Genomic DNA, 56030 nt, shown 5'->3' on the forward strand with positions numbered 1-56030 from the left:
TGATATGGTGTCCGAAGTACCGCAAACGGATACTTAAAGGTGAAATAGCCGAGGCTTTGCGTCTTGCCATCACCGCGATCTGCATTGAGCGCGAGTGGCCGATTCTGACCTAGGAAATCCAACCTGACCATATCCATTTGTTCGTAACCATCCCTCCGTCACAGGCTGTAGCCGATGCCGTAAAGATTTTGAAGGGTTCGACGGCCCGGAAGCTGTTTGTGGCTTTCCCGGCGTTGAAGGATCAGCTTTACGGCGGGCATTTGTGGTCTCCGTCCTATTACGTAGGTACGGCTGGCAATGTCAGTGCGGAAACCATCAGGCATTACATTGAAAGGACTGAACATATCAAAGGGCGCAGGTAAGCTCGTTCGACGCAAAGTCGACGTGCGTACCGTCTGCATTGCCTTGGAGGTCGATGCCGATGCTTCCGAAAAGATGCATCAGACCCGTCGTCTCTACGGGCAGGCCTGCAATTTGCTCGTCCCAATCGTCGTGTCCGATACAGATAGGAAAAAACGGCTCTGGCAACGGTACAACCTGCACAAGGCCGCTTATCCGATGGTTCGAACCAAAATGTCCGTTCTTGGTGCACAGCTCGCCTGCAACGTCATGCGTTCGGTGTCGAGCATGTACCAGTCGTGGATCAGCAACCATCCGAACTTCTCGAAGGATAAGAAGATGGTGCTCCCGAGCATCAGCTTCAGGAATCCTGTTGTTCACCTGGACAAGAACACCATTCGCTTCTTCAACAACTACACCGAGGCGTCGGTCTATACGGTGAATGGGCGTGTCGGCGTTCGTCTTCGTCCGGGAAAGTTTCAGCTGAGCCAATTGGCCGGTTTTCTGGCTGAAGAGCTTGCCGGAACGTCGAAGGAGAATCGGATTTACAGGCTTGGCGAATGCAACCTCGTTTGGAAGTGCGGCATCAAAGGCACGCCTTCCAGATGGGAGCTGCACATTGCCATAGAGAAGAAACTCAAGGAAGTATCTCTCGACAACTTGTCTTTGAATCAAGTCATGGGCGTTGATGTTGGCGAAAACAACGCCGCCGCACTGTCTACCGGCCGAATCTTCAAAGCCGGGAAGATGAAGGACGACCGTGACAAATACCTGAGCAGTCGGGCTCGTTTCCAGCGCAATGGCTCCAGAAGCGCCAGACAGGCACTTCGAAAGGCTTCCGGCCGAGAGAAACGACATGTGGAACAAATCAACGACGAAATCAGCAAGTCCATTATTGAAGATGCGGCAGAACGCAATATTCGCCTGATCGTTCTTGAAGATCTTACGAACATCCGCGAGCGAATCAAGGCCGGGCTGAAGGTTCGCGCACGCCTGCACCGCTGGCCCTTCAGGGAGCTTCAGCAGAAGATAGTGGACAAAGCTTGTAGAGCGGGTATCGAAGTGATCTTCGCTGACCCTCGCTATACGTCGCAAACCTGTCCGCATTGCAATGCCATCGGACGCTCGGCCTAGAACCAAATGACTATGCCGCAGAGGCCGGGCGGCGCTACCATTGAAGGATCCCGCAAGTCTTCACCCGCCGGCCGCGTCTCATGATTCTCGAAGCCTTTCTTCTGTCCCTCAACTGCGTCGTCATCCTGCTGATTCTCGGCGGCGCAGGCTACGTGACGGCCGCACGGGGCTGGTACGACAAGAGCTCCCGCGTCCTGCTTGCGCGCCTCGTGACCTTTCTCTCCCTGCCCGCCTACCTCTTCTCGAGCGTCATGCAGACGCTTGACCACGACGGACTCCTGACGCTTGTGGGTTCGATGGCGACGCCCTTCATCTCGATCTGGACCTGCTTCCTGCTGAGCCGCATCATCGCGCGCGTCTGCCATGTCGAGGGGGTGCATTCGGGCGTCTTTTCGAGCGCCTTCACGGCAACGAACAACATGTTCATCGGCCTGCCCGTCTCGCTCGCGCTCTTCGGCACCGAGGCGATGGTGCCCACGCTCCTCTACTTCTTTGCGAACACCACGTTCTTCTGGACGGTCGGCAACTACATGGAGGCGGCCGACGGGAGGCTTGCCACGATGCAGAAGCCCCAGAAGGTGTTCTCGGCGCAGACCTTCAAACGTATCTTCACGCCGCCGCTCCTCGGCTTCCTCACGGCCATCGTGTTCATCCTGCTCGACTTCACGCCTCCGAAGGCGATCATGGACGCCGCGCACTACATGGGCGGCATCACGACTCCGCTCGCGCTCGTCTTCGTGGGCTGCATGCTCTACAACATCGGCATCCGCAACATCCGCGTCACGAAGGACATGCTCTGGGTCTACATCGGGCGCTTCGTGATCTGCCCGCTCGTGTGCCTTGTGCTCACGTACGTCATTCCCATTCCGCCGCTCTTTGCGAAGGTCTACGTCATTCAGGCGGCGCTGCCCTGCATCACGCAGATCGCCGTGCTCGCCGAATTCCACCACGCCGATGTCAAGTTCGCGACGACGGCCGTCGCCTCGACGACGCTCTTCTCGCTCGCCGTGATCCCTGCGTGGATGATCCTCGTGACGATGCTCATCCCGAGCTGATCACGGCGGACCTTCCGACCTATTCCGCGGCCTGCTTCTTCGAAAGCGCGTCGAACTCTTCCTTCCTCGCGACCACGTCGGCAAGGTCACGGTCGAGCTGCTCGATGTCACGCTCGAGATCGCGGATGTCCTCTTCGTCCGCCTCGATCTCCTCCATGAACTCGATTTCGCCCTCGATGTTGTTGCGCCTGAGCGCCATCGCGTCAAGAATCTGCTCGAAGTCCGAGGCCGTCAGCGCCTCGAGCGGCGCGTCGAGCACGCGGATGCCGCGAAGAACGGGGGCCGTGCCGGGCGCCCAGTCCTCCTCGGGCGACATGAAGGGCTCGCCCGTGTTGGGACCGAATCCCGGCGGCAGGCTCCTCAAGGCCTTCTTTCCGAGCGCCTCATAGGGATTGATGAGATTCACGCCCTCGGTCCCCGGAATCGGGTGCGGAAGCGGCGCGGTGCCAGGCGTCTCGGGTCTGGGCACGAAGGCCTCGTCGGGCAGGTCCGCCAGGGGATCGGCGGGCCGGGCGGGGAGTTCACAGGCGGGGGCCTGCGCTGCAGCAACGGCGGGAGCGTGCGCCGCACCCGCAACCTCGAGGGGCCTAGGCCCGAGCGTCATCGACATCTCGATTTCGCCGAGCACGAGCGGACCCGACTCGGCGGAAAGCCTCAGAATCTGCCCCGTCTCCTCGTTCTTGAGAATGACGGTGCCTTCGGGAAGAATGACAGTAAAGCGGGACATTCGGATCGGACCTCGTGACGGGAAAGAACGCTGTAATCTAATATTAAGCGCAAAGACCTACCATTATCGGGCAACAGAGTCATTCCAACCCGTGCCTGCCGCACGATGACCAACAAAGGATTTTTTCGATGTACACCTTCTTCTCCATCGTTTTCGGCCTCATCTGGGCTGTCGCCTCGTTCCTCCTTCTCTTCAAGGTCTGGGATGTTCTCGGCCCGATCGTGCTCGGCATCTCGAAGAACCACATCGTGCAGGCCGCCGCGCTCGTCATCACCTACATCGTGATCTTCGGCGTCCCCGCCTGGTGCTGGGTGAAGCTCTTCGGCTGACCCGCAGCCCGTACATGACGCCCTCGCCATGAATCCGCGCCCGCCCATCCTCGACCGATGCGGCGGGCGCCGTCGTCATGGGCCATGCGTCGAGCAGGCCGAACCCGTTTTTCAGCATTTGAGAAAAGCGACTTGTCAAATTCTGAAAGTTCCCGTGGGAAGTCAACAATTTTCAAAATTTCCGTCGACGCCTAAACTTCCTCACACAGTTGAGGCGGGCCCGTATCCTGCGGCCGCCGACCATGCTTGACATTCCGACCGAGGAGAACACCATGACCTTCACGAAATTCGCCGTCGCCGCCGCAGCCGCCCTGCTCTGCGCAGGCTCCGTCATCGCCGCCCCCGTCGAGGGCACCGACTACGTCGTCCTTGAAAAGCCGATCCCGAACGCCTCGGGCACCTTCATCAAGGTCTACTCCTACGACTGCCCGTTCTGCTACAAATACGACAAGTCCGTCGTTCCGGCCGTCAAGGCCAAGCTCGACAAGGAAATGAAGTTCCTCGACTACCATCTCCATACCAAGGGCAAGTACGGCAAGGAAGGCTCCGAGGTCCTCGCCGTGATGTGGGTCGCCGACGAAGCCGCCGGCCGCGATCCGTATGCTGCCGACGCCATGCACAAGAAGGCGAAGTTCGCCCTCTACAAGGCCTACCACGACAAGAAGCAGCGCTGGGATGACGGCGCCGACGCCTTCCGCGCAACCGCCCTCGAGGCCGTCGGCATGTCCAAGGCCGATTTCGACGCCAAAAAGAATGATCCGAAGGTTCAGGCGCTCGTGAAGGCCTGGGCCGACAGCACCTACGACGTCGCCAAGATCCAGGGCGTGCCGGCCTTCGTGGTCAACGGCAAGTACCTCCTGAAGACAGCCTCCATCCGCTCCATCGACGGTCTCGTGGAAAACATCCGCGAACTCTCCAAGAAGTAAGAGGTCCTGACAAATGAAGGGATTCTGCGAAAGCTTCCGAAAGAGTCCGATGACGGCCTTCGCCGACTGGCAGGAGACGCGCGAGCCGTGGATCCTCTTCGGCGTGACCTCGATCATCCTGGTGCTTCTGGCCCACTACCTCTTCCAGGGCTGGCTCTACATGCTGCCCTGCGAGCAGTGCGTCTACATCCGCTACGGCAACATCGTCATGGCGATCGGCGCCTTCCTCATCACGATCAATCCGAAGCAGGCTCTGCTGAAGATCGCCGGCATCGGCGTCTTCCTCTACGGCCTCATCTACACGATGATCTGCTCCTGGAAGCTCATGGGCATCCATGACGCCGTCCACTCCGACGACCCGATGGCCATGTTCGGCATGCAGGGCTGCTCGACGGAGCCGACTTATCACTTCGGCCTTCCGCTCGACAAGTGGGCTCCCGACTGGTTCAAGCAGACGGGCGACTGCGGCTACGACGCCCCCGTCGTGCCCGACGGCACCCAGCTCGGCGACTTCCAGCGCTGGCTCATCGAGGTCTATCAGGCGAGCGACGGCTGGTACCTCTTCCCGCAGTGGAAGTTCATGGACATGGCTGAATGCTGCATGCTCGCCTGCGTCTGCTACGCGGCGCTTCTCCTGGTTCTTCTCGCCGCCTGGGGCATGCGCGCCATGAAGAAGGCCTGATCCTCCACAGTGTCTTCACCCGGCCGCTCCGAGCAAAGCCGGCGGCGGTTCCAGTTCAACCGCCAACCGGCTGACGCAGCGTCTCTGGTCCGACGCCACGCCGGCCATCCTCCCAAGCAATGGGCGCCCGACGGCATCAACCGTCAGACGCCCATTGTCCATTTGGCGTCAGGTCACCCCTTCACGCAGAGGAACTGCTTGAAGACGGTCACGGGTCTCACGAGGTCGGCCTGCTGCGCCATCACCTCGTCGATGGACTTGTAGGCCGACGGAATCTCGTCGAGCACGCCGGGATCGTGCCTGCAGACGACGCCCGCCGTCTCGCGCTTCAGGTCGGCAACCGTGAAGACCTTTTTGGCCTGCGTGCGGCTCATCGTGCGGCCCGCGCCGTGCGCGGACGACATGAAGGACTCCTCGGAGCCGAGTCCCTCGACCAGATACGAGGCGGCGCCCATGCTCCCCGGGATGATGCCGAGCTCGCCCCTGCCCGCATGAACGGCGCCCTTGCGCGTCACCCATACGTCGCGCCCGTAATGCGTCTCGCGAGCCACGTAGTTGTGATGGCAGTCGACGACGGGCTCGTCGGAGGAGATCTCCGCCCCCGGCATCACCTCTCGCACCGCGGCCATGACGTCCTCCATCATGATCTCGCGGTTGATCTTCGCATAGGCCTGCGCCCAGTTGACCGCATCCATGTAGTCGTTGAAGTCATCGGTGCCCTCATCGAACCAAGCGAGCGCGGGATCGGGCAGCCGGACCTTCCCTCCAAGTGCCTTCTCGCGGGCGATGCCGATGAAGCGCGAGGCCATGACGTTGCCCACGCCGCGCGAACCCGAATGGAGCATCACGCGCACGACGCCGTCTGCATCAGAGGTGAGTTCGATGAAGTGGTTGCCCGCTCCCAAGCTTCCGAGCTGGCTCTGCCAGGTCATGGACACCATGCGCTCGAGGAGTTCGGGATGACGGTCGAGAAGGCTCTTCATGCCTTCCTCGAAGGGCTCCGTGCGGTCGTGACGCACGGCGTCGGGCCTCCTCTCGGTCATGCCGACGGGCACGTGCCGCAGAATCGCCTCGTAGACAGCGCGGACCGCGCGGTCGTCAAGGTCGCCGCGCCTGAAGTTGAGTCGTGCAAGGCGCATGCCGCAGCCGATGTCGACGCCGACGGCGCTCGGGATGACGGCGCCTTCGGTCGCGATCACGCTGCCTATGGTGGCGCCCAGACCTGCATGAACGTCGGGCATCGCCGCGACGTGATGAAAGACGAACGGCAACGAGGCCGTGTTGAGAAGCTGCTCACGCGACTTGTCGTCGAGCGTCTTCGCCCAGACGTGAACAGGGACGCTTCCTTCGCGTCCGATGATGGAAAAGGCCGCCATGGCGGTACCTCCACATTAGTTCTTTTTAGTTTCAGTTGATATATTTCACCTTTTTCGCAACAAGGGTTCAATTATATGAAGAAGTGCTCGCCCGCACACGCGGGAAAACACCTGAAACGCAAAGGCCGCCGTCGTTCAGTCGAACGCGGCGGCCTTTTCTGAGGCTGTCGAATGTCAGCGGACGGTGCCGATGACGAGGTCGATGCCTTCGGTGCCCGTCTGGACGGGAGCGGAAGTCTCGCCCTCGAGGTCGCCCGCCTGCGGCATGAAGTTGCCGGTGCGGGAGATTCGGGCTCCGACGATCACGTCCTTGACGTCGGCGAGCGTCGTGGCGCCCATGGCCATCGTCATGTCGCTCGTGAGCTTGAACTCAAAGGGGAGCTCCTTGGCGGTGATGCGCATGAAGGCGACCGGCATTTTCGAGCCCGTGGTCGGGCGTGCGTAGATGAAGACAGTGTCCTCGGGCTTGACCTTGTCGGCGTGGGCCTTGTCGAGCGTCACGCGGCCGGAGACAAACGAGGGCTCGGCGGCCTGGACGGTCGGGACGCTCTCGCCCTTGAAGGCTTCGGCCTCAGCCTGACGGGCTGCGGGATCCATGCCGGCGAGGCGGCGGGCCTCGTCGATGTTGTTGCGGATCTGCTGGGCGTCGCCGAAGTCCTCGGGAAGCACGACGAGGAGCTTTTCCCAGTAGGCGGCGGCTTCGGCGTACTTCTCATGATCCCAGGCGTCGATGGCAAGGAGCGCGAGCGCCTTCCACTGGCCCGGATCGATCTTGAGGGCGCGTTGCAGAAGCGCACGGGCCTCGTCCGTGATCACCTTGTTGTTCGCGGCGGCCGTCATGTCGGCCATGTCGGCGATGATGTCGGCGTTGTTCGGCACCAGACGGTCGACCTCGCGGAAGGCGTCAAGCGCCTCGGCGAAGCGACCCACGTTGGAGAGCGTGCGCGCGAGCATGTACCAGGTCTGGGCGTCGTCGGGCGTCTCCTTCAGGCGGTTCTGAAGGCGCTCGATGGCGGCCATCATGTCGGACTGGCTGTGGCCCTGCGTCTGGCGCTGCTGGTTCTGGACGGCCTCGAGGAAGGCGGGGTCCATGGCGTTGTAGCGGCCTAGCGCAAGATAACCGAAGACGGCGGAGGCGGGAATCACGACGGCGAGCACGACGGCGATGATTCGGGCGACCTTGGACTGGTCCTTGACTTCGGCGTCGGTGTCGCGGGCGGTTTCCTCAAGCACGCGGCGCTCGAGTTCGAGGCGGGACTCCTCGTACTCGTCGAGGTCGATGCGGCCGGCCTCACGCTCCTTTTCAAGGTCCGCGGCCTGCTGACGCAGGATGCCGAGAATCGTTTCGTGGCGGTCTTCGGCGTCAGCGGCCTTGCGGCCGCCGAACCAGAGCGGCAGCGCCACGGCGGCCATCGCGATCAGGCAGAAGACGACGCAGATGATGATGAAGGTTGTCAGCATCGGTTACTCCTTGTCGCCCGAGAGCAGCTTGTCCGCGCGGGCCTTTTCCTCGGCGGTGAGCGGACGGACGGTCTTGGCGACGGCCGACTTGCGGCGGCGGAGGTTGAGGTAGAACGCGGCGAGGCCCACGAGGAAGAGTGCGACGGGGCCGAGCCAGAGGATGACCGTGTTGGCCTTGAAGGGCGGCTTGTAGAGCACGAAGTCGCCGTAGCGTTCGACCATGTAGTCCACGATCTCCTTGTTGGTCTTGCCGGCCTTGACCTGCTCGATCACCTGGTTGCGCAGGTCGACGGCGAGCTCGGCGTTGGAGTCGGCGATGGACTGGTTCTGGCAGACGAGGCAGCGGAGCTGCTCGGAAACCTCGACGACGCGCTGGTGGGCGATCGGGTCAAAGGCGGTCGGAGCGGCTTCGCGCGGAGCTGCGAAGGCCGTGCCGGCCATCAGTGCGCAGGCCGCGAGGGCGGCGCCCATAAGCTTGACGGACTTCATGTTATTCGGCCTCCAGCTGCTTGATGAGGGGCTTGAGCTGCTCGTTCCAGATCTGCGGATCGAGCGGGTAGCTCACCTTGGCCCGGATCACGCCCTTCTTGTCGATGACGAAGGTCTCGGGAACGCCCGTGACGCCGAGGTCAAGACCGACCCGGTTCTTCACCTCGAAGACGACCATGTCGTAAGGATTGCCCTGCTGGCGCAGCATGTTGAGGGCGGCGCCAGGATTGTCCTTGTAGACGAAGCCAACGATCGGGGTCTTGAGGCCGTCCTTCTTGAGCTTGACCATGTAGGGGTGCTCCTGCTTGCAGGGAATGCACCACGTGGCCCAGACGTTGAGCATCCAGACCTTGCCCTTCATCTCCTCGGTGGAGAGCGTCTTCGTGGTGTCGAAGAGCGTCGGGAGCGACCACTGCGGCATCGGCTTGTTGATGAGCACGCTGGGCAACTGTCGCGGATCCATGTAGAGCCCCTTGAAGAGGAAGCCCGCGAGGACAATGAAGATTCCGAAAGGAATCAGATACTTGAGAGACTTGCTCATGACTTATTCTCCGTCAGCTTCGTTCTTCTGCTTGCGGCGGCGGTAGCGTCGGTCGGACGCGGCCCAAAGGCCAGCGGCGGCCATGATGATGCAGCCCCACCAGATCCAGGTGACGTAAGGCTTGTAGTAGGCGCGCACGACCCAGCCGCCGTCATTGGTCGGCGTGCCGAGGCTCACGTACACGTCGCCCGTGATCGAGTGGCGGATGGCGGACTCGGTCATCGGCATCGAGTTTGAGCTGTAGTACTTGCGCTTTTCAGGATAGAGGTGCTGGAGCTCCCTGCCGTTCACGGAGAGCGTGAAATCGCCGCGGTCGGCCGTGTAGTTCGGGCCGCGGACGGTTTCGACGCCGTTGAACGTGAAGGTGTAGCCGGCGACCGTCACGGTCTCGCCTTCGTACATGCGCACGTCGCGTTCGGACTGGTAGCCCTTGACGAGCGCCACACCGATGATGAAGACGGCCACGCCGATGTGGGCGAGCTGCATGCCCCAGAAGGCGCGCGGCTGGCGCATCAGGCGGGCGAAGACATTGCCCGGCTGGTTGCGGATCTGATGACGGAACGTCTGGATCACGGCAAAGAAGACGAACATCGCGGACGTGCAGCCGAGGAAGACCCAGTGGCCGAACTCGCCCATGAGGAGCGGGATGGCGGCGCCGGCCACGATGGCGGCGACGAGGCACCAGGCGAGCTCGCGGGCGAGCGCCTTCGGATCGGCGTCCTTCCAGCGGGCGAGCGGACCCACGCCCATCAGGAACACGCACGGCAGCATGAGCGGACCGAAGACGGCGTCAAAGTACGGGGGGCCGACCGAGATCTTGCCTGCGTTGAGCGCGTCGAGGAAGAGCGGATAGAGCGTGCCGAGAAGCACGGCACCCATGGCCACGACGAGCAGCACGTTGTTGACGAGGAGCATCGACTCGCGGGAGATGAGCGAGAAGTTGCCGCCCAGACCCACCGTCGGGGCGCGCCATGCAAAGAGCAGGAACGAGAGGCCGATGACGATGATGAGGAAGGCCAGAATGAAGAGACCGCGCTCGGGGTCGGTCGCGAAGGCGTGCACCGAGGTGAGCACGCCGGAGCGCACGAGGAAGGTGCCGAGGAGCGAGAGCGAGAACGTCAGGATCGCGAGGAGCACCGTCCAGATGCGGAAGCAACCGCGCTTTTCGGTGACGGCGAGCGAGTGGATGAGCGCGGTGCCCGTGAGCCACGGCATGAACGAGGAGTTCTCGACCGGGTCCCAGAACCACCAGCCGCCCCAGCCGAGCTCGTAGTAGGCCCAGTAGGAGCCGAGCGCGATGCCGAGCGTGAGGAGCACCCAGGCGGCCGTCGTCCACGGACGCATCCAGCGGGCCCAGGCGGCGTCAAGACGACCGGAGATGAGCGCGGCGATCGCGAAGGCGAACGGCACGGCGAAGCCCACGTAGCCCAGATAGAGGAGCGGCGGATGGAAAACCATGCCCGGGTCCTGCAGCAGCGGATTGAGGTCCGCGCCCTCGGCGGGCGCAGGGAAGAGGCGCAGGAACGGATTGGAGGTGAGCAGCATGAAGAGGAGGAAGCCCATGCCGACGAGGCCGAGCACGCCCGTCACGCGGGCGACCATCTCGGCGGGCAGGCGGCGGGCGCAGAAGGCGACCGCGGCGCCCCACCATCCGAGCGTCACCGTCCAGAAGAGGATCGAGCCTTCGTGGGAGCCCCAGGTCGCGGCCACCTTGTAGTACCAGGGCAGAAGCGAGTTGGAGTTGTTCGCCACGTTGAGGACGGTGAAGTCCGACAGGTAGAACGAGTAGGCAAGGCAGCCAATGGCCACCGTGCCGAAGAACGCGTTGGCGGCAGCGGCGGGACGGGCGACCGCCATCAGCGCGCGGTTGCCCTTGGCAGCGCCGACAAGCGGGAGCACGCCCTGGACGATGCTCAACGCAAGGCACAGGATCAGTGCGAAGTGACCGATTTCAGGAATCACTTGTTTTCTCCGGTTTGTGTATGGGGACGGATGCTTCCGTCTTCTCTCTTTATGCAAGCAAGGGCATGGCCGCTTTGCCTGGCCCTCGGGTCAGGCGGGCGGTCACACCCGGCTCAATAAAAACTCAATTGACTGGAAGGGCAGGCATCAGGACTTCGCGGCCTGGGCCTGCTCGGCCTGCTTCTTGGCTACGCCCGCCTTGTGGGCGTCTTCGAGAGCCTTGGCAGCCTCGGGCGGCATGTAGTTCTCGTCGTGCTTGGCGAGCACTTCGGAGGCGCAGAAGACGCCCTGCTCGTCGAGCTTGCCCTGGGCCACGACGCCCTGGCCTTCGGCGAAGAGGTCGGGGAGGATGCCCTTGTACTGGACGGGAACGATCTTGGCGGTGTCGGTGATACCGAAGGTGACGGTCACGCCGTCGGCCTGGCGCTTGACGCTGCCGGGCTCGACCACGCCGCCGAGCCTGAACGTGCGGCCCGTCGGGGCTTCCTTCGCGGCCACCTGCGTGGGCGAGAAGAAGAAGACGAGGTTTTCATTGAATGCCTGCAGGGCGAGCGTCACGCCGGCGCCGACGGCCACGACGGCCGCGCCGATGAGGGCGAGTTTCTTGGTCTTCGAGTCCATGGTTTACATCTCCAGCGTCGATTTGGCTGCACGGGCCTCGCGGGCGAGGCGAGCGCAGATCTTGGCGCGGCGGGCGCGCAGGGAAAAGATTTCGTAGATCACGGCGACGAGCAGCGCGCCGTAGGCGCACCAAACGAAGTAGCCGTGGCCGTTCATGTAGATGAAGTCGGAAAGACTGTTCCAGTTGTTCACAGCTTGCCCTCCAAGGCCGCTTCCTTGGTCCAGTTCTCGCGGCGTTCGCGTTCGAGGATGATGGAGCGGGTGCGGGCGAGGACCATGCCGGCACCGTAGCACATGCCCGCCACGACCATGATGAGGAGCGTGTAGAGCATGATGGGCGCAATGGAGGAGCCCCTCGACGTGATCGAGGCGCCCTGATGGAGCGTGTTCCACCACTGCACGGAGAAGTAGATGATCGGCACGTTGATCACGCCCACGATGCTGATGACGCTCGCGGCGCGGTCGGCGCGGCGCTTGTCGTCAATGGCGGAGTGCAGCGCGATGAAGCCGAGATAGAGGAAGAAGAGGATGAGCTCCGACGTCAGGCGAGCGTCCCACACCCAGTACGTGCCCCAGGTCGGACGGCCCCAGAAGGCGCCAGAGAAGAGCGCGATGAAGGCCATCAGCGCGCCCGTGGGGGCCATCGCCTGGGCAAGCATGAAGCAGATGCGGTTGTTGCGCCACAGACCGATGGCGCTGAAGACAGCCATCAGCACGTAGAGCAGCATCGAGAGCCAGGCGGCCGAGACGTGGATGAAGATGATGCGGTAGGAGTTGCCCTGGCGCGCATCGACCGGGCACACGAAGAAGCCCAGGTAGAAGCCCACGACGAAGAGCACGAGTGCCAGCCCGAGAATCCACGGGATGACCTTGCCTGCGAGGCGGTAGAAGTTCTGAGGGTCGGATAAGCTCATCTTGATCAGGTCTCCGAATATATTTTCAAAAGTCTTTCCAGCGTTCGCTTCGCCCGCATCAACTTTCGGCGATGCGAAGGGCCGCGGACACGGCCATCGGGGCGAGCGCGAGACTCAGCAGCGTCAGGCCGCCCACGATCATGAAGTGCGCGGCGGGGCTCATCGAGACGGCGACCGCCTGGCTGGCGCCCGCGCCGAAGATGAGGACGGGAATGTAGAGCGGAAGCACGAGCAGGCTCGTGAGCACGCCGCCTCCGCGAAGGCCGAGCGTGAGTGCGGCGCCCACGGCTCCCACGAGGGAGAGGACCGGCGTGCCGAGGAAGAGGCTCGCGACCATCACAAGGGTCACGTCGAGCGGCAGGTCGAAGAGGATGCCGAAAACCGCGGCGAAGATCGTCATCGGAACGCCCGTGACGAGCCAGTGCGCGAAGACCTTGGCTACGACCACCACGGGAAGCGGCTCGGCGGTGACGAGCATCTGCTCGAGCGTGCCGTCGGCATGATCGGCCTCGAACATGCGCGGCAGCGAGAGAAGCGCGGCGAGAAGCGCGGCGACCCACACGACGCCGGGGGCGATCGAGCGGAGGATGTTGGTTTCGGCGCCCACGCCGAGCGGCACGAGCGTCACGACGACCGCAAAGAAGAAGATCACCTGCGCAAGGTCGGACTTGCGGCGGAAGGCGAGCATCAGGTCGCGGCGGAGGATGATTCGGAAAAGCTTGAACATGACTGCGGCGCTCCTTACCTTGCGTTGTCCGCTTCAAGAGCGCTTTCGTTGTCGAGCGCAGCCTCGACCGCCGTGCGGCGGCGCGGGGACCAGCGTTCGGGCTCGATGACGAGGTATTCGACGCCGTCGACGGACACTTCCTGATGGGTGACGAGCATCACGATGCCGCCCGACCTGACATGCTCGCCCACGAGGTCCGCAAGGCGGGCGACGCCGCGCACGTCGAGCGCGGTGAAGGGCTCGTCGAGAACCCAGAGCGTCACGGAGCGGGAAAGCCAGAGGCGGGCGAGCGCGACGCGGCGGCGCTGGCCCTGAGAGAGCTGGCCCGCGGGCACGTCGACGAAGTCGGCCAGGCCCACGGCGTCAAGTGCGTCAAGCGCGGCGTTCTCCGTGACGGGCACGGCCGCCACGTTGGCATTGATCATCACGTTCTCGAGCACCGACAGGTCGTCCTTGACGCCGTTGCGGTGTCCGATGTAGCAGAGCTCGCGCCAGAAGTCCTGGGCGGCCTTCTCGACGGGAACACCCCTCCAGCGCACCTCACCCTCGACGGGACGCATGAGGCCCGTCATCAGTCGCAGAAGCGTCGTCTTGCCCGCACCGTTGCTGCCGGCGATGCGCACGAGCGTGCCGGGCTTCACGGCGAACGAGAGATTCCTAAAAAGCGTCCTCTCCCCGCGCTCGCAGGTAAGGCCGCAGACTTCAAGAATGGCTTCTGACATGTGTGAAACGGAGGGTCCTGTTGACGTTGTTGACGGGCACGGTTCGGGCCCGGATGGTCTTGTGTCAGGAAGTGTAGGGAGGCCGTATTAAGCATTGCTTACAAAATGTCTCTTCTTCCAACCGTGCCAACCCTAGTGGCACAGGGCCCGAGAACCCGAAAAACTCACAGAGCAGCAGGCATTTTCAGCAAATCACCGCCCCTTCGGCCCGTCTTTCCTCATCTCCCCGAACCTTATGAAACGAGGACGCGGGCGCCCGCATGCGGCCGCGGCCTTCTCAGAGGCCCCGACGCCTATCGGCGAGATTGAGAAAGCCTTCCCTTTTCGTCCATTTTTCTGTTTCTTGCTCCATGCACCGCGCCTCGCGACGCCCGGGCGGAATCCCGCTAAAATGTCGGAACCATCGCCCGCCCGTATGCGGCGCGGCCTCCGACCATTCGACAGACTTTCTACCCATGCATATGAAGCGCACTCTGATCATCGGCACCGCCCTCGCCGCCCTTCTTCTCTCCGGTTGCGAAGCCCTTCAGGAGGAACGCCAGAACTTCCTCGACCGCGAGGAGAAGATCACGAACGTGGTCGGCAACGTCTGGCGCATCGAGGCCGTCTGGCCCGGACACGTCGAGGGCAACCGCCTCGCCGACCACCTCCATGAACGCGCCCGCATGCACTGCGACCGCCAGCACATGGCCATGCTGCCCGTCAACGGTTCCTCGACCAACGGCAAGAAGGACGGCAGCCGTCCCGCCTCCGCATGGCTCGAATTCCGCTGCCAGCCGGGTCTGGACTACCGCCCCGAATACAAGGGCCTCACCGGCACCTTCGAGATTGACGACCTGACGACGCTCGAAAACACGCAGGGCAAGTGAGCCCGAGTGCCCCTTCCGGCTCCCGCACCGCCCGCACGCCTTCGTGCGGGCTTTTTTGCACCTCCCCGCCAACGCCCGCCGCTCAGGCGTTTTCGTACGGAAGGGAGTTTCCCTCAGTGTTTTCCCCGCCCGCAAGGGGGTTGGGACTGCTTAAATAACGGACATACAATAAGAGAATGTCCGTCTCGCCAAGCTCATCCGCCCGACTCGCAGGGGCGGCCGCCGCCATCCTTCTTGCGTCCGCACCGGTCTTCGTCCATGCGGCCCCGGGAGCCGTGCCGCCCGTCGTGGTCGCCGTGCAGGCCTCGGGCTCGGGTGCGATCGAGCGAAGCTTCATCAGTGCGAGCGTGGACCATCTCACCTATGCGCTTCCGGACACGCCGCTCGTATTCCGCTACCTGCCGCTCGGCGAGATCCAGAAGCTCGCCGAGTCGAGAAGAGTCGACTTCGTGCTCGCGCCGCCCGACGGCTACGTCGTTCTCGAACGCTTCTTCGGCGCCCGCTCGCTCGTGAGCCAGACGATCCGCGAATCCTCCTCGGCCGACTCGGTCCTGGGCATCGTCGTCGCCGTGAACGCCGCGAAGGCTCCCGACGCCTCCGCCTCCGTCCTCAACGGCGCCTCCATTCTCGTGCCTGAACTTGACGGCATGCCCGCCCGCATGCTCAGGCGAGAGCTCATGCACGCAGGCGTCGAGCGCGCCGTGCCCGAAGCCCTGCGCACGAAGACGGACGATCCCGAAGGCGCCATTCTTGAAGCCGTCGCCTCGGGACGCGCCGACGCGGGCATCCTGCCCGCCTGCTACGTCGAGCGGCTCTCCGCGACCGATCCCAAAAGACTTTCGGGCATCAGGCTCGTCACGACCGACCGTGCCTCGCAGACGAGGTGCAGGTCCTTCTCCGTCTTCTATCCCGGCTGGACGCTCGCCTCCTTTCCGCACACGCCGCCCGAACTCAACGCGCTCGTCTCGGGCACGCTGCTGGGCATGCCCACGGACGCCGACGGCTGCGACTGGCGGCCGGGCGCACGATACGACGCCGTGCACGAGCTTCTTGAGGCGCTCGGCGACGCGGCCTACCTGCGCCAGTCCCAGTTCAGCTGGGAGGCCTTCGTCAGAAACTACGGCGTCTGGCTCGCATTTCTCGCCGCCGTGCTGCTCGGCATCGTCGTGCACAGCGTGCGCGCCGAATACCTGATCCGCCGCCGCACCACGGAGCTGATGCGGGCCGTGGAGGAGAAGCGGCGCGTCGAGGAGGAAGCCAAACGCTACAACGAAAGGCTCGTCGCGATGGAGCGTGCGGGCCTCGTGGGCGAGCTCTCCTCGATGATCGCGCACGAGCTCAAGCAGCCGCTCGCCGTCATCCGCAACTACGCCCGCGGCCTCTCCCGCACCATGGCCCACGGCGGCTCCACCGACCCCGAGGTCTTCAGGACCGTACTCGCCAAGATCGACTCCCAGAGCACGAAGGCCTCGGACATCATCGACCACGTCAGAAGCTTCGCAAGACAGCCCGCCCAACCCGTGCCGACGTCTCTCTCGGACCTTGCCGAAAAGGCGATCGCACAGTTCTGCGCCACGCGCGGACTCGAGGTCTCCAGGCGCATCGAGCCCGGCGTCACGATCCTCGCCGACGCGCTCGAGATGGAGCTTCTCATCAGCAATCTTCTCAAGAACGCCGCAGACGCCACGGCAGGCACTGATGACGCCGTCATCCGCGCGAGCCTCTCCGCAGAGGACGGCACGGCCATGCTCACGATCTCGGACAACGGCCCGAGGCTCACCGACGAGCAGTTCGCCCGCCTCACCATCCCGCTCAACACCTCGAAGCCCCAGGGCCTCGGCCTCGGACTCGTGATCGTGCGCCGCATCGCCGAATCCGCACGCGGCCGCGTACTCTTCGAGCGGCTTCCCGAACGAGGTCTCGCCATCACCGTCAGCCTGCCCGTCTGCGAACAAAACAACAGGACTTGAAATGCCGGCAAACTCGCTTTCCCTCATCCGCATCGTCGACGACGACGCAGAAATGCGCGAATCGCTCGAATTCCTGCTCTCCACCGAAGGGTGGAAGTCCCGCAGCTACGCATCGGCCGAGGCCTTCCTCGAGACCGACGACGTCATGGTGCCGGGATGCCTCATCCTCGACATCCGCATGCCCGGCCTGAGCGGCCTGCAGCTTCAGGAGCTTCTGAAGAAGAAGGACTATTCGCTTCCCATCCTCTTCATCACCGCGCACGGCGACATCACGATGGCCGTCGAGGCGGTCAAGAACGGCGCCTTCGACTTCCTGCCCAAGCCGCTCGATGATGAAAAGCTGCTCGCGAGCGTCGAGAAGGCCATCGCGCTCGATTGGGAGCGGCGCTCGCACCACACGAGTCACACCGCCGCCATGAAGGACCTCGCCACGCTCACGCCGCGCGAGCGCGAAGTTGCGGGCCTTGTCGCCGAAGGCCTCCTCAACAAGGTGATCGCCGAACGCCTCGGCATTGCGGAAAAGACCGTCCAGATCCACCGCGGGCAGGTCTGCCGCAAGCTCAAGGTCCGCTCCGCAGTCGAGATCTCCCGCATTCTGGATCAGGCCGAAGGCCGCTGAGGCCGGCCCGCATTCTTCCTGCCGTCAGGCGCTGCGGCCCGCCGCAGCAAAGCCCGCCTCGCGGCCGAAGACGACCGACTCGAGCGAAAGGTTTCCGGGCACGCAGCGCATGCCGTGCACGCCGCCCGTGATCTCGCCTGCCGCGAAGAGCCCCTCGACGTGCTCGCCCGAGGCGGTCAGCACGCGCCCGCCCCCGTCGATCCTCACGCCTCCGAGCGTCGCCGATCGACCGAGCATGACGGGCATCACCAGCATGTCGTTGTCATCGATGCGCACACGCCAGCTCTTACCCAGACGGTCTCCGGGCCCTTCGCCGTACGTTCTCACGGCATCGACGATCGAGGCTCGCGACGGGGCGCCCTCCATGCCCGCCATGTCTTCCGAGCCCGTCACGCGCCTTGCCGTTCCTTCGGCAAGCAGCGCCTCGATCCGGCCGCGGCGAACCTCGGGCAGCCGTGCGACGTCCGAGAAGGAGGCCGCAAGCCACAGCACGTTGCCCGGCGCATCGAGGAGCGCCTCGACGACGGCCTCCCTGTCCTGCTCGTTGACCACGCGTCCGCCCGAGGCGTCGACGAGGATGAAGCGCAGCGGATGGAAGGGACACACCGCAAAACCCGCGCGGCCGGCCGTGCCCATGGTGAGCGAAAAGTAGTCCGTGCCAACGAGGTAGGCGCCCGCCTTCACCGCTGCCCTGAGGCCGAGCCCCGAGGCGCGTCCCCCGCGCATGTCGAAAAGCGCGCCAAGGCGCCTGTCGTGCCTTGCGCAGAGCGCCGCATCGGACGCAAAGCCGCCCGTGGCGAGCACCGTTGCGGGCGCCCTGAGGATGCGGCGCCGTCCGTCCGCATCCTCGGCCGCAACGCCCGTGACGCGTCCCTGCGCATCAAGCACGAGTTCCCTGAAGGTGAGTCCCTGCAGGACCGTCACGCCCGCATCCAGAGCAGCGTTCATCATCGCGAGACGTCCCGCCCTGTAGTCGGAGGCGACGCAAGTTCTCGGATAGACGCCGCCCGGAATCTGGCGGACCTTGTTCTCGAATCCGACGCCGAAGCCCTCGAGCCACTTGAGTGCAATATAGGCCTGATAGCAGAGGATCTTGACGAGCGCGGGATCGGCGCGCCCGCCGCCCGCAGCCAGCGTCTGGCGGTAGAAGAGTTCCGGACTGTCCGTGATGCCCAGGTCGCCCTGACGCTCCGGGTCGACGGCGTTGAAGTAGAGCCTGTCGGCCACGTCGTTCGTGGCGAACAGATCGCTCGAGCTGTCGAAGAGCACGACCCGGGCACGCCTCTGGGCTGCGGCCAGAGCGGCTGAGAGGCCCGCAAGGCCGCAGCCTACGACGATGACGTCCGCGTCCGCCGCAGCGGACGAAAACCCCTGTTGTGCGTCCGTTCTTCTCATGCCGGCACCTCCGAGGCGGCCTCCCGGCCTGCAATGCGTCCGAAGACGTGAACGTCGGCGATCGCGTTGCCGCCGAGACGGCTTGCGCCGTGCACGCCACCCGCGACCTCGCCTGCGGCATAGAGCCGGCCGACGGGCTTCGAATCCCAGTCGAGCACCCGCGCCCTTGCATCGATCGAAACGCCGCCCATGGTGTGATGGCGGCTCATACTGGCCCTGCAGGCCCAGAACGGCGGTTTGCGGATTTCATGGATCATGCTCTCGACGCCTCGACCGAAGTCCTCGTCCCTGCCCGACCTCACGAATCCGTTATAGCGGTTCACGGTCTCGACGAAGTTGTTGACCGGAAGCCTCAGCAGCTGCGCCATCTCCTCGAGCGTCTGGGCCCTGTAGACCTCCTGTCGCTCGAGTCCCTCGTGGAGCTCGCGCCTGAAGGACGGCGGATTGCTCTCGAATCCGTCGTGGTCGACGATCACGAAGCCGACGCGCGAGGGCAACGAAAGGATCGTGTCGCGCAGGATGTCGCGCCTGTCGTCCTCACGCACGAAGCGGCGTCCCTGCTGGTCGACGAAGATGCAGCGCTCGACGAGAATTGCAAAGCGCGCGTAATGAACGTGAAGCGGAATGCACTCGATCCAGTCGCAGCCCGTCAGATAGGCGCCCGCCTCGCGGGCGGCGAGCATCACCTCGCCGGTCGAGCCCGCGGGATTGGTCGTATCAAGGTCTCCGAGCCTCGGATCATGCAGGCGGCAGAGCTCGGCGTTGGCCGAAAACCCGCCCGAAGCCAGCACGACGGCCCGCGAGGCCCTGAGCGTACACCTCGTGCCCGAAGCGTCGCGCCATACGACTCCTGCGGCCGAACCGTCCTCGTTGAGCACGAGGGAGAGGACGGGGCTTGAAGTCAGGATCTCGATGCCGCGGCTTCTGCAGGCGTCGAGCAGCACGTCGATGTAGCTCGCCTGCGGGTCGGAGAGCTTCGGCAGGTGGCTTCTCGGAAAGAGGCCGCCGTAGATCTGCGAGCAGAAGGGCTCGTACTTGACGCCGTAGCCCTCGACCCAGTGGAGCGCGTCGAGCGCCTCCGAGCAGAGGATCCTGACGAGTTCGGGGTCGCCGCGCCCGCGGCCTGAGGCGTTCGTGTCGGCGATGTGCCGCTCGAGCGAATCCTCGATGCCCTGGGCCCGCTGTCTTTCGGGGTCGACCGCATTGAAATAGCCGCATGAAAAGCGCGTGCTTCCGCCCGTGACGCCGAGCTTCTCGAGAATGACGATGCGTCCCTTCGTGCGCTCCCTTGCGGCGAGCGCTGCGGAAACGCCCGCGCCGCCGCTTCCCACGATCACGATCTCCGCTTCGCCGTCCCAGCGAAGCCCTGCGGCCCGCACGGGCGGCATGCCCGCCGTGAGGCCTGCGGCCGCCGCGCCCGCAAGAAGCGTGCGGCGGGATAGTGTCGGAAGCCGGGAGAGAGGTTCGGTCATGGGTGTCTGCCTCGAAAAAGGTGCTGCACTCTAGTCTATAAGAACATGCCGTGCCTGCAGTCTCGGGAAAATGCCTACGTGCGGGGCGCGGAGCCCGAAACGAAGACGGGCGGCCCGAAGGCCGCCCGCCGTCTCACGCCGAGACTTCAGGAGGAGAGGTTACTTGGCGACTTCCTGACCGCAGATGCGGCCGTTGACAAGGCAGTCGAGGATGGCGCAGGAGCCCAGACGCACGGCGCCGTGGATGCCGCCCGTGGCTTCGCCGGCGGCATAGAGACCCGGAATCGGTTCCTGATCCATGATGTCGAGGACCTGGCCCTTCATGTTGGTGAGCAGACCGCCCATGCAGTGATGGACCTTCGGGCTCGTGATGGCTGCGTACCACGGACCTTCGGTGAGCGGCTTGAACTCGTTGTTGATGTAGCGGCCGAACGGCTTGTCGTTCTTGGTCTTCGCGGATTCGTTCACCTGGGCGAGCGTCTTCTTGAGTTCGTCGAGCGGGATATTGAAGTCCTTGGCGAGGGCTTCGAGCGTGTCGTACTTGCTGACGATGTTCGGTTCGACGAGCTTCTTCATGATGCCCGGACGTGCGGCTTCGAGCTTGTCGGCGCCGTACTGGTTGGCGATGGCGACGGCCTTGAGGCCCTTGGCTTCTTCAGCGAAGATGGCGTCGGCGCGGACCTTGCGGTTTGCAAGCTCGTTGACGAAACGCTGGCCCTTCGTGTTGACCCACAGGCCGTATTCAGCCGCAGCGGACTGCGTGAACGTCCAGCCGATGCCCATGCCCTTTTCCTTCGGGTTGGACCACGGACCGCACTGGATCCAGTCGTTCTGGATCTGGGCGCAGCCGATGTTGTAGGTTTCACGCCAGAGTTCGCCCGTGGCGCCCGGCTGGTTCGTCGTGCTGAACTTGTCCGTGAGCTTCGGGTCGTGCATCTGGCGGAACTTGACGTCGGCCGAGAAGCCGCCGTAGCAGAGAACGACGCCCTTCCTGGCGGCGATGAACTTCACCTTGCCGGAGTCTTTCTTCGGGAAGCGATAGCCTTCTCGGACTTCGAGACCGACCACGCGGCCCTTGTCGTCGCGGATGATGTGTTCGACGTAGGCACGCAGGCGGACTTCAACGCCGAGTTCCTTGCACTTGTCGAGTTCCTTGCGCACGATGCCCGAACCGGAGCCGTTCTTCGTGAAGACATAGCGCGGAACGGAGTGGCCGCCTTCCTGACCGATCGCGTCGAGGTTGTATTCGACGCCGAGTTCCTTCACCGTCCATTCATAGTTGGAGAGGGCATGTTCGGCGAGGACGCGAACCTTCGCGGGGTCGTTGAGGTAGGCGCCGGCAACGAGGATGTCCTGAGCGAGCAGGTCGACGGAGTCCTTGATGCCGTGCTTGAGCTGTTGCGGGCAGCCCGTGGCGGTCAGAATGCCGCCATTGATGATGGAGTTGCCGCCCGGGGTCGGCATCTTCTCGAGAACGACGACCTTGGCGCCCGCCTTGCGGGCTTCAATGGCGGCGGCAAGACCGGCAAAGCCGGAGCCGACGACGATCACGTCGACGGTTTCATCCCACTTGGCGGGAACCTTCGAGCGCGGGGCGGCCTGAACGACGGAAGCGGAGGCAAGCGCGGCGGCGCCGACGATGGAGCCCTGCAGGAAGGAACGACGGGACTGGTTGGTCATGATGTACTTCTCCTTATCTTGGTCAAGGAGCGGATGCACCGAGGTCAGCCGGCGCACCGCTTGAGAATCAGTCTAAGGAGGCTCGTCCCGAAACAAAAGAGGATCTTCATCTGAGCTTGAAAACGCCCGAAAACCGCCCGAAACGACTGTCCTTCGGGGCAGGATCCCGTTCAGGGCGTCCGGACGGCATAGGATGAACATCCTATGTTCCTAGGAGGTCCACGCCGTCCGCAGGCTCCGTCGGAGACCTCTCACATCACCGTTTACGCCCGAGGGAGCGCCGCCGCGGCGGCCTCGACGAAGCGCCTGCCCGCCTCGCTCGAGGGGCTGCCCATGCGTGCGGCGTCCATCACCTCGACGATGCGGCCTTCGGAGAGCACGGCGACCCTGTCGCAGAGCCTTGCAACGGCCTTGAGGTCGTGCGAGATGAAGAGCCAGCCGGCATGATCGGGCTTGAGCTCGGCAAGAAGCTCCATGATCTCGTCCTGCACGGAGGCGTCGAGGCTGCTGAGCGCCTCGTCGAAGACGACGAGCGACGGGCCGCCCGCCATGGCGCGCGCGATCGCGACGCGCTGGAGCTCTCCGCCCGAGAGCTGGTGGGGACGGCGCGACGCGTACTCGGCGGGAAGTCCCACGCGCCTGAGAAGGTCCCGCACATCGACGCGGCCGCCCGCAAGCCTCACGGGCTCCTCGATCACGTCCCCGACCGTCCAGACGGGATCGGCCGAGTCAAGATAGTTCTGGAAGACGACGCTCGCCTCGCCCGAACGAAGCTCGGAGCGGTCAGCGCCCCTCACGAGAATGCGGCCCGCCGTCGGCGCCTCGAGCCCGAGGATGAGGCGCGAGAGCGTCGACTTTCCCTCGCCCGAGCCGCCGATGAGTCCGACGACCTCGCCCCTGCGGACCTCAAGGTTCACGCCGCGGAGCACCTCGTGCACGCTCCGCCGCAGGAAGGATCCAGAGGCATAGTACTTCGTGACGCCCTCGATCCGGAGCACGGGCTCAGCTTCCGGCGCACGCTGCGGCTCCTCCGCTGCGGGCGCAGGGCCTGCAGCCAGGGATTCCTGCAGAACGGCGTTCGCACGCCGCCAGGCGAGCGCAAGCCTCTGCGTATAGGGATGCGAGGGGCGCTCAAAGATCTCGCGGCCGCCCTTTTCGACGATTCCGCCCGACATGAGGATCACGAAGCGGTCCGCAAGGCCCGCCGCGAGGCCGAGGTCGTGCGTGACGAGCACGAGCGCCGAGCCCGTCGTCCTCCTCACCTCCTGAAGGCTCGCGAGGACGGCCCTGACGTTGACGACGTCAAGCGCGCTCGTGGGTTCGTCGGCGAGAATCACGTCGGGCCTGAGGATGAGGACGCAGGCGGTCATGACGCGTTGGAGCATCCCGCCCGAAAGCTCGCACGGGAAGGCCCTGAGGATGCGGGCGGGATCGAGCCCGACCGCACGAAGCGCTCTGCTCACGGCCTCATCGGCCTTCGAGCCCGAAAGTCCTGCGGCCGAAGCGGTTTCGCCGAGCTGCACGCCGATCCTCACGAGGGGGTCAAAGGCGGTCATCGCCTGCTGGGCCATGTAGAGGATGCGCCTGCCGCGCACTGCGGCGAAGGCGCCCGGTGCGCAGAGCGTCCGGCCCTCGAAGTCCATCGTCCCCGAGACCGTGAAGCCGTGCGGAAGAAGCCCCGCAAGCGCCCTCAGGGTCAGGGACTTCCCTGCGCCCGACTCGCCCACGAGCGCAAGGCACTCGCCCCTGCGCACGTCGAGGTCGAGCCCGTGCAGGATTTCCCTGTCCCAGGAATCACGGACGCGAAGGCCCGCGACACTGAGAATCACGTCGTCTGCGTCCGTCATTCGGTCCTCCTCACGTCGAAGGCGTCGCGAAGCGCGTCGCCGAGGAAGTTGAGCGCCGCCACCACGAGCAGGATCGCGAGGCCGGGCACGAACATCTGTCCCGGATAAAGCGTCATCACGTTCTTCGCGTCCGCGAGCATGGAGCCCCACTCGGGCATGGGCGGCTGTGCGCCGAGGCCGAGGAAGGAGAGCGCCGAGATCATGAGGACGACGCTGCCCGTGTCGATCGTGCCGAGCACGAAGCATTCGCCCGCCGCATTGGGCACGAGGTGTCCGAAGAGCACCTTCATGTTGGAGGCGCCGGTCACACGCGCGAACTGCACGAAGCCGGCCGAATTGAGGTGAAGGATGAGGCCGCGCATCATGCGTGCGTACCAAGGCCACTTGGCGAGCAGGCAGGCGATGAGCACGTTCTCAAGCCCCGGGCCCATCATGCCGACGAGGGCCAGGATGAGCACTTCGCTCGGAAACGACATCCACACGTCGCAAAAGCGCATGATGAGCGCATCGACCCTGCCTCGGGCCGCTGCCGCAGCGCCGCCAGCGATCATGCCGACGCCCGCCGTCACGATCATCGTGAGGAGCGCCGTCACGAAGGTGGTGCGGATGCCCCAGATCATGCGCGAGAGCATGTCGCGGCCGAGAAGATCGGTGCCGAAGGGATGCTCGAGGCTCGGCGGCAGGAACTTCGACGAAATGTCGATGGCCGTCGGATCGGCGAGCGGCAGCAGGGGCGCCGCAAGGCCTGCAGCGAGCACGGCGAGAAGGAAGAGGCCCGACGGGGCGGCCAGCGCCCTGCGCCAGCGGTTCGTCATGCCGCCTCCCCTGCGCCGCCTCTGCGGGCGCGCGGATCAAGCGCTGCCAGCGCAAGGTCCGAAAGCAGATTGAAGAGGATGAAGAACACGGCCATCACGAGCACGTAGGCGATGATCACGGGCAGATCCCTGTTGAAGATGGCGGAGACGCAGAGCCTGCCGATGCCGGGCCAGGCGAAGATGTTCTCGATCACGAAGGTGCCCGCGACGAGCTTCGGAATCGACATGCCGAGTGCGGTGACGGTACCCCTGAGGCTGTTGAGCATCATGTGAAGCGAGATCCGCCCCTCGGAGAGTCCGCGCGCCCTGGCGAACATCACCCAGTCGGACTCGGCCGTCCTCAGCATTTCGGTGCGGATGAGGCGAACGTAAGTGCCGACGTAGGCGAGCGAGAGCGAGACGGCGGGCAGAATCACCGACTCGGGAGTCCTCATGCCGTTCGTCGGAAGCCACCCGAGCGTGAGCGAGAAGAGCCACATCAGAAGGAGCGCGGCCCAGAAGTTGGGCAGCGCCGAGATCGTGAAGAGGACGCTGCGGATCGCCCTGTCGACGGGACCGCCCGCATGCCTTGCGCAGAGCCACCCGCACACCCCGCCCGTCACGAGCACGATCAGAAGGGTCGCGCCCGCGAGCGCCAGCGTGGGCGGGAAGGCTCGCAGGAAGTCGTCCGTCACCTTGTGCCCCGTCACGAAGCTCGTGCCGAGGTCACCCTGCAGCACGCCCGCGAGCCACTCGAAGTAGCGCGTCATGAGAGGGCGGTCGAGCCCGAGTTCATGACGCGTCTGGGCGATGAGCTCGGGCGTGGGCACCATCGCGTTCACGCGGATCGACACCTCGGCGGGATCAGAGGGCGAGAGTTCACCCAGCATGAACGCGATGAAGGTGATGCCCAGAAGCATCGGCACGAGGAGCGCGAGGCGCCGCACGAGCATGCCGCCCATTTATTTGCCCGCCTCCGTGAAGCTCATCTTCTCGAACGGGATCTCGTACTGCGTCACCGCAAAGGAGACGTCCTTGATCCTGTTCGAATAAACGGCCTTCGTGCGCGAATAGGAGACGGGGATGTAGACCGCCGCATCCGTGATGCGCGTGAGCACGTCGCGAACCATGGCGGCGCGCTTCTTCTCGTCGGCCTCGGTCATGAGGGCCGTGATGGTCGCGTCGATGTGCGCCTTGTCGGCAAGCCCGATCTGGGACTGATAGTCGCCGTGCGCGGGAATGCGCCAGGAGGAGAGATAGCTCTGCGGGTCGTACGGCGCGCCCCAGGAGAGCGAGTACTGCAGGTCGAATTCGCCCGTGCGCTGGCGGTCGAGGAAGGCCTGCTTCTCCTCGCCGATCACGCGAAGCTCGACGCCGATCTTGAGCAGGTCGCCCTGCATGGCCTCGGCGATCGTCTTTTCCTGGGCGTTGTTGGAGTTGAAGTAGAAGTCGAGCACGAGCCTTGCGCCGTCCTTCGTGCGGATGCCGTCGGCACCGGCCTTCCAGCCCGCCGCATCAAGAATCTCGGCGGCCTTCTTCGGATCATGGCCGCGCTCCTTGAGCGGAACGTCGCAGTAGGGCACGCTCTTCGCAAAGAGCGTCATGGCGGCCGCCTCCGTGCCATTGAGAATGCCGTCGACCACGGCCTGACGGTTGAAGGCGTAGGCCAGCGCCTCGCGCACGCGCACGTCCTTCGTGATCGGGCGCTTCGAGTTGACGAGAATGGCGCGGGAGGCGATCGGCTCGCTCACCGCCGTGTTGAGGCGCTTCTCGTCCGTGAGCTTCTTGAACGCGTCGCCCGTGAGCTGGTCGCCGTCGGCGCCGAAGACGAGGTCGATCTCGCCCTTTTCAAGCGCCATCAGCATGGTCTGCGTGTCGGGCACGACGTTCCAGCGAACGGTGGGTACGATCGGCTTATCACCCCAGTAGCCCTCGTTGCGGCTGAAGAGCGCGTACTGCTGGTCCTTATGTTCGGAGAGCACCCAGGGACCCGTGCCTGCGAGACAGGTCACGCCGTCCTTCGTCCCGCCGTCCTTCATGCAGGCGGGCGAGATGAAGCGGAAAGGGCGCGAGAGCCCGAGCTCGATGAGTGCGGGGAAGTACGGATGCCTGAGATGCAGGCGCCAGGTGTGCTCGTCGACCACTTCGCTCGACTCGATCTCGTTGATCATGTCGAGCCAGGCGTGGCGCGTGCGGTTGGCCATGACGGCATCGATGTTCTTCTTGACGGCGTCGGCCGTAAACGGCGTGCCGTCCGTGAACTTGACGCCGCGGCGCAGATGGAAGGTGTAGGTGCGGCCGTCCCCGGAGATCTCCCAGCGCTCGGCAAGCGCGGGCTTAACCCCTTCGGGCGTATTGAAGACGAGCGGCTCGAAGACCATGGCCTGAGCGGCCATCTCGCCCAGATAAAGATGCGGATTGATGTTGCGGATGTCCTTCATGCTCGCATATTCGAGCACGGTCTTCTTCCGGGCTTCCCCGGGCGCGTCGGATTCTCCGCAGCCCTCAAGCACGAGTGCGCAGGCGACGGCAAGAGCAAGCGTTCGCTTCATGTCATGTTGTCCTTCCGTAAGGAGTGAATGGAGGGGCCCGCGGCCCTCAGAGCCCGTCCCCGTCCCGACATCATACTATTTTGAGAATCTTCATACATCCGCCAACAGAACTAGCAGAGGCGTGCATAAGGATCGGTTTCGCGAAGCCGGCATGATCCCGTCATTGTCCTGAAACGAAAAAAGGAGCACGGTCCCTAAGGCGTGCTCCTTTTTCCCTGTATTCCTCTTGTGCCGGCTCTTGGCGGTCGGTCATCCTGTCCGAGGGGATGGACGCAGGAGGATTACTTCATAGCGGCGAAGTTTTCGCCAGCGATCATGCCGAAGGTCAGGGCGTCGATGACGGCCACCGTACCGAGACGGGAGGCGCCGTGGACGCCGCCGGTCACTTCACCGCCGGCGTAGAGGCCCTTGATCGGCTTCTGCGTCGTGGCGGAGATGACCTCGGCCTTTTCGTTGATCATGACGCCGCCCATCGTGTGGTGGATCTTCGGGCAGCATTCGATGCCGTAGAACGGGCCCTGGGAGACGGTCAGACCGTTGTTGAAGGAGAGGATGCGGCCGAAGTCCTTGTCTTCGCCGGCCTTGACGAAGCCGTTGAACTTCTTGACTTCTTCGAGGAAGGCGTCCTTCTTGATGCCGAAGTGGTCGGCGAGGGCTTCGAGCGTGTCGAACTTCTTGACCGTGCCCATTTCAAGCGGGAGCTTGACAAAGGACGGGTTGATGGCCTTCACGATAGAGTCGTCGCAGACGGCGATCGGGTAGTTTTCGTCCGTGCCGATGACCTTGAAGAGGGCGTCGGACTTGATCTTGCGGCCGGCGTGTTCGTCCATGAAGCGGCGGCCGGTCTTGCGGTCGACGACGAGGCCGAGGTCCATGCAGGCGTGGTTCGTGAAGTTCACGGAAACGCCGAAGCCCTTTTCACGCGGGTTGCAGTACGGCAGGAACTGGAGCCAACAGAGCTGAACCGGAGCGGCGCCAATGCCAAGGGCCTTGATCAGCACGCCGGCCGTGGCGCCGGGCTGGTTCGTGGAGTCGGTCGTCGGGACGACGCGCGGGTCCTGGATCTGACGGAAGAAGATGTCGCGGGAGAAGCCACCGGCGGCGAGCATGACGCCCTTCGTGGCGCGGACGACGGACTTCTTGCCGGTCTTGTTTTCGAGGTCGTCGGAGACGGCCTTGTTGTTGAAGCGGTAGCCCGTGCGGCAGACGATGCCGGCGACGGAGCCGTCTTCTTCCATGACGAAGTCGTCGAACTTGCAGCGGGTGCGGATCACGACGTTCTTGAGCTTCTTGAGCTCTTCGTGCATCGGACGGATGTAGCCGGAGCCGGTGCCGGCCTTGATTTCATAGGAACGCGGAACCGAGTGGCCGCCTTCGAAGAGCATCTTGTTGGGCACGAATTCGCAGCCGCAGTCGACGACCATCTGGATCGTGTCGTTGCAGCGGTCGGCGATGGTGGAGAGGAGGTTCGTGTGGTTGATGCCGAGACCGTCCTTCAGGCAGTCGGCGATGAAGAGCTCCTTGCTGTCCTTGATGCCCTGGGCCTTCTGGACCGGGTTGACCGGGCAGGCGACGTTGCCGCCGCAGATGGCTGAGTTGCCGCCGACCGTGGACATCTTCTCAATCATGAGGACTTTGAGACCGGCGCGGCCGGCCTTGAGGGCGCAGGCCATGCCGGCAAAGCCGGAGCCGATGATCACGACGTCGAACGTTTCGTCGTACTTGGCAACGGACTTGGCGGGAATGCCGGCGTGCACGGCGGCAGCGGACATCATGGCGGCGGAGGCGGCGACGGCGGACTTGAGGAAGCCGCGGCGGCTGGTATCGATCTGGGTCATTCTGAGGATTCTCCATTCGGATTGGGAACACAACCGGCGGGGCGGATTCTCTCGCTCGCTCCTCGTCGGCGACACCGCTATTCTTCTCCTCCGCCCTCCTTTCGGCTACATACCGCGGTATGGACCTTGCACATACCAAAGTATGCAGGGTTTACCCTTCCCTTTCCCCAAACCCTTGAAAACACGCCCTCTCCGGCGGAAAGCCTCCTGTGGACGACACGTTGAAGGAGGGTTTCCCCCAGGGGACCGCCCCCTCCGCTCCCCCGCATCCGCCCCGCAGCAAAAGTCCGGCGAACATCCGCCGCAGTCCCTCCGCACCGATAACAATTACTCTCCTTCAGACGTTTCTTATTGACCAACCGAAAACCCCATACCCGGGTATGCATGAAATACATACTTTGGTAGGTAGGAAACGCCGGCGCGCCTGCATATGATTTGACCCAACGAAAGCGCATCGGACGGACAGCCCGTCCGGAGCTCCAGACTCCGCGCTTCCGGTCTCAGAACCCAGAAAGGAAAACAAAAATGAAGATGACGACGCTGATCATCGCCTCGCTCTGCGCCGCGACGTTCGCCTTCGGCACCGCTCAGGCTGCCGACCAGAAGTTCGGTGCCGACCGCCATGTCGGCATGGGCCTCTCCTGCGAGACCTGCCACGGTCCGGACAAGGCCAATCCCCAGGAACCCACGATCGACACGTGCAAGCAGTGCCACGACGTCAAGGCCCTCGTTGAAAAGACGAAGGACGTCAAGCCGGCCAACCCGCACATGTCCCCGCACTACCGCGACGAACTTGAATGCACGAACTGCCACATCATGCACGGCGAGACGGAAAACTTCTGCGACCAGTGCCACCAGTTCGGCTACAAGGTTCCGTAATCACCCGAACCGTCATGCAGGTTCTCCCACACCTTCGGTGAGGATGCTCTCCTCCATATCTCCTGCCTCACCGAAAGCCTCTCCCCCGAAAGCGCTCTCCGGCCGGTCACCGGAAGAGCGCTTTTTTCTTCCCCGCGCCCATCTGCATGCCTCATGACATGGCGCAAGGTCTTTGACGCTCCTTTGACGGACGCTTCACGGCGCGTTGACGAGGCCTCACGCGGTTTTGACGCCTCACGCCCGATACTGCGGACATCAAGCAAAAACACGCCGAAGGCATCCGCATGTCCGTCCAAGACCATCTCTGCTCCGCACGCATTCCGACGCCCGTCCTCACGGGCCTTCTCATTCCCGCGTCGCTTCTCATCATCCTCGCCATCGTGCCGCCGCACGCCTTCGACCTCTCCGTCTCGAAGCTCTTCTTCAGCGACGGCTGGCCCTGGCACAGGAACGAAGTCTTCACGACGATCTTCTACCGGCTTCCGAAGCTCGTGCCCGCCATCGTTGCGACGGTGCTTCTCGTCCGTCTCGCCGTCGTGCTCGCCCAGGGCCGCAGGATTCTCGAGGAGGAGGCCTCGAGACGCGCACTCTACGTCGTCATCGCAATGGGCGCCTGTGCCGCCGCAGTCTGGTGGCTCAAGAGCACGACGGGCGTCGCGTGCCCCTGGTCGGTCGAGCCCTTCGGCGGCGCCCTTCCGATGACGGATCCCGCCTTCGGCCTCACGGACGTTCCCGGCCGCTGCTGGCCCTCGGGACACGCGGGCACGGGCTTCGTCTTCATTGCCTTCTACTTTGCGCTCAAGGACGTCCGCCCGCGTGCTGCAGCAGGCGCACTTCTCTTCGCCGTCGCCTTCGGGCTCCTGTGCGGCGCGGTCCGCGTCATGGAAGGCGCGCACTTCGTCTCGCACGTGCTCGTCACGGGCATCGTCGACTGGCTCATCTGCGCGGCGCTCCACGCGCTCATCCTCGAGGACCGCAGCTCGCCCGCCTTCGCAAAGCCGCTCTCCGAAAGGGGCCTCGTCCTCCTGACAGCCTTCTGGTGGACGTTCGTCCTCAACATGCCGTTTCTTGCACGCGCCGCAGACCTCTCCGAGCCGAACTTCGCCTGGAGCATGCGCGAGGCCCTGACGCTCGCGGGCCTCTCCTTCGGCCTTCTCTTCATCTCCATAGCGCTCCTCACGCTCGTCATGGCGCTGCCTCGTCCCGTGCGCCGCGCCGTTCTCGTGCTCCTGAGCCTGACCGGCGCGATCTTCTTCGCGGGCACGCTCGTCTACGGCATTGCGTTCGACCCGAACATGGCCCGCAACGTCATCTCCACCGACGTACACGAGGCCTCGGCCTATTTCTCCGCACGCACGCTCCTGCTCGCTCTGGCCGCAGGCCTTCCGCCCGTCCTCGCTGCCTCCGCGGCCGACATGACGCCCGCCGGCCTCAGGCCGGCCGCCGTGCGTGGCGGCGTCGCCATCCTTGCACTCGCCGCAGGTGCAGGCGCGCTATTCACGCAGATGAACACGCTTGCGGCCGTCATGCGAAACGACAAGGCGCTGCGCTACCTCATCACGCCCGTCAACGTCCCCTACAGCCTCGCCACCACGCTCGCAAGGGACGCCTCGCCCGATGCGGCCCAAAAGCGCATCGTCGATCCGAAGCCCGAGTTCTCCGTCAGGCTCAGCCGTCCCGCCGTCCTTCTCGTCGTCATCGGCGAGACCACCCGCTCGGCGAGCTGGGGGCTCGCAGGCTACGCCCGCGACACCACGCCCGCGCTTCGCGCCGAAGGCGTGATCAGCCATCCGTCCGTCACGGCCTGCGGCTCGAGCACCGACGTTTCGCTTCCCTGCATGCTGAGCAGGATCGGCCGCTCCGACTACGACCGCAGCCGCATCATCGGCGAGGAGGCTCTGCCGTCGCTCCTCGCCCGTGCGGGCGCGCACGTCGTCTGGGTCGACAACCAGAGCGGCTGCAAGGGCACGTGTGCGGGCACCGAGGTGCGAAGCCCCGACCCGAAGAGCGCCGCCTGCGCCTCGGGCCGGTGCTTTGACGGCGTCCTTCTCGACGAGCTCGACGCCGACCTCGCGAACCTTCCCGCCGACCGTCCGACGGTGCTCTTCTACCACATGTACGGCGAGCACGGCCCGCGCTACCACGAGGACTCGCCCGCGCACGCCAAGGTCTGGACGCCCGAATGCACCGACGCAGACCTCGGCGCCTGCACGAAGGAGAGCATCATCAACGCCTACGACAACGCCGTGCGCTACACCGACGGCGTGCTGGCGGGCCTCGTGAAAAGGCTCAAGGCCCGAACGGACATCGACGCGGGCTTCGTCTACGTCTCCGACCACGGCGAGAGCCTCGGCGAAGGCGGCCTCTACCTGCACGGCGCCCCGTACTTCATGGCGCCGTCCGAGCAGATCCGCGTGCCGATGGTCATGTGGCTCTCGAAGGACTGGAGCCGCACCTTCGGGTTTGATGCGGCGAATCTTGCCCGCGAGCCTGCGGGCGGCGTCACGCACGAGCACCTCTACTCGACCGTGCTCGGCATGCTCGGCGTGCAGTCGACGACCCGACGCCCCAGATGGGACCTGACGAACAATCGGTCGAGCGCCGCACAATGACGCGCGCAGGCTGCAAGGCGTAACATCCCTGCAGGAAGACTAATCAGAAAAGAAGCACTCTCATGAGCATCCGCATTCTCGTCGTCGACGACAATCCCGACATCCTTGCCAACGTCCGCGACTTCCTTTCCATGAAGGACGGCTGGGCGCCCGAGACGGCCTCCACGGGGCTCGAGGCCCTCGAGCGCATCGACCGCTCGACCTTCGACCTCGTCATCCTCGACGTGGGGCTGCCCGACACCGACGGCATGACGCTCACCCGAAGGCTTCGCGCCTCGGGCTTCACCGCGCCGATCCTCATGCTCACGGCGCGCGACACGATCGACGACCGCGTCGAGGGGCTCACGAGCGGCGCAGACGACTATCTGATCAAGCCCTTCTCGCTTCGCGAGCTCGCCGCCCGCGTCGAGGCCCTGCTGCGCCGAAGCGGCGCGAATCCGGCGGGGCGCCTCACTGCGGGCCCGCTCTCGCTTGACCTCAAAACGCTTCGCGTCGAGCGCGAAGGCCGTGACATCAAGCTCAACCCGACCTGCCTGCAGCTCCTTCGCGAGCTCATGCAGCAGAGTCCCGGCATCGTCTCGCGCCGTCGACTCGAGGCGGTCCTCTGGCAGGGCGAGCCGCCCGCCTCCGACAGCCTGCGCTCGAACCTTTATCTTCTGCGCCAGGCGGTCGACAAGCCGTTCGACCATCCGCTCATCCACACGCATCCTGGCCTCGGCTGGTCCGTTGCCGATCTTCCCGACTCCGTCTCCTGAAGCGCCGCCATGCCCGTCCGACATTCGCCTCCGCGCAGCCTGGCCCAGCGCATCATGCTGAGCTTCGCGCTCCTCGTCACCTTCGTGGCTGGGTTCTACGCATTCGCGCTCTACCAGTCGATCGAATTCACCGAGCAGCAGCTCATCTCGGGCATCCTCAGGGACGAGGTCGCCAGGGCGGTCGACACGCTTGAGCGCGGCGAGACGCCGAGGCTCCCCGAGGACACCCGGCTCTACGGCGCGCCTCCCCTTGAGGCGCCTCCGCCCGCCATGCGCGGCCTGCCCGAAGGCTTCGGAGAACTTTCGAACAACGGCGACTTCTTCGTCCATACAGGCGCCTGGCGCGGTGAGCCGCTCGTGCTCACGCGCGATCAGCTCGGCTTCGAGGACACGGAACGCGTCTTCAGGCGGATCACGCTCTTTTCCGTTCTCGCCGTCTTCTTCCTCGGCCTTCTCGCGGGCTGGATCCTTGCGCGCAACATCATGAAGCCCGTAAAGACGCTCTCCGACGAGGTGAGAAAGGCCAGCGCTGCGCGCACCTACGAGCCGCTTTCGGTCGAGCTCACCAACGACGAGGTGGGCGAACTCGCCCGCATCTGCGACGGCGCCATGAAGAGGCTCCACGAGGCCCTGCAGCGCGAGAAGGCCTTCACGGGCGACGTGAGCCACGAACTCAGGACGCCGCTCACCGTGATCGAGACGAGCGCCGAGCTTCTCTCAATGACGCCGCTCTCGCCCGCTCAGGCGAAGCAGGTCGAGCGCATCACGCGCTCTGCGGGCGACATGCGCGAGCTGATGTCGCTCTTTCTCTCCTTCGCCCGCCTCTCGAACGAGACGACGGGCCCCGAGCCCGACTCCGCCGCGGGCATTCTCAAGGCCGTCGCCGACACATGGGAGCCGTTTGCGGCCGAAAAGGGCCTCGCGCTCGTGCTTCGCCGCGAGGCCGAGTGCCCCGGCGCCTACTCGCCCGTCATGCTCGGCACCGTCGCCAACAACCTCGTGAAGAACGCCGTCGCCTACACCGAAAGCGGCGTTGTCACGATCACGGAAACGTCCGAAGGCTTCATTGTCTCCGACTCGGGACCGGGGCTCGCCGGCGACGAGGCCGCCCGCATCTTCGAGCACGGCGTGCGCGGCAGTGCGGCCGTCGCCGACACCTCGGGCGCAGGACTCGGCCTTTCGATCATCTCTCGCATCTGCCACCGCTCGGGCTGGACGGTCACGGCGGGCAAGGCCCGTGAAGGCGGCGCCGCCTTCACGGTCACGATGACAAAGGCGGCCGACGCACGACGCGCCGACCGCCTTTGAGAAAACGCTCCTGAGAGAAAGGCCTCTGGTAGAACTTCCTCTCTGCGACTCAGTGCTTGTGATGCAAATTGAGAGACTCGCCCTTGCTTTCGACGGGCTTCGTCTTTCGCACCGACGTCCAGCACACGAGCGAACCGAGCACAACGAGCGCAACGCCCTGCCAGAACGTGGCGCTCAGGTCCGACCCGATGTAGATGGAGGCGAAGACGCAGGAGAGGACGGGCGTGAAGTAGGAACCGATCCCCAGAAGCGTCATGTTGCCGTACTGCATGCCGTAGGTCCATACGCCGTAGCCGAGCCCCGTCGCGGCCGCGCCGAGGAAGACACCGAGCCAGCCGGGATGCATCCACTCGACGGGCGGCGTGGGCGTAAGCATCCAGATGAGCCCGAAGATCAGCATGTCGTTGAAGAAGATGATGACCACGGGATTGTGTCCGCCCGACCAGGCCCTGGTCATCGAGCCGTAGCCCGCCCAGAGCACGGCGCCCACGAGGGCGATCGTGTAGCTCCACGGATTCTTCATCCAGTTGGTCGCGACGTGCATCGGATTGAATCCGTCTTCGCCGCCGAGCACCACCATGACGCCCAGCAGGCTCAGCAGCACGCCCGGCACGATCCACCACCTCGCCCGCTCGCCGTTGAAGAGCACCGCGAAGACGATCGTCAGGCAGGGCCACAGATAGTTGACCATGCCGACTTGCATGGTCTGCGTGGCGTCCTCGGCCATCGACAACGAGAAGATGAAGCAGATGGCGCAGACGTTTGCGGCGCCCACGCCCAGAAGGAGGTACTTGAGGGAGAAGGCCCGCAAATGCGGGCGTCCGAAGATGAAAAGAAGCAGAAGACAGGCCGCGGCGTACATCACCGTGAAGCCCGGGCCTCGCCCGAAGTCCTCGGCGATGCCGCGGCAGATCCCGACGCTCATGCCCCAGAGGACGGGTGCGAGAAGACCGACTGCAGTTGCGCGTGCTGATGCGTCCATTTGCGAAAAAGGTCCGCCGCTTGAATGTTCGCGGCGGACCTGAGTGAGGTCAGTTGCGGTTGTTGCTCAGGACATTATGCCCGATGTTCATTCCTCAAAGGCGCCCTTGACGATCACTTCGCCGGCGCGCATGCACTGGACGCCGCCCATGAAGACGTCGGTGATCTTGTGTTCGGCGTTGAAGATGAGCAGGTCGGCGTCGGCGCCGACCTCGATGACGCCCTTGCCTTCGAGCGTGAGCGCTTCGGCGACGGTGCGGGTCATCGGCAGCAGGGCGGTCGTCAGGTCGTGGCGGCGCGCAAGTTCCTGAACGGTCTCGATGTTGCACATGATGGAGCCGACGCCGAGACCGACCATTTCGCCCGCCTCGTTGAAGCGCGGCATGGAGCCGTGGCCGTCGGAGCTCATCGTGATGCGGTTGACGGGCACGCCGTTTTCGACGGCCATGTCATAGGCGTCGGCCGCGCAGCCCATGTAGTTGCCGCCGCCCGTGGTGATGTCGATCCAGCCGCCCTGCTTCGCGAAACCCATCGCGCGCTCGAAGACGGCGGGATGACGGGCGACGTGCGTCGGACGGATGTGCTTGATCGGCAGGCCGGAGGCGACGATGCCGTCAAAGATGTCGAAGGACGACGTGTAGTCGCCGAGATGAACGTGCACGAAGCCGGTCTTGCCCGTGAGCATGCCCGCGACGCGGACGTCGGCGACGATCGAGCGGACCTCCTCCATCGACGGGAAGGAGCAGCGGTGATCGCCCAGGGCGATCTTGACGCCGAGCACTTCGGGAATGGCGAAGAGTTCGGTCTTGACGGAATCCGTGATCGTCGTGACGGGGTAGGAGTAATTGCTCGTCCACATCCAACCCGAGGCGCCTTCCTGCTTGAGGCCACGCACCTTGGCGAGGAGGTTCTCGATCGAGCGGGACATGCTGTCCGTGCCCGAGACGCCGAGGAAGGTCGTCACGCCGGCCTTGACGAGCTCGGAGAAGACGAGCTCGGGGCAGCGGCTCTTCCAACCGCCTTCACCGCCGCCGCCCGTGACGTGGATGTGCTGGTCGATGAGACCCGGGGTCACGATGGCGCCGCAGGCGTCGATCGTCTCGAGGCCGGGGACGGAAAGGCCCTCAAGGCTCTCCTCCATGGCGACGATCCTGCCGCCTGCGATGAAGATGTCGCGACGGCCGAGCTTTTCGGGGGCGAAGACTTCGGCGTTCTTGATGAGGATGGGACGGGTCATTCTTTCTCCTTTGGTCCTGCCCGCGGCCGGAAGTGAAAGGGATGAGGCCGCGCGCGCAATGAGGCAATTCTACCAGCCCGACGCCTGCAGGAAGCCCCGTGCCAGTACGCCTGAAAACCCTCAGGGGTTTACCCGTAGGTATGCTTCGAACGAGGAGACAGATAAAGATACAGGACGGCGCCCGCCGTGAGGACGACCGAGACGGCGAGGCGGGAGACGTCGCCCGTGCCCGCCTGCAGCATCCAGGCCTCGGCGACGGGGCCTGAGGCCAGGCACCCGAGCGAGGCTTCAAGACGAACGGAGGGCGTGCGGCCCGAAAGAAGGCGGAGCATCGCCCAGACGAGGCCCGCGAAGCTCAGGATTCCCGGCAGCCCCGTCCTGATCCAGAAGCCCTCGGGCACCGCGCCCATGACGGCCGAGACCATGAGGCCGAACCCCGTCGCATTGAAGAGGACGGCGGCGGCCATGAGGCCCACGAGCACGATGAGGCCGCCCTCGACGCCCGAGGGCTCGCGCTCGTGCGCAGGCGGAAACTGACGGCTCCACTTCCAGAAGGAATGGATTACCATCAGGAAGACCAGAAGGAGCATCAGGCTCCCGATCACGGGCTTCATCAGCGCTCCCCAACGGCGGAGCCGCCGCGCGAGAGCGCAAGCCTGCGGCCCGAGGCGGTGCCGTAGGTGAGTGCGGGACGATTGGAGAAGAGAAGATAGAGGGTCACGACCACCGTGAGGAAGAGGAGCCCCGTAGGCTCGCCCGCAAGCTCGATCGGAAGGCCGAGGTAGATCGTGCGCAGGACGGCGACGAGCGGGCCGCCGAGCCAGGCGCAGACGACGGCGGTGCCCAGGGCGACGGACGAGCGGCCGAAGACGAGCGCACCGATCGCGATCAGCAGGAAGAACGAGGCGGCAAAGTCCGGAATGAGCGTCTGCGCGACGGGCCAGAGATAGTCGGTGCTCATCGAGATGACGCGCGCGGCCTCGCCCGCGGCGCGGCCGAAGTGATAGAGCGCGTTGACGGCCTCGACGATGAGAAGCACGATCGTGAAGAGCAGCAGGCCGCCGACCCCGCTCGGAATGCCCGGCACCTGATAGACGGGCGGGACGGCGCGAGCGATGCGGCGGATGGCCCAGACGGGCACGAGAACGGCGATCGCACAGAGCGCGATCATCAGCATGACCTGCATGCCGGAAAAGTGGACCACGGTGGTTTCCATAGAATTGCCGCGAGGGAACATCCGACTTCAGTCGGGTGAGGAATCGCGGCTTACTCCTTTCGTAGTTCAGTCAAAAAAGTTTTGCGTGTTTCGAGAAGACTCAGTTTTTTGCAATTGATGTCTGTCCCGGTCACAGTTTTGTCAAGGCGACGAATGTTGAATATGCCTCTAACGCGTCGCCCGAAAACAAAACCAATCTGTCCGCCGATTCTTACCTTGTCGAATAGGCGGAACCCCTTGACGAGGAATGGCGCCTGATTGAGTTTTCGCACTCCGCCTTTGAGAATCGAACACCTGTGTATCTGTCGGTTGTGCTTTCGCGTCTGTTGTTGGAAGAGGAAATCTCCTCTTCCAACGCTTTCAGATTTCCCGCAATGCAGAAGGCGTCGGCGCAATGCGTCTTGGGCAAGCCAAGAGCAATGCGCTTGTGCTTCGTCAGATAGCCGTAGGTGTTCTCGACAGGCAGTTCAGGGTGCGTCTTGCGCACGCGGTCAAGCAGCGTCCAGCGCATGATGCCCATGAAGGCTTCCGCCCTGAACGATTGACCGCACTTGACCTTCAACTTGATCTTCAACTTGATCTTTCCTGCGTGATAAGCCTTGTGGCATGTCTCGCACAGCGTGATCAGGTTGTTTGGCGCATCACCGCCCGTTTTCCGACTCTCAAGATGATGCACGTTGAGGATCCTGTCCCTCGAACGACCATGACAGTGCTGGCAAACATGACCGTCTCTGAAAAGAACGTACTCGCGCACGTTCCAGAATCCAAGCTGGTCGCCCTGCTGATAGTCCGTGCCTTCAATAGTCGGATTCTTGATCTTCTGAACGTCGAACGATGCCGTCGTAATCACGATCTTGGTGACGGGAAGCAGTCTGCAGACCGCATCGATGCGCGACATGTGCGCTTGGATACGGTTCTCCACGGACGGCGCAAGCCATCCCTTGTGCTTTGATCGAACGCGATTGTTGAAGCGCGGGGAGCGGTAGCGCGTCTTGCGATTGCGCCTTGCACGTCGGAATGCCAGACGATCGGCCAGAAGTCCCGTGATGTCCTGTCGAAGCTTGACTTCGGACGCGAAGACCTCCTCCTTTTCCGTCGTAGTGGCAATTCCAACGTGCCTTGCGCCTGCATCGACGCCAAGCGTCACGTCCTGCTTCGTCTCGCCTGTGGCGATGGTCAGCTTGATCGTGAACGGCGTTCGACTCACGACGACGGCCTTGCCCGCCTTCAGCATGTGTCGCGCCTTTGCTGGCGAACACGGCATCAGCGACTTGCCGCGCATGTTCAAAACAAATACTTTCAAAGTATCTCCTTTGCGGATACCCGCAGGCTCCGCTTGCTCGGCCTGAAGGCCGGTTGACATCCTTCGTCAATGTTGGAAAGGGTTTCTTGCCAGCAGCACTGTTCCTACCTCTCAGAACTTTTAGACACAGACCGCAGAGCGTGGGACTAGGATGAACATCCCACGGTGCCTGTACATTCCAAACCAACGTAGCTCCCCTCACAGAGGAGGTTTGCTGAGACTAGTCAATAAAGGCTCTTTCAAGCCTCCGCCTTTTGGCGGGGGTTATTGACCAGGTTTTCGACTCCAGAAAAGAGGCTCCTCAAGCGGAGCACAGCAGAGGCATTCTACACAAGGACATTCGTCCGAACGGCCTTCCACACAGGGCGTTCAAAGATTTTTCCTTTTTTTCTCAGGGCACGTCCGGGCCGTCGTCTGCGCCGCCAGGATGCGAAAGGCGCTCAAGCAGGCCGCAGGGCTCGCCCTCGGCGTGGCGCCCGCAGCAGGCGCCCGCGAGCGAGCAGAGCTGCTCGCGCAGCCGCCTGAGCTCCGCCATGCGCGCTTCAACCGCCTCGAGGTGCCTGTGGATCATCACGTGCGCGCGGTCGGCCCCCTCGGGACTCCCGTCCTCAATGCTCTCGAGCAGCAAGCGGATCTCGTCGAGACTGATGTCGAGCGTGCGGCAGTGCCTGATGAACTCGAGCCTGCCGACATGGACCTCGCCGTAGTCGCGGTAGTTGTTCGCAAAACGCCTGGGCGCGGGCAGAAGCCCCATCCGCTCGTAGTAGCGGATCGTCTCCGCCGTGTGCAACGTGCGTCTGGCCAGTTCGCCGATCTTCATGACTCATCCCTGAAAAAATGATGCTGATTCGCATTATCGCAAAAAAGTACTTGACCTTGTAGCGACTTCAGGGTGTGTAATGCCATCCATCAGGAATTCACGACGGACCTCGTCCGCAGAAAAATCATGTCCACTCTGATCATCTCCATCTCCGCCATGTGCTGTCCCGCCGAGGGCGGTCCCGTCGAGCGGGTCCTCAGGGCCGCCCCGGGCGTAGCGGACGTCACGCTCGACTACTCCACCCGCACGGCTCGGGTCACGGGCGACAGGCTCTTGGGCGAAGCCCTGCTTGAGGCGCTCCTCTCCATCGGCATGCCCGGCGAACTTGTCGTCACGAGCGCAAGACGCATCGTGCTCTCCGTCCCCGAAATGGACTGCCCCGTCGAGGCGGGCGAGATTCAGAAGGCCTTTGCGGCCGCAGGGATCACGGGCGCGGACTTCAACGTGATGACCCGCACCGTCACGCTCTCTGGCGACGACGATCTCGAGGCCGCCGCAGTGCGCGCCGTCGAATCCTGCGGCTACACGGCAAAGGCCGCAGCCTCGGGCCCCGGGACGATCGAAAGCGCGCCGATTCCCTGGGCGCTCTACATCAGCGCCCTCTTCGTCGCCTTCATGTCCGAAGCGGTCGAGCTTGTGAGTGAATACTCGCCCGGACTCATCCCCCTCGAGCACGGCACGATCGACCTCATCACGCTCGCACTTGCCGTCGTCGCGATCCTGATGGCGGGGCTCGAGGTGTTCAAAAACGGCGTTCTGGCGCTCGTTCACCGCAACCTCAACATGAACGCCCTGATGGCGGTGGCCGTCGTAGGCGGCGTGCTCATCGGCGCCTGGCCCGAAGCCGCCATGGTGATGGTGCTCTTCCAGATTTCCGAGTCGATCGAGCAGCTCTCGATGACGAAGGCCCGCCGCTCTATCCGAGACCTGATGAGCGCCGCCCCCGAAACGGCCGAAGTCAAGGACGGCCGAAGCTGGCGCAGGGTCCCCTCGGCCGAGGTGGGCGCGGGAGCCGTCGTTCGCGTTGGACCGGGCGACCGCGTGCCGCTTGACGGCAGGATCGTCAGGGGAGCAACCGCGCTCGACCAGTCCATGGTGACGGGCGAAGGCATGCCCGCCGAGAAGTCCGAGGGCGACAACGTCTGGTCGGGCACGGTGAACCTCACCTCCACGATCGAGGTGATGGTGACTGCGGCCGCGAGCGAGAGCCTCACGGCCCGCATCATCGACGCCGTCGAGAACGCCCAGGCCTCGAAGTCTCCCGTTCAGCGCTTCGTCGACCGCTTTGCAGCCGTCTACACGCCGATCGTCTTCTTCATCGCAGCCGCCGTCGCGATCGTGCCGGGCCTCGTGACGGGCGAGTGGAGCACGTGGATCTACCGCGCGCTCTGCCTGCTCGTCATCTCCTGCCCCTGCGCGCTCGTGATCTCCACGCCCGTGACCGTCGTCTCTGCGCTCGCCACGGCCACGCGCTGCGGCCTGCTCATCAAGGGCGGCCTCTATCTTGAGGAGGCGCGCAAGCTCGTCAATATCGGCCTCGACAAGACCGGCACGCTCACGAAGGGCGAGCCCGCCGTCGCAGGCGTGAAGTACCTCGCCACCTTCGACGAAAGGCTCACGGGCGCGATGGCCGCCAGCCTCGCCGCCATGAACAAGCATCCGCTCTCCCAGGCCATCGCACGCTGGGCGCATGAAAGGCACCTGCCCGTCTATCAGGTCGAGGGCTTCACGGCCATCCCGGGCGCAGGCGTCGAGGGCCGCATCGAGCGCGGCATGGTGAGGCTCGTCAACCTGCGCTGGCTAGAGGAACAGGGCCTTGCCGACGAGGAGGTCCGCCGCACGTTCGCGCACTATACAAACGAGGGCATGTCCGCCGTCGCCGTCGCCGACGCCTTCGGCGTGCAGGCGGTCTTCGGACTCGCCGACGTCGTGAAGGAGGACACGGTCGAGGGCCTGCGCCAGCTCGCCTCCGTGGGCATCCGCCCGTGGCTCCTCACGGGCGACAACGAGGCGGCCGCCCGCGCGCTCGCCGAAAAGGTCGGTCTCAAGGACGTCAGGGCGGACCTGCTGCCCGAGGACAAGCTCAAGGCCATCGAGGAGCTTCAGAAGAGCGGCCTCACCGCCATGGCGGGCGACGGCATCAACGACGCCCCCGCGCTTGCCCGAGCCGACATCGGCATCGCCATGGGCGTGCGCGGCACGGACAGCGCCATCGAGGCCGCCCACATTGCCGTGATGGACGACAGGATCTCGTCGATCGCAACGCTCGTGCGCCTCTCCCGCATCACCCACGGCGTGCTCGTCGAGAACATCGCCTTCGCCATCGGCGTCAAGATCATCTTCGCGCTCCTCGCGCTCACGGGCAACGCCACCATGTGGATGGCCGTCTTCGCCGACACGGGCACCTGCCTGATCGTGGTCGCCAACGCCATGCGCATGCTGCGCATGAAGCCGAGGCTCGACCGCATGGCCGAGGAGGCCCGCAGGGCCGCCTGACGCGGGCCCCCGCACGCATCCGGCTTCAAGCGCCTCCGGCATTCCCGGAGGCGCTGCCGTCATCTCTCAGCGGCGCCGCCCGAAGGCATTGCCGACTCCTCTCCGAAGATTGCCGTCTTCTCTCATTTCGATGAGCTGAGCTTCTTGAAACGCCCGCTGTGGAACTATCATCCTCTCACGACAGGGAGAAAATCATGACGGAACCCGACGAAAGCACGATTGCCGAACTCAATCTTCTGGCCGACGACATACGCGCCCGCCTTGATGCCGCAGGCGGGCAGACGCTTGAAACAGGTCTTCTCATCCTCGACCGCAGAAAGGCCGACTGCAGCACCTGCAGGACGATCGCCAGGCCGAGCATCACGATCATGGCCTCGGGCGCCAAGGAGGCGGACTTCGCGGGTCACAAGGTCGCCTTCAGGAAGGGCACGCTCTTCGTGCTGGCCGTCGACCTGCCCGACGCCTTCACCGTCAGGCGCTCGGACGATCCGGACCTGACGTGCATCTCGCTCGTGATCGAAGAGGAGATGCTTCAGCGGGCGCTCGAAGCCCATCCCGTCAGACCCGACGATTCGGTGCCGCCCGCCGCCACGCTGCAGGCGGGGCTCGACCTCGTCTGCGCCTTCAGGCGCCGGCTTGCCGCAGACGAACATCCTGCGGGCAAGGCCATCTCAAGACTCATCGCCGAGGAGATCATCCTGCGCGTCCTCGTCACGCCGGCGGGTCCCATGCTCAAGCGCCTCTACAACCCGTCGTCGGTCGAAAACCGCATCCGCAGGTCGGTCGGCTGGATGCAGAAGCACTACCGAGAATCCTTCGACGTGTCCATGCTTGCAGCCGATGCGGGCATGAGCGAGGCAACCTACTACAGGCACTTCAAGAGCCTCATCAACGTCTCGCCGCGTCAGTACATCAAGCACCTGAGGCTCACCCACGCCAGGCGCCTGATGATCGACGAGAAGCTCGACGCCTCCAGAGCCGCCTTCGAGGTCGGCTACGAAAGTCCTGCGCATTTCAACCGTGAGTTCAAGCGCCTCTTCGGCGATTCGCCGAAGCGCCACGTCCAGCAGGAAGCAGCCGCCGAGGCCTGAGGATCACGGGGACTGCGGCCCCCTCAAACGACAAGCGCCCGTCGGCATCGGGCCAAGACGGGCGCTCTTCATGGCTTCGTGAAGCGGCGGGGTGCTCAGCGGTCGCTGGTCCAGCCGTTTTGGCGGGCTCAGGCCTTGATCTGGAGCTTGTCCTTGTACATGGCCGAATCGGCGCGCGAGAGCAATATGGGGTGCGAAAAACCTTGCCGCAATTTTTTGACGCTCTGAACGAACGTAACCGTTTTAGCAAAAAAACGTACGCGGTCTGGTTGCGTACCGGGCCCCGTTCCTTTTCATCATAGAGGGTGAGGACTGGCTTGTCCTCATTTACATTTTTTGTCGGTCTGGCATTATAGCGGCCGCACGGGCGCCTGTATATAGCGTTTCCAATCGAAAACGCTCTCGGCAAGTAGCTTTCCGACGCGCTATCCTTGTATGGACACCCACCATTTTCAATCGCCCGCCATGACCGATCCCACAAGGCTTGAACCCAGAAACGGCGACTTCGTCGCCTACGTCGAGGCGCTCCAGGAAGAGTCGCTCGAGGCGCTTCGCCGCGCCAATCAGGCTGCAATCGCAAATCCCCTGCAGGTGCCCGACGCCTCCGAGGGCGGGGCCGACCTGGGCAGGATCGCGGCCGCAATGCAGCGCAGGGCCCGCGCCGAGCGCGGGGACGAGGCAACGCATGACGCCGCGCAGGCGGACATGCTGCGAAGGACGAAGGAATCCGTGGCGGAGAGCTTCCGCCGCATGGGCGGCGCAACCCGCGGAAGCACCCGGGCGCCCGCCCCTCAGCCCCAGTCTCCCGCCGCCGGGCGCGCTCCTCAGGCGCGCAGACGGGGCGCGCCCCTTGGTTTCATCGCCTCCACCTGCATCATGATCGGCTTCTTCATGACCTTCGCCGCCATGGCGGAGGGCCGCGAGGATCTCGCCGGCCCCTTCATTTTTCTGATGATCGTAGGAGCGCTCATCGGCCGCATCGCGAAGGCCCGCAAGTAGCTCAGCAGCCCGCCTTTCTGGCTTCGGCCCTGCAGCGCTCGTAGGACGCGCCCCCAAGTCCCTTCACCTTGTCGACGGGATAGCGGGCGGCGCTCTTGACGAGCTTCGCCCTCACGATTTCGTCCATTGAGAGTCCGGCCCTGTCGGCGAGCATCGCCGCATAGATCAGCACGTCAGCGAGCTCGTCGGCAAGCTCTCCGCGCCTCTCCCCGCGTTCAAGGTCGGTGCCCGACCACTGGAAGACCTCGAGCAGCTCGCCCGCCTCAATCGCGACCGACATCGCGAGGTCCTTGGGATTGTGGTAGGGAAGCCACTGGCGGTCGTCCCTGAAGGCGAGGATTTCGGCTGCGGTCGCCTCGGAGATGCCCTTGAGAGGCTCGGTTTCGGATGTTTCGGAGGTTTCGGCCTGCATGGCGATGCTCCCAGAAGAAAAAGCGGAAGAACAGCGGAAAAAATGAAAGCCCGAAGGTTGAGCGACTTCGGGCTTTTGCGTCTCAAGCGAGGGTCAGTGCTCGAGCACGAGAAGGGCCGAGACCTCATTCCTTTCGTTGAGCCTCACGGCGTAGCGGCGCGGACGGCCCTGAAGAATCAGGTAGCGGTCGATCGCGGCCTGCAAGCGCTCGACGTCGGCCTTGAGACGCTCGACGGACTCGTCGTGGGCGCGACCGAGCTCGTCGGCGTCACGCTTGACCTGACCCGCGATGTCCATGGCAGGGGCATTCATGCCTCGGCTCTGGACCTCGAGCGCGTCGTAGACGATGTGGCGCGCCTTGTCGAGGAGCGAGTGGACGTCGGGGAAATGCTCGACATTGCGACGGATGTGTGCGGAGCAATGCATGCCGTGGATGTAGTTGTCGCCCGAGATCACGCGGATGACGGCGAGCGTGCGAAGGAAGAGCACAGAGAGTTCGCGCTCGAGCATGTGCGGAATGCTGCTCGTGAGCGCCACGTCGGCCTCCTCAGGCGTTGTCATGTTTTTCTCAAGAGTGGCGAGGCTCTCATCGATGCGGCGGTTGATGGCGTACATGTCCTTCGCAAGGGCGTCTGTGCGCTCCGTGCGCATGAGGGCCTGGCCCTCGCCCGCACCGAGACGGCGGACGTCGCGCACCAGATCAAAGAGCTTGTCCCAGTAGTCGCCCCACTTCATCGCGTCGAGCGCGGTCACAAGAAGCTTCACGCGCGGCAGAAGATTGCGGATACCGTTGAGCTCGTACTCGAGCAAGTCGTCGAGCTCGTGCTTCTTGTCGGTCGGATCGACCATCATCCAGAGCTGCGTGACGTGCGGGAAGCCGCCCACGCCGAAGTCCTCCACCGCCATAGGATTGCCAAGCGGCTCGCAGCCGTTGGCGAGCGCGATGATCTGCAGGTCGTTGGAGGTGGCGTTCGGGTGCGGCATGAAGCCCGAGCGGAGCTGCTCAACGATCATCGTCGAGAAGTTGAGGGAGAAAACGTCCTTCGAGAGGCCGTCGCCCGGCACGACGTCGAGCGTGCGGCAGCGGGCGAAGAGCCCCTTGAGGGCCTTGAGCTGCTCGGCTTCGGCGGGAAGTTCCCTGTAGTAGGGCTCGTCCACCTCAAGGGCTCGCTGAATGAAGAGGTCGGCCGCGATCACACTGTTCTCAAGCGTCGTAAGCGCGAGCATCGAGGGACGGCGAACGCCGTGCTGGGGCTTGCGCTCCTTGGGCGCGGGCGAGGCCTTGACGGGGCGGGCGGCCACCTTGTCGACGTTCCTGCGGGTGCGCGCGGGCGCGCGGCGGCGCATGGCCTGCCAGGCGGCACCGCCGCCGAAGCCTGCGGCGCAAGCCGCGATCAAAAGCCAGGTGAGAATTTCGCTGTCCATAGAATTGCCGCGAGGGAACATCCGACTTCAGTCGGGTGAGGAATCGCGGCTTACTCCTTTCGTAGTTCAGTCAAAAAAGTTTTGCGTGTTTCGAGAAGACTTAGCTTTTTGCAATTGATGTCTGTCCCGATCACAGTTTTGTCAAGGCGACGAATGTTGAATATGCCTCTAACGCGTCGCCCGAAAACAAAACCAATCTGTCCGCCGATTCTTACCTTGTCGAATAGGCGGAACCCCTTGACGAGGAATGGCGCCTGATTGAGTTTTCGCACTCCGCCTTTGAGAATCGAGCACTTATGGATCTGACGGTTGTGCTTGCGCGTCTGGCGTTGGAAGAGAAAGTCTCCTCTTCGCAGCGCATTCAGATTTCCGGTAATGCAGAAGGCGTCGGCGCAATGCGTCTTGGGCAAGCCAAGAGCAATGCGCTTGTGCTTCGTCAGATAGCCGTAGGTGTTCTCGACAGGCAGTTCAGGGTGCGTCTTGCGTACGCGGTCAAGCAACGTCCAGCGCATGATGCCCATGAAGGCTTCCGCCCTGAACGATTGACCGCGCTTGACCTTCAACTTGATCTTTCCCGCGTGATAAGCCTTGTGGCATGTCTCGCACAGCGTGATCAGGTTGTTTGGCGCATCACCGCCCGTTTTCCGACTCTCAAGATGATGCACGTTGAGGATCTTGTCCCTCGAACGACCATGACAGTGCTGGCAAACATGACCGTCTCTGAAAAGAACGTACTCGCGCACGTTCCAGAATCCAAGCTGGTCGCCCTGCTGATAGTCCGTGCCTTCAATAGTCGGATTCTTGATCTTCTGAACGTCGAACGATGCCGTCTCAATCACGATCTTGGTGACGGGAAGCAGTCTGCAGACCGCATCGATGCGCGACATGTGCGCCTGAATGCGGTTTTCAACGGACGGCGCAAGCCATCCCTTGTGCTTTGATCGAACGCGATTGTTGAAGCGCGGAGCGCGGTAGCGCGTCTTTCGATTGCGCCTTGCACGTCGGAATGCCAGACGATCGGCCAGAAGTCCCGTGATGTCCTGTCGAAGCGCGACTTCGGACGCGAAGACCTCCTCCTTTTTCGTCGTGGCGGAAATGCCAACGTGCCTTGCGCCTGCATCGACGCCAAGCGTCACGTCCTGCTTCGTCTCGCCTGTGGCGATGGTCAGCTTGATCGTGAACGGCGTTCGACGCACGACGACGGCCTTGCCCGCCTTCAGCATGTGTCGCGCCTTTGCTGGCGAACACGGCATCAGCGGCTTGCCGCGCATGTTCAAAACAAATACTTTCAAAGTATCTCCTTTGCGGATACCCGCAGGCTCCGCTTGCTCGGCCCGAAGGCCGATTGTCATCCTTCGTCAATGTTGGAAAGGGTTTCTTGTCTGCATCACCGTTCCTACCTCTCAGAACTTTTAAACACAGACCGCAGAGCGTGGGACTAGGATGAACATCCCACGGTGCCTGTACATTCCAAACCAACGTAGCTCCCCTCCCAGAGGAGGTTTGCTGAGACTAGTCAATAAAGGCTCTTTCAAGCCTCCGCCTTTTGGCGGGGGTTATTGACCTCTTCTTGTCTGTGTAGTTGCAGTTGCGGAGTCCGCGCCGTCCGGCGCGAGGGCGGCCGGTTGTGGAGCGCTTCGTCCGAATGATAGCGTCGACTTTCAATTATGCGTCTTTCAGGGCGCTTGTGGTACATGCCGAAGACTGTTTTTCCTGTTTTCCCCAGTCGTTTGCGTTGAACGCCTTCGACATTCGTCAAGACTTTTTCTCAAAAGCTAATCTACAATGATCTGGTTCCATTCAACCATCAGGCCGTCCGGATCCGCGGCCGCCCTACAGCAGAGGAGTTTTCCCGTGTTCTCGTCCCTTGCCGACAAGCTCGTGCTTTCCAACGGCGTCCAGATGCCGGGCATCGGCTTTGGCACTTGGCAGGTGCCCACCGACAGCACGCTTGAAAACGCCGTCTCGGCGGCCCTCAAGCTCGGCTACCGCTTCTTCGACACCGCACAGATCTACGGCAACGCCTCCGCCATCGGCCGCGGCGTGTTGCTGAGCGATCTGCCGCGCGCTGAGATCTTCATCTCGAGCAAGATCTGGACGTCGCACCGAAGCTACGACGGTGTGATGCGGGCCTTCACCGACATCATCGAGCAGCTCAAGACCACGTACCTCGACCAGCTCCTCATCCACTGGCCCGCCACTCAGGGCGAGCCCATGATCTGGCAGAGCCAGAACGCGGGCACCTGGCGCGCCCTCGAAGACCTCTACGAACAGGGCGCGGTCAAGGTGATCGGCGTCTCGAACTTCCTGCCGCACCACCTCGTGCCGCTGCTCGCCCGCGCGCGCATCCGCCCGATGGTCAACCAGCTCGAGATCCACCCCGGCTATCCGCAATTCGCGGCCGTCAACTTCTGCTTCAAGCAGAACATTGCCGTTCAGGCCTGGAGCCCGCTCGGCCGCGGCGGTCTCACACACCACCCGCTCCTCATCGAACTTGGTGAGAAGTACGGCGTCTCCCCCGCCCTCATCGCCCTGCGCTGGAGCCTGCAGCACGGCTTCATACCTGTCGTGAAAGCACTCGATGCGGAACACATGAAGTCCAATCTCGACGCCTTCGGCCTCACACTCGAGGACGAGGACATGACGCGCCTCGACACGATGCAGCAGGTCGCCTTCTCGGGACTGCACCCCGACACCGTCACCTTCTGACGACGCCCAGCCACGAAAGCCCGCCCTTCACGAAGGCGGGCTTTTTGGTAACCGAAAACCGACATGCTCTCAGGTCGGTTTTTGTACCTCTTGAAAATTTCGAGCCAGTCTGACTTCGGAGAAGAACATTCTCGCCCGAGGGAAACGCCGCCCATCTCCATCGGACCAAGTCGATACCTCTTTGGAGGTAGCACCGCAATTCTATTACAGAATAGCGTCATTACCTCTCCCACAGTCAAATCAGGGCTTCGAGCCGCCTCACCGCCTTCAGGGAAAGATGCTGCCACGGGGCCAACCCCTATCTCCAAAGAGCCTCCCGCACCTCTCTTCAAGCGTCTAGGCGGTGCGTGCGCAGCTCCCTACAATCAGCTCATCGGAACGTGAAAAAGGCCACCGAATGAACTACTCCTCCGTTGTCATCACGCTCGGCGCCGAAAGCCGTGCGCTCAAAGCACTTTCTGCCCTCGAAGGACTCGAGGTCCACCACGTCGACGAGGCGTCCCGCAGAGTCGTCGCCGTCATCGAGGCCGAGACCACGGGACTCGAGGCTGACGTCTTCGAAAGGATCCGCCGCACCGAAGGCGTCATCGACGTCAGCCTGCACGCCCACTACTTCGAGGACGAGGCGACAGCCGAGTAGTCCCTTCCCTTCACGACAGACCCCGACAGCATTCAAGCAAAGGAGACCTCCATGTCAGTCCATCAAGTCAACGAGAAGCGCCGCGCCCTCATCAAGTCCGGCCTCGCCGCAGGCGCCGCCATGTCGATCGGCATTCCCGTCACGTCCGTTCAGGCCGCCAGCGCCCGCAAGTCCGAAGAGGGCATCTCCTGGCACAAGGGCGTGTGCCGCTTCTGCGGCACGGGCTGCGGCCTCCAGGTCGGCGTCCGCGACGGCCGCATCATCGCCACGAAGGGCGACCCCGACGCGCCCGTCAACCGCGGCCTCAACTGCGTCAAGGGCTACTTCAACGCCAAGATCATGTACGGCAGGGACCGTCTGACGCAACCGCTCATGCGCCGCACCAACGGCAAGTTCGACAAGAACGGCAAGTTCGAACCCGTCTCCTGGGACGAGGCCTTCGACGAAATGGCGCGCCAGTTCAAGCGTGTCTACGCCGAAAAGGGGCCCTCGGGCGTCGCGCTCGTGGGCTCCGGCCAGTACACCATTCCCGAGGCCTACACCGCCACGAAGCTCTGGAAGGGCGGCTTCCGCTCCAACAACATCGACCCGAACGCCCGACTCTGCATGGCGTCCGCTGTCGTGGGCTTCTACCAGACCTTCGGCGTCGACGAGCCCGCCAACAACTACAGCGACATCGAGTTCGCCAACACGATGATCCTCTGGGGCAACAACATGGCCGAGGCCCACCCCGTGCTCTGGTCGCGCGTGGCCAACCGCAAGCTCACGGACCCGAACACGAAGGTCATCAACCTGACGACCTACCGCAACATGTCGTCCGACCTCGCCGACGAGACCATCATCTTCAAGCCCAACGGCGACCTTGCTATCGCGAACTACCTGATCCGCGAGATCATCAGCCGCGGCGCCGTCGACGAGGACTTCGTCTCGAAGCACACCATCTTCACCGCCGGCGTCACCGACATCGGCTACGGCCTGCGCAACACCGACAAGTACGCCTACCCCGCCGAACGCGACATTCTTGAAAAGCAGAAGCGCATCCGCCTGAGCCCCGCCGAGGCGACCGCCATGGGCCTCAAGGCCGGCACCGAGGTCGAGCAAAAGAACTCGGGCGGCTCCGCCGGCGCCCACTGGCAGATCGAGTTCGAGGAGTTCCGCAAGGCCGTCGAGCCATACACCCTCGACTTCGTCGCCCCGCTCGTCAAGGGCGATGACGACGAAACGCTCGAAAGCTTCAAGGCCCGCCTCGTGCGCCTCGCCGACCTCGTCTGCGACCGCAAGCGCGACCTGCTGAGCTTCTGGTGCATGGGCTTCAACCAGCACCAGCGCGGCGTCTGGGCCAACGAGCTCGTCTACTCGATCCATCTTCTCATGGGCAAGCACGCCAAGCCAGGCAACGGCGCCTTCTCGCTCACGGGCCAGCCTTCCGCCTGCGGCTCTGCCCGCGAGGTCGGCACGTTCTGCCACCGTCTTCCCTCCGACATGCTCGTCGCCAACGGCGAGCACAGGAAGAAGACCGAAAGCATCTGGAATCTGCCCGCCGGCACGCTCAACCCCAAGGTCGGCTACTCCGTCATGGAGATCATGCGCGGCCTTGAGGACGGCTCCGTCAACTTCATGTGGACCCAGGTCGTCAACATCCTCCAGTCGACGCCCAACAACACCCACTGGGTGCGCGCCGCCCGCGATCCGAAGAACTTCGTGGTCGTCTCCGACGTCTATCCGACCTACTCCGCCCGCGCGGCCGACCTGATCCTGCCCGCCGCCATGCACTTCGAGAAGTGGGGCCTCTACGGCAACGCCGAACGCCGCACCCAGGGCTGGCACCAGCTCGTCAAGGCGCCCGGCGAAGCGAAGACCGACATCTGGATGATGATGGAGTTCGCCCGCCGCTTCACGGTCGACGAGCTCTACCGTGCGCAGCCCCTCAAGGGCGTCCCGGGCGATGCGCTCCCCGACGTGCGAGAAGCCGCCGCGGCCATGGGTCTCAAGGGCGACGCCACGCTCTTCGACGTGCTCTTCGCGCCGTCCGCAGCCCGTCAGGCCGCCTGGCCCGACCCGCTCTACAAGAAGGAGCTCAACGCCACGGGCGAGGCCCTCGGCCTCCCGTACTTCCCGGAAAAGGCGCTCTTCGGCGAATACCGTCAGTTCACGCTAGGCAACGGCCACGACCTCGCCGACTTCGACACGTACATGCGCGAGGACGTGCGCGGCCTGCTCTGGCCCGTCGTCAACGGCCGCGAGACGCTCTACCGCTTCAACGTCGAGTACGACCCGTACGCCAAGCCCGACAACCTCTTCTACGGCAAGCTCATGAAGCCCGTCGGCAAGGGCACGCGCCATGCGCTCACGGACAAGAACGCCGTCGCACATCCCGGCACCGCCAAGATCTTCTTCCGTCCCTACATGGACCCGGTCGAGATGCCCGACGCCAACTACGACCTCTGGCTCTGCACGGGCCGCATCCTCGAGCACTGGCACACGGGCTCGATGACCCGCCGCGTGCCCGAGCTCGACCGTGCAGCTCCGCGCGCCGTGCTCTACATGAACCCGGCCGACGCCGAGCGCCGCGGCATCAGGCGCGGCGACACCGCCACCGTCACGAGCCGCCACGGCGAGTGCAAGGCCGTCGTCGAAACCAAGGTGCGCAACATCATGCCGCGAGGCATGACCTGGCTCGCCTTCTTCGACGACAAGGTGCTCTGCAACTCCGTCGTCATCGACGCCATGGACCCGATCTCCCTTGAACCCGACTTCAAGAAGACCGCGGTCAAGGTTGTCCGCGACATCTGACCGGAGTCCTCATGACGGGAAGCGCCAAGACCACCCGCCGCGAATTCCTCACGAAGGCCTGCGAACTTTCGGCTGCAGGCTTCGTGACGGCCTTCGCCTGGGGCTCGCTCAGCCTTCGCGACGCCAACGCGCGCTGGATGCCAAGGCCTCCTGGCGCCGTCGACGGCAAGGACTTCCTCGCACTCTGCTCGCGCTGCGGGCAGTGCGTGACGTCCTGTCCGTACGAAACGCTCAGGCTGGCGGGGCCGTTCGATCCCGCTCCCGGCGGCACACCCTTCTTCGTTCCCGAGGAGATCCCCTGCTACATGTGCAAGGACATCCCCTGCGTGAAGGCCTGCCCGACGGGTGCGCTCTCGCCTGCGCTCACCGGCATCAGCGACGCCCGCATGGGCATCGCCGTCGTCGACCCCGCCTCGTGCCTCTCGCACCAGGGACTTCGCTGCGAGGTGTGCTACCGCGCCTGCCCCGAGGAGGAGAAGGCGCTCACGATCGAAATGCATCCGCGCGGCATCAGCCGTCACGCGATGTTCATCCCGGTCGTGCACCCCGAGCACTGCACGGGCTGTGGCCTGTGCACGAAGAGCTGTCCCACGGGCACGCCCGCCATCCGCATTGCGGACAGAAAGGCCGTGCTCGGCGAGATCGGCGGTCACTACCGCCTCGGCTGGCTACCCGACGATGATCCGAAGAACCGGCGCGGGGACGCCCCCGCAGACGCCCCCGAGGCTTCCGCCCAGGGCGCAGGCGGCCTCGACTACCTCAATGAGAATGCGCTATGAAGCGGCTCTACAACATGCGTTGGACGCTTGCCCGCCGCGCACTTCAGCTTGCGGTGCTCGGGCTCTTTGCGGGCACGGCGCGCCTCGGGTGGACGCTCGCGGGCGAGCCTCTCCTTGACGGCACGCTCTCGGCCTCCGAAGTTGCCGGCACGATTCCACTCTCCGACCCGCTTGCGCTCCTCGAGCGCCTTGCGGCGGGGCACATGCCGACGCTCACGGCCGGACTCGGCGCCCTCATCGTCCTCGTGCTCTACAGCCTTCTGGGCTCGCGCACCTTCTGCGGCTGGATCTGCCCCATGGACATGGTGGCCGACGCCGCCGAGTGGCTTCGCGTTCGCCTAGAGCTCAAGGCCGACGTCGTGCGCATCTCGAACAAGGTCCGCTACGGCCTTCTCGCCGCCGCGCTCATTCTGAGCGCCGCCACGGGCACGGCCGCCTTCGAGGCGGTGAGCCCGCAGGCCTGGATCTGGCGTGATCTCGTCTTCGGCACGGGGCTCGCAGCGCTCTCGGCCGCCTCCGCGGTCTTCGCGCTCGACCTTGCGCTCATGAAGCACGGCTGGTGCGGTCACCTCTGCCCGCTCGGCGCCTTCTGGTCGCTCGTCGGTCGCCTGACGCGCTCCCCCGTCGTGCGCGTCAGCTTTGACGACGCAGCTTGCAACCGCTGCGGCGACTGCCTGCGCGCCTGTCCCGAACCCCACGTCATCCGCTTCGCCAGCCTGAAGGAAACGGGCCGCATTCCCGCCGGCGACTGCCTCAACTGCGGCCGCTGCATCGAGGCCTGCGGCGAAAACGCGCTCAAGTTCCGCATCGGCCCCGCCCCCAGGATCAGGACTTCCTCCGACACCCATCAAGGAGAAAACCATCATGATTAAGAAACTCGCCCCGCTTTTCGCGACCCTCTGTCTTCTCTCGGGCGCCACCGTCGTCCAGGCAGGCGACACCGACATCATCGGCGCGCCGGGCATCATCCCGCATCCGATCGAGAGTTACCTCCCGATCACGGCCGAACGCAACAGCTGCCTCATGTGCCACAAGAACGCCGTGGCCAAGGACCGCAAGGCGGGTGAAATCCCGCTCACCCACCTCAAGGACGGCAAGATCACGGGCGACCGCTGGAACTGCACGCTCTGCCACGCGCCGAGCATGCCCGCCGAAACCAACGCCAAGGCCAAGTAAGCGCTGCGTCGTCCAATCGGGCGGCACGCATCCTCAAAGAACAAAGGCCGCAGGAGATTCGCTCCTGCGGCCTTTGTTCATTCGTCATCCGTCGCCTTTCATTCGGCGGTCTTCTGCTGTGCGGCCCAGACGGCGGCCTCGACGCGGCTGCGGCAGCCGAGCTTCTTGAGCAGATGCTTCACGTGGCCCTTGACGGTGCCCTCCGTGATGTCGAGCCTGCGGGCGATGACCTTGTTGGTGCAGCCCTTGGCGATCAGGTCGAGCACCTCGGCCTCGCGCCCCGTGAGCGTGGGTCGCTCCTCAAGCGTGGAGGACATCTTCGCGCGAAGCGTGGTCGTGAGGAAAGCAAGCATCGACGCATCCACGACGGTCTGCCCCTCGAGCGCCCTTCGGATCGACTTCAGGAACTCCTCGGGCTCCATGTCCTTGAGGAAGTACCCGTCCGCGCCCGCCTGGATGCAGGCCGTCAGGTCCTTGCCCGAGTCGCTCACCGTGAGGACCACGATGCGGCGCGACGGATCCTCGTCCTTGAGTGTCGAGAGGATCTCCACGCCCGAGCAGCCCTTCATATTGAGGTCGAGGATCGTCAGGTCGGGTTCGGTGCGTCTGACAAGCTTGATCGCCTCCTCGCGCGTGCCCGCCTCGCCCACGACGTCAAGCCCCTGCTCTAGGTCGAGGAGCTCGCGCACGCCGCGGCGAAAGAGCGGATGGTCGTCGATGATCGCGATCGTATGGCGTTCCTTGCTGGTCATTTGCTGGCCGTTCCCTGAAGAAAATTGCATTCTTTAATTCTACCGCTGCACGCAGGCGCCTTCAGTCCCGTCTTTCGGGGACGACGAGCGTGACGCAGGTGCCGCCACCCTCGGCCGGCGCCACCGTGAGCGTGCCGTGCAGCGCCTCGGCGCGCTCCTTCATGATCGAGAGCCCGAAGTGCTTGTAGCGTCCGGGGGCAGCGGGGATGCCGACGCCGTCGTCCTGAACCCTGAGCACGAACATGTCGTCCGCTCCGCGCGAAAGCGTCACGCGTACGCTGCTCGCACGCGCATGCTTCTCGACGTTGACGAGTGCCTCCCGCAGGATGTGCACGAAGTGGATCTGCTCGTTGGGCGTGAGCTCGAGTCCGAGAAGTGCGTTCGAAACCGTTGTCGCAATGCCCGTGCGGCCGCGGAACTCCTCGACCGTCTCCTCGACGGCGCCGTTGAGACCCGAGCTGCTGATCTGTAGCCTGAAGGTCGTGAGCACCTCGCGAAGCTGCCTGTAGGCCGTCGTGATGCCCTCGGAAAGCTCGTTGACAGCCTCCATCACCTTCTCCTGAGGCTCGCCGCGCTCGATGAAGACCTTGAGGCGGTGCATCTGAA

Annotated in this window: 52 protein-coding genes (1 of these 52 cut by a window edge); 22 read left to right on the forward strand and 30 right to left on the reverse strand. The window is 64.1% G+C overall.

Translation table 11 applies throughout. The annotated features are described in order from the left end of the window. The first annotated feature begins 137 nt into the window (after positions 1-137). The 3 genes from tnpA to HMPREF9465_RS09840 all read left to right on the forward strand — a co-directional run bounded on the left by tnpA (position 138) and on the right by HMPREF9465_RS09840 (position 2528). The gene (gene tnpA / locus HMPREF9465_RS13790; protein WP_231289384.1) at positions 138-362 is read left to right on the forward strand and encodes an IS200/IS605 family transposase; all 225 of its coding nucleotides are present in this window, start codon (positions 138-140) and stop codon (positions 360-362) included. Positions 363-384: 22 nt separating this feature from the next. Further along, the gene (locus HMPREF9465_RS09835; protein ID WP_051009068.1) at positions 385-1473 is read left to right on the forward strand and encodes an RNA-guided endonuclease InsQ/TnpB family protein; all 1089 of its coding nucleotides are present in this window, start codon (positions 385-387) and stop codon (positions 1471-1473) included. Between the two features lie 80 nt (positions 1474-1553). Then, complete coding sequence (locus HMPREF9465_RS09840; protein WP_005436514.1) at positions 1554-2528, forward strand: AEC family transporter; 975 nt, start codon at positions 1554-1556, stop codon at positions 2526-2528. 19 nt (positions 2529-2547) lie between these two features. Here the strand turns inward: HMPREF9465_RS09840 and HMPREF9465_RS09845 are convergent, their stop codons facing one another. Continuing rightward, positions 2548-3255: a hypothetical protein gene (locus HMPREF9465_RS09845; protein WP_005436516.1), complete on the reverse strand. Its 708-nt coding sequence runs from the start codon at positions 3253-3255 to the stop codon at positions 2548-2550. 128 nt (positions 3256-3383) lie between these two features. On the opposite strand from HMPREF9465_RS09845, the gene HMPREF9465_RS09850 reads away from it, so the two are divergent. From HMPREF9465_RS09850 to dsbI, 3 genes are all read left to right on the forward strand, one after another. Beyond that, positions 3384-3584 carry a hypothetical protein gene (locus tag HMPREF9465_RS09850; protein ID WP_005436518.1) on the forward strand — a complete coding sequence of 67 codons (201 nt, stop codon included), beginning with the start codon at positions 3384-3386 and terminating at the stop codon, positions 3582-3584. 272 nt (positions 3585-3856) lie between these two features. Continuing rightward, on the forward strand, positions 3857-4510 hold the full coding sequence (locus tag HMPREF9465_RS09855; protein ID WP_005436519.1) for a thiol:disulfide interchange protein DsbA/DsbL: 654 nt from the start codon (positions 3857-3859) through the stop codon (positions 4508-4510). 13 nt (positions 4511-4523) lie between these two features. Further along, a complete protein-coding gene (gene dsbI / locus HMPREF9465_RS09860) occupies positions 4524-5192 on the forward strand; it encodes a protein-disulfide oxidoreductase DsbI (protein WP_005436520.1) in 669 nt (222 codons plus the stop codon). Between the two features lie 173 nt (positions 5193-5365). Here dsbI and HMPREF9465_RS09865 read toward each other — a convergent pair whose 3' ends face one another. The 10 genes from HMPREF9465_RS09865 to ccmA form a co-directional block, all read right to left on the reverse strand. Next, the gene (locus HMPREF9465_RS09865; protein ID WP_005436521.1) at positions 5366-6568 is read right to left on the reverse strand and encodes an RtcB family protein; all 1203 of its coding nucleotides are present in this window, start codon (positions 6566-6568) and stop codon (positions 5366-5368) included. Between the two features lie 174 nt (positions 6569-6742). Continuing rightward, positions 6743-8029, reverse strand: a complete 1287-nt coding sequence (gene ccmI / locus HMPREF9465_RS09870; protein WP_005436522.1) for a c-type cytochrome biogenesis protein CcmI — start codon at positions 8027-8029, stop codon at positions 6743-6745. Positions 8030-8032: 3 nt separating this feature from the next. Further along, positions 8033-8518, reverse strand: coding sequence for a cytochrome c-type biogenesis protein (locus HMPREF9465_RS09875; RefSeq protein ID WP_005436523.1), 486 nt, complete (start codon positions 8516-8518; stop codon positions 8033-8035). A gap of 1 nt (position 8519) precedes the next feature. Then, entirely contained in the window at positions 8520-9059 is a 540-nt protein-coding gene (locus tag HMPREF9465_RS09880) for a DsbE family thiol:disulfide interchange protein (RefSeq protein WP_005436532.1), read from the reverse strand. A 3-nt stretch (positions 9060-9062) separates the two neighbouring features. Continuing rightward, on the reverse strand, positions 9063-11021 hold the full coding sequence (locus tag HMPREF9465_RS09885) for a heme lyase CcmF/NrfE family subunit (protein WP_005436533.1): 1959 nt from the start codon (positions 11019-11021) through the stop codon (positions 9063-9065). 147 nt (positions 11022-11168) lie between these two features. After that, on the reverse strand, positions 11169-11642 hold the full coding sequence (gene ccmE / locus HMPREF9465_RS09890) for a cytochrome c maturation protein CcmE (RefSeq protein ID WP_005436534.1): 474 nt from the start codon (positions 11640-11642) through the stop codon (positions 11169-11171). 3 nt (positions 11643-11645) lie between these two features. Continuing rightward, on the reverse strand, positions 11646-11834 hold the full coding sequence (gene ccmD, locus HMPREF9465_RS09895) for a heme exporter protein CcmD (RefSeq protein ID WP_005436538.1): 189 nt from the start codon (positions 11832-11834) through the stop codon (positions 11646-11648). After that, entirely contained in the window at positions 11831-12556 is a 726-nt protein-coding gene (locus HMPREF9465_RS09900) for a heme ABC transporter permease (RefSeq protein WP_005436540.1), read from the reverse strand. Before HMPREF9465_RS09900 ends, ccmD begins: the two co-directional genes overlap by 4 nt. Positions 12557-12614: 58 nt before the next feature. After that, the gene (gene ccmB / locus HMPREF9465_RS09905) at positions 12615-13283 is read right to left on the reverse strand and encodes a heme exporter protein CcmB (protein WP_005436541.1); all 669 of its coding nucleotides are present in this window, start codon (positions 13281-13283) and stop codon (positions 12615-12617) included. Positions 13284-13297: 14 nt separating this feature from the next. After that, positions 13298-14005 carry a cytochrome c biogenesis heme-transporting ATPase CcmA gene (gene ccmA, locus HMPREF9465_RS09910; protein ID WP_005436542.1) on the reverse strand — a complete coding sequence of 236 codons (708 nt, stop codon included), beginning with the start codon at positions 14003-14005 and terminating at the stop codon, positions 13298-13300. A gap of 455 nt (positions 14006-14460) precedes the next feature. Between ccmA and HMPREF9465_RS09915 the strand changes: the two genes are divergently transcribed. The 3 genes from HMPREF9465_RS09915 to HMPREF9465_RS09925 all read left to right on the forward strand — a co-directional run bounded on the left by HMPREF9465_RS09915 (position 14461) and on the right by HMPREF9465_RS09925 (position 17463). Continuing rightward, complete coding sequence (locus HMPREF9465_RS09915; RefSeq protein ID WP_005436543.1) at positions 14461-14874, forward strand: hypothetical protein; 414 nt, start codon at positions 14461-14463, stop codon at positions 14872-14874. Positions 14875-15050: 176 nt separating this feature from the next. After that, on the forward strand, positions 15051-16844 hold the full coding sequence (locus HMPREF9465_RS09920; protein ID WP_005436544.1) for an ATP-binding protein: 1794 nt from the start codon (positions 15051-15053) through the stop codon (positions 16842-16844). A 1-nt stretch (position 16845) separates the two neighbouring features. Continuing rightward, entirely contained in the window at positions 16846-17463 is a 618-nt protein-coding gene (locus tag HMPREF9465_RS09925; protein ID WP_005436545.1) for a response regulator transcription factor, read from the forward strand. Between the two features lie 24 nt (positions 17464-17487). On the opposite strand, the gene HMPREF9465_RS09930 is transcribed toward HMPREF9465_RS09925, so the two are convergent. From HMPREF9465_RS09930 to HMPREF9465_RS09965, 8 genes are all read right to left on the reverse strand, one after another. After that, positions 17488-18858 (reverse strand): FAD-dependent oxidoreductase, encoded by a 1371-nt coding sequence (locus HMPREF9465_RS09930; RefSeq protein WP_005436555.1) that lies wholly within the window; start codon positions 18856-18858, stop codon positions 17488-17490. Then, a complete protein-coding gene (locus HMPREF9465_RS09935) occupies positions 18855-20330 on the reverse strand; it encodes a flavocytochrome c (protein WP_005436570.1) in 1476 nt (491 codons plus the stop codon). The genes HMPREF9465_RS09930 and HMPREF9465_RS09935 overlap by 4 nt, the downstream gene beginning before the upstream one ends. Positions 20331-20489: 159 nt before the next feature. Next, the gene (locus HMPREF9465_RS09940) at positions 20490-22010 is read right to left on the reverse strand and encodes a flavocytochrome c (protein WP_005436573.1); all 1521 of its coding nucleotides are present in this window, start codon (positions 22008-22010) and stop codon (positions 20490-20492) included. A 263-nt stretch (positions 22011-22273) separates the two neighbouring features. Further along, positions 22274-23857 (reverse strand): ABC transporter ATP-binding protein, encoded by a 1584-nt coding sequence (locus tag HMPREF9465_RS09945; protein ID WP_005436576.1) that lies wholly within the window; start codon positions 23855-23857, stop codon positions 22274-22276. Continuing rightward, on the reverse strand, positions 23854-24672 hold the full coding sequence (locus HMPREF9465_RS09950; RefSeq protein WP_005436578.1) for an ABC transporter permease subunit: 819 nt from the start codon (positions 24670-24672) through the stop codon (positions 23854-23856). Before HMPREF9465_RS09950 ends, HMPREF9465_RS09945 begins: the two co-directional genes overlap by 4 nt. Beyond that, positions 24669-25613, reverse strand: coding sequence for a nickel/cobalt ABC transporter permease (opp1B, locus tag HMPREF9465_RS09955; RefSeq protein ID WP_005436591.1), 945 nt, complete (start codon positions 25611-25613; stop codon positions 24669-24671). The genes HMPREF9465_RS09950 and opp1B overlap by 4 nt, the downstream gene beginning before the upstream one ends. After that, positions 25614-27203, reverse strand: coding sequence for a nickel ABC transporter substrate-binding protein (gene nikA / locus HMPREF9465_RS09960; protein WP_005436592.1), 1590 nt, complete (start codon positions 27201-27203; stop codon positions 25614-25616). A 281-nt stretch (positions 27204-27484) separates the two neighbouring features. Beyond that, positions 27485-29041: a flavocytochrome c gene (locus tag HMPREF9465_RS09965; RefSeq protein WP_005436594.1), complete on the reverse strand. Its 1557-nt coding sequence runs from the start codon at positions 29039-29041 to the stop codon at positions 27485-27487. 525 nt (positions 29042-29566) lie between these two features. Between HMPREF9465_RS09965 and HMPREF9465_RS09970 the strand changes: the two genes are divergently transcribed. The 4 genes from HMPREF9465_RS09970 to HMPREF9465_RS09985 all read left to right on the forward strand — a co-directional run bounded on the left by HMPREF9465_RS09970 (position 29567) and on the right by HMPREF9465_RS09985 (position 34595). Beyond that, positions 29567-29920 (forward strand): cytochrome c3 family protein, encoded by a 354-nt coding sequence (locus HMPREF9465_RS09970; RefSeq protein WP_005436596.1) that lies wholly within the window; start codon positions 29567-29569, stop codon positions 29918-29920. A gap of 284 nt (positions 29921-30204) precedes the next feature. Further along, positions 30205-32532 carry a phosphoethanolamine transferase gene (locus HMPREF9465_RS09975; RefSeq protein WP_005436598.1) on the forward strand — a complete coding sequence of 776 codons (2328 nt, stop codon included), beginning with the start codon at positions 30205-30207 and terminating at the stop codon, positions 32530-32532. Between the two features lie 62 nt (positions 32533-32594). After that, positions 32595-33287 (forward strand): response regulator transcription factor, encoded by a 693-nt coding sequence (locus tag HMPREF9465_RS09980; protein ID WP_005436600.1) that lies wholly within the window; start codon positions 32595-32597, stop codon positions 33285-33287. A gap of 9 nt (positions 33288-33296) precedes the next feature. Beyond that, complete coding sequence (locus HMPREF9465_RS09985) at positions 33297-34595, forward strand: sensor histidine kinase (RefSeq protein ID WP_005436602.1); 1299 nt, start codon at positions 33297-33299, stop codon at positions 34593-34595. Positions 34596-34644: 49 nt separating this feature from the next. On the opposite strand, the gene yddG is transcribed toward HMPREF9465_RS09985, so the two are convergent. The 6 genes from yddG to HMPREF9465_RS10015 all read right to left on the reverse strand — a co-directional run bounded on the left by yddG (position 34645) and on the right by HMPREF9465_RS10015 (position 40152). Continuing rightward, the gene (gene yddG / locus HMPREF9465_RS09990; RefSeq protein ID WP_005436604.1) at positions 34645-35577 is read right to left on the reverse strand and encodes an aromatic amino acid DMT transporter YddG; all 933 of its coding nucleotides are present in this window, start codon (positions 35575-35577) and stop codon (positions 34645-34647) included. 87 nt (positions 35578-35664) lie between these two features. Next, positions 35665-36813: a beta-aspartyl-peptidase gene (gene iadA, locus HMPREF9465_RS09995; protein WP_005436606.1), complete on the reverse strand. Its 1149-nt coding sequence runs from the start codon at positions 36811-36813 to the stop codon at positions 35665-35667. Positions 36814-36941: 128 nt separating this feature from the next. Further along, on the reverse strand, positions 36942-37427 hold the full coding sequence (locus HMPREF9465_RS10000; RefSeq protein WP_005436608.1) for a hypothetical protein: 486 nt from the start codon (positions 37425-37427) through the stop codon (positions 36942-36944). Then, a complete protein-coding gene (locus HMPREF9465_RS10005; protein ID WP_147645330.1) occupies positions 37427-38017 on the reverse strand; it encodes a hypothetical protein in 591 nt (196 codons plus the stop codon). The genes HMPREF9465_RS10000 and HMPREF9465_RS10005 overlap by 1 nt, the downstream gene beginning before the upstream one ends. Positions 38018-38240: 223 nt before the next feature. Next, positions 38241-39332: an RNA-guided endonuclease IscB gene (iscB, locus tag HMPREF9465_RS10010; protein ID WP_231289385.1), complete on the reverse strand. Its 1092-nt coding sequence runs from the start codon at positions 39330-39332 to the stop codon at positions 38241-38243. A 391-nt stretch (positions 39333-39723) separates the two neighbouring features. Further along, positions 39724-40152, reverse strand: a complete 429-nt coding sequence (locus HMPREF9465_RS10015; protein WP_005436613.1) for a MerR family transcriptional regulator — start codon at positions 40150-40152, stop codon at positions 39724-39726. Positions 40153-40278: 126 nt separating this feature from the next. On the opposite strand from HMPREF9465_RS10015, the gene HMPREF9465_RS10020 reads away from it, so the two are divergent. The 3 genes from HMPREF9465_RS10020 to HMPREF9465_RS10030 all read left to right on the forward strand — a co-directional run bounded on the left by HMPREF9465_RS10020 (position 40279) and on the right by HMPREF9465_RS10030 (position 44738). Continuing rightward, positions 40279-42648 (forward strand): heavy metal translocating P-type ATPase, encoded by a 2370-nt coding sequence (locus HMPREF9465_RS10020; RefSeq protein WP_231289386.1) that lies wholly within the window; start codon positions 40279-40281, stop codon positions 42646-42648. A gap of 194 nt (positions 42649-42842) precedes the next feature. Further along, positions 42843-43739, forward strand: coding sequence for a helix-turn-helix domain-containing protein (locus HMPREF9465_RS10025; protein ID WP_005436617.1), 897 nt, complete (start codon positions 42843-42845; stop codon positions 43737-43739). A 465-nt stretch (positions 43740-44204) separates the two neighbouring features. Then, a complete protein-coding gene (locus tag HMPREF9465_RS10030; protein ID WP_005436619.1) occupies positions 44205-44738 on the forward strand; it encodes a hypothetical protein in 534 nt (177 codons plus the stop codon). A 1-nt stretch (position 44739) separates the two neighbouring features. On the opposite strand, the gene HMPREF9465_RS10035 is transcribed toward HMPREF9465_RS10030, so the two are convergent. The 3 genes from HMPREF9465_RS10035 to iscB (HMPREF9465_RS10045) all read right to left on the reverse strand — a co-directional run bounded on the left by HMPREF9465_RS10035 (position 44740) and on the right by iscB (HMPREF9465_RS10045) (position 47867). Further along, entirely contained in the window at positions 44740-45150 is a 411-nt protein-coding gene (locus HMPREF9465_RS10035; protein ID WP_005436621.1) for a nucleotide pyrophosphohydrolase, read from the reverse strand. A gap of 93 nt (positions 45151-45243) precedes the next feature. Continuing rightward, positions 45244-46575, reverse strand: a complete 1332-nt coding sequence (locus HMPREF9465_RS10040; RefSeq protein ID WP_005436623.1) for a hypothetical protein — start codon at positions 46573-46575, stop codon at positions 45244-45246. Positions 46576-46625: 50 nt separating this feature from the next. Continuing rightward, positions 46626-47867: an RNA-guided endonuclease IscB gene (gene iscB, locus HMPREF9465_RS10045; RefSeq protein WP_231289387.1), complete on the reverse strand. Its 1242-nt coding sequence runs from the start codon at positions 47865-47867 to the stop codon at positions 46626-46628. Positions 47868-48429: 562 nt separating this feature from the next. Here iscB (HMPREF9465_RS10045) and HMPREF9465_RS10050 point away from each other — a divergent pair. The 6 genes from HMPREF9465_RS10050 to HMPREF9465_RS10075 all read left to right on the forward strand — a co-directional run bounded on the left by HMPREF9465_RS10050 (position 48430) and on the right by HMPREF9465_RS10075 (position 54672). After that, complete coding sequence (locus tag HMPREF9465_RS10050) at positions 48430-49284, forward strand: aldo/keto reductase (RefSeq protein ID WP_005436627.1); 855 nt, start codon at positions 48430-48432, stop codon at positions 49282-49284. Positions 49285-49681: 397 nt separating this feature from the next. Then, a complete protein-coding gene (locus HMPREF9465_RS10055) occupies positions 49682-49924 on the forward strand; it encodes a chaperone NapD (protein WP_005436628.1) in 243 nt (80 codons plus the stop codon). Positions 49925-49975: 51 nt separating this feature from the next. Continuing rightward, positions 49976-52717 carry a nitrate reductase catalytic subunit NapA gene (gene napA / locus HMPREF9465_RS10060; RefSeq protein ID WP_005436630.1) on the forward strand — a complete coding sequence of 914 codons (2742 nt, stop codon included), beginning with the start codon at positions 49976-49978 and terminating at the stop codon, positions 52715-52717. Positions 52718-52728: 11 nt separating this feature from the next. Then, a complete protein-coding gene (napG, locus tag HMPREF9465_RS10065) occupies positions 52729-53496 on the forward strand; it encodes a ferredoxin-type protein NapG (RefSeq protein WP_005436631.1) in 768 nt (255 codons plus the stop codon). Continuing rightward, positions 53493-54368, forward strand: coding sequence for a quinol dehydrogenase ferredoxin subunit NapH (gene napH, locus HMPREF9465_RS10070; protein WP_005436633.1), 876 nt, complete (start codon positions 53493-53495; stop codon positions 54366-54368). Before napG ends, napH begins: the two co-directional genes overlap by 4 nt. Continuing rightward, positions 54361-54672 carry a nitrate reductase cytochrome c-type subunit gene (locus HMPREF9465_RS10075; RefSeq protein ID WP_005436635.1) on the forward strand — a complete coding sequence of 104 codons (312 nt, stop codon included), beginning with the start codon at positions 54361-54363 and terminating at the stop codon, positions 54670-54672. The genes napH and HMPREF9465_RS10075 overlap by 8 nt, the downstream gene beginning before the upstream one ends. A 98-nt stretch (positions 54673-54770) precedes the next feature. Here HMPREF9465_RS10075 and narL read toward each other — a convergent pair whose 3' ends face one another. Both narL and HMPREF9465_RS10085 read right to left on the reverse strand, forming a co-directional pair. Then, on the reverse strand, positions 54771-55424 hold the full coding sequence (narL, locus tag HMPREF9465_RS10080) for a two-component system response regulator NarL (protein WP_005436637.1): 654 nt from the start codon (positions 55422-55424) through the stop codon (positions 54771-54773). Between the two features lie 61 nt (positions 55425-55485). Further along, a protein-coding gene (locus HMPREF9465_RS10085; RefSeq protein ID WP_005436639.1) for an ATP-binding protein crosses the window boundary here: on the reverse strand, positions 55486-56030 show its end. The gene runs 1222 nt beyond the window's last position; only the last 545 of its 1767 coding nucleotides appear in the window; the start codon falls outside the window, past its right edge; it ends in the stop codon at positions 55486-55488.

The sequence above is a fragment of the Sutterella wadsworthensis 2_1_59BFAA genome (assembly GCF_000297775.1).
GTDB classification, from domain to species: Bacteria; Pseudomonadota; Gammaproteobacteria; order Burkholderiales; family Burkholderiaceae_F; genus Sutterella; species Sutterella wadsworthensis_A.

What these genes read in the sequence shown, in the direction of transcription:
- HMPREF9465_RS09840 (WP_005436514.1), top strand. Translation starts at nt 1,554, where the DNA reads ATGATTCTCGAAGCCTTTCTTCTGTCCCTCAACTGCGTCGTCATCCTG.
- HMPREF9465_RS09845 (WP_005436516.1), bottom strand. Translation starts at nt 3,255, where the DNA reads ATGTCCCGCTTTACTGTCATTCTTCCCGAAGGCACCGTCATTCTCAAG.
- HMPREF9465_RS09850 (WP_005436518.1), top strand. Translation starts at nt 3,384, where the DNA reads ATGTACACCTTCTTCTCCATCGTTTTCGGCCTCATCTGGGCTGTCGCC.
- HMPREF9465_RS09855 (WP_005436519.1), top strand. Translation starts at nt 3,857, where the DNA reads ATGACCTTCACGAAATTCGCCGTCGCCGCCGCAGCCGCCCTGCTCTGC.
- dsbI (WP_005436520.1), top strand. Translation starts at nt 4,524, where the DNA reads ATGAAGGGATTCTGCGAAAGCTTCCGAAAGAGTCCGATGACGGCCTTC.
- HMPREF9465_RS09865 (WP_005436521.1), bottom strand. Translation starts at nt 6,568, where the DNA reads ATGGCGGCCTTTTCCATCATCGGACGCGAAGGAAGCGTCCCTGTTCAC.
- ccmI (WP_005436522.1), bottom strand. Translation starts at nt 8,029, where the DNA reads ATGCTGACAACCTTCATCATCATCTGCGTCGTCTTCTGCCTGATCGCG.
- HMPREF9465_RS09875 (WP_005436523.1), bottom strand. Translation starts at nt 8,518, where the DNA reads ATGAAGTCCGTCAAGCTTATGGGCGCCGCCCTCGCGGCCTGCGCACTG.
- HMPREF9465_RS09880 (WP_005436532.1), bottom strand. Translation starts at nt 9,059, where the DNA reads ATGAGCAAGTCTCTCAAGTATCTGATTCCTTTCGGAATCTTCATTGTC.
- ccmE (WP_005436534.1), bottom strand. Translation starts at nt 11,642, where the DNA reads ATGGACTCGAAGACCAAGAAACTCGCCCTCATCGGCGCGGCCGTCGTG.
- HMPREF9465_RS09900 (WP_005436540.1), bottom strand. Translation starts at nt 12,556, where the DNA reads ATGAGCTTATCCGACCCTCAGAACTTCTACCGCCTCGCAGGCAAGGTC.
- ccmB (WP_005436541.1), bottom strand. Translation starts at nt 13,283, where the DNA reads ATGTTCAAGCTTTTCCGAATCATCCTCCGCCGCGACCTGATGCTCGCC.
- ccmA (WP_005436542.1), bottom strand. Translation starts at nt 14,005, where the DNA reads ATGTCAGAAGCCATTCTTGAAGTCTGCGGCCTTACCTGCGAGCGCGGG.
- HMPREF9465_RS09915 (WP_005436543.1), top strand. Translation starts at nt 14,461, where the DNA reads ATGCATATGAAGCGCACTCTGATCATCGGCACCGCCCTCGCCGCCCTT.
- HMPREF9465_RS09920 (WP_005436544.1), top strand. Translation starts at nt 15,051, where the DNA reads ATGTCCGTCTCGCCAAGCTCATCCGCCCGACTCGCAGGGGCGGCCGCC.
- HMPREF9465_RS09925 (WP_005436545.1), top strand. Translation starts at nt 16,846, where the DNA reads ATGCCGGCAAACTCGCTTTCCCTCATCCGCATCGTCGACGACGACGCA.
- HMPREF9465_RS09930 (WP_005436555.1), bottom strand. Translation starts at nt 18,858, where the DNA reads ATGAGAAGAACGGACGCACAACAGGGGTTTTCGTCCGCTGCGGCGGAC.
- HMPREF9465_RS09935 (WP_005436570.1), bottom strand. Translation starts at nt 20,330, where the DNA reads ATGACCGAACCTCTCTCCCGGCTTCCGACACTATCCCGCCGCACGCTT.
- HMPREF9465_RS09940 (WP_005436573.1), bottom strand. Translation starts at nt 22,010, where the DNA reads ATGACCAACCAGTCCCGTCGTTCCTTCCTGCAGGGCTCCATCGTCGGC.
- HMPREF9465_RS09945 (WP_005436576.1), bottom strand. Translation starts at nt 23,857, where the DNA reads ATGACGGACGCAGACGACGTGATTCTCAGTGTCGCGGGCCTTCGCGTC.
- HMPREF9465_RS09950 (WP_005436578.1), bottom strand. Translation starts at nt 24,672, where the DNA reads ATGACGAACCGCTGGCGCAGGGCGCTGGCCGCCCCGTCGGGCCTCTTC.
- opp1B (WP_005436591.1), bottom strand. Translation starts at nt 25,613, where the DNA reads ATGGGCGGCATGCTCGTGCGGCGCCTCGCGCTCCTCGTGCCGATGCTT.
- nikA (WP_005436592.1), bottom strand. Translation starts at nt 27,203, where the DNA reads ATGAAGCGAACGCTTGCTCTTGCCGTCGCCTGCGCACTCGTGCTTGAG.
- HMPREF9465_RS09965 (WP_005436594.1), bottom strand. Translation starts at nt 29,041, where the DNA reads ATGACCCAGATCGATACCAGCCGCCGCGGCTTCCTCAAGTCCGCCGTC.
- HMPREF9465_RS09970 (WP_005436596.1), top strand. Translation starts at nt 29,567, where the DNA reads ATGAAGATGACGACGCTGATCATCGCCTCGCTCTGCGCCGCGACGTTC.
- HMPREF9465_RS09975 (WP_005436598.1), top strand. Translation starts at nt 30,205, where the DNA reads ATGTCCGTCCAAGACCATCTCTGCTCCGCACGCATTCCGACGCCCGTC.
- HMPREF9465_RS09980 (WP_005436600.1), top strand. Translation starts at nt 32,595, where the DNA reads ATGAGCATCCGCATTCTCGTCGTCGACGACAATCCCGACATCCTTGCC.
- HMPREF9465_RS09985 (WP_005436602.1), top strand. Translation starts at nt 33,297, where the DNA reads ATGCCCGTCCGACATTCGCCTCCGCGCAGCCTGGCCCAGCGCATCATG.
- yddG (WP_005436604.1), bottom strand. Translation starts at nt 35,577, where the DNA reads ATGGACGCATCAGCACGCGCAACTGCAGTCGGTCTTCTCGCACCCGTC.
- iadA (WP_005436606.1), bottom strand. Translation starts at nt 36,813, where the DNA reads ATGACCCGTCCCATCCTCATCAAGAACGCCGAAGTCTTCGCCCCCGAA.
- HMPREF9465_RS10000 (WP_005436608.1), bottom strand. Translation starts at nt 37,427, where the DNA reads ATGAAGCCCGTGATCGGGAGCCTGATGCTCCTTCTGGTCTTCCTGATG.
- HMPREF9465_RS10015 (WP_005436613.1), bottom strand. Translation starts at nt 40,152, where the DNA reads ATGAAGATCGGCGAACTGGCCAGACGCACGTTGCACACGGCGGAGACG.
- HMPREF9465_RS10020 (WP_231289386.1), top strand. Translation starts at nt 40,279, where the DNA reads ATGTCCACTCTGATCATCTCCATCTCCGCCATGTGCTGTCCCGCCGAG.
- HMPREF9465_RS10025 (WP_005436617.1), top strand. Translation starts at nt 42,843, where the DNA reads ATGACGGAACCCGACGAAAGCACGATTGCCGAACTCAATCTTCTGGCC.
- HMPREF9465_RS10030 (WP_005436619.1), top strand. Translation starts at nt 44,205, where the DNA reads ATGACCGATCCCACAAGGCTTGAACCCAGAAACGGCGACTTCGTCGCC.
- HMPREF9465_RS10035 (WP_005436621.1), bottom strand. Translation starts at nt 45,150, where the DNA reads ATGCAGGCCGAAACCTCCGAAACATCCGAAACCGAGCCTCTCAAGGGC.
- HMPREF9465_RS10040 (WP_005436623.1), bottom strand. Translation starts at nt 46,575, where the DNA reads ATGGACAGCGAAATTCTCACCTGGCTTTTGATCGCGGCTTGCGCCGCA.
- HMPREF9465_RS10055 (WP_005436628.1), top strand. Translation starts at nt 49,682, where the DNA reads ATGAACTACTCCTCCGTTGTCATCACGCTCGGCGCCGAAAGCCGTGCG.
- napA (WP_005436630.1), top strand. Translation starts at nt 49,976, where the DNA reads ATGTCAGTCCATCAAGTCAACGAGAAGCGCCGCGCCCTCATCAAGTCC.
- napG (WP_005436631.1), top strand. Translation starts at nt 52,729, where the DNA reads ATGACGGGAAGCGCCAAGACCACCCGCCGCGAATTCCTCACGAAGGCC.
- napH (WP_005436633.1), top strand. Translation starts at nt 53,493, where the DNA reads ATGAAGCGGCTCTACAACATGCGTTGGACGCTTGCCCGCCGCGCACTT.
- HMPREF9465_RS10075 (WP_005436635.1), top strand. Translation starts at nt 54,361, where the DNA reads ATGATTAAGAAACTCGCCCCGCTTTTCGCGACCCTCTGTCTTCTCTCG.
- narL (WP_005436637.1), bottom strand. Translation starts at nt 55,424, where the DNA reads ATGACCAGCAAGGAACGCCATACGATCGCGATCATCGACGACCATCCG.